Origin of the sequence: Chelatococcus reniformis (assembly GCF_014640075.1) — a bacterium.
GTDB classification, from domain to species: Bacteria; Pseudomonadota; Alphaproteobacteria; order Rhizobiales; family Beijerinckiaceae; genus Camelimonas; species Camelimonas reniformis.
In genome coordinates, this window is the sequence record NZ_BMGG01000002.1 from 748363 (window position 1) to 802402 (window position 54040).

General features: G+C 67.2%; 59 protein-coding genes (2 of these 59 running past the window's edge). 14 read left to right on the forward strand and 45 right to left on the reverse strand.

The window, feature by feature from the left end:
• The 9 genes from IEW34_RS07840 to IEW34_RS07880 form a co-directional block, all read right to left on the reverse strand.
• A protein-coding gene (locus IEW34_RS07840) for a translocation/assembly module TamB domain-containing protein (RefSeq protein WP_188608568.1) crosses the window boundary here: on the reverse strand, nt 1-1129 show its 5' end (the start). The gene continues 3185 nt to the left of window position 1, outside the view; the window shows 1129 of its 4314 coding nt (coding positions 1-1129); the start codon lies at nt 1127-1129; its stop codon lies beyond the left edge, outside the window.
• Nucleotides 1129-3117, reverse strand: coding sequence for an autotransporter assembly complex protein TamA (locus tag IEW34_RS07845; protein WP_188608569.1), 1989 nt, complete (start codon nt 3115-3117; stop codon nt 1129-1131). Before IEW34_RS07845 ends, IEW34_RS07840 begins: the two co-directional genes overlap by 1 nt.
• 275 nt (nt 3118-3392) lie before the next feature.
• Complete coding sequence (locus IEW34_RS07850) at nt 3393-4247, reverse strand: MBL fold metallo-hydrolase (protein ID WP_188608570.1); 855 nt, start codon at nt 4245-4247, stop codon at nt 3393-3395.
• A gap of 53 nt (nt 4248-4300) precedes the next feature.
• Nucleotides 4301-5056: an SDR family NAD(P)-dependent oxidoreductase gene (locus IEW34_RS07855; RefSeq protein WP_188608571.1), complete on the reverse strand. Its 756-nt coding sequence runs from the start codon at nt 5054-5056 to the stop codon at nt 4301-4303.
• Between the two features lie 79 nt (nt 5057-5135).
• The gene (locus IEW34_RS07860) at nt 5136-6287 is read right to left on the reverse strand and encodes an iron-containing alcohol dehydrogenase (RefSeq protein WP_188608572.1); all 1152 of its coding nucleotides are present in this window, start codon (nt 6285-6287) and stop codon (nt 5136-5138) included.
• 5 nt (nt 6288-6292) lie between these two features.
• Entirely contained in the window at nt 6293-7087 is a 795-nt protein-coding gene (locus tag IEW34_RS07865; RefSeq protein WP_188608573.1) for an enoyl-CoA hydratase-related protein, read from the reverse strand.
• Between the two features lie 59 nt (nt 7088-7146).
• Nucleotides 7147-8691 (reverse strand): acyl-CoA synthetase, encoded by a 1545-nt coding sequence (locus IEW34_RS07870; protein WP_188608574.1) that lies wholly within the window; start codon nt 8689-8691, stop codon nt 7147-7149.
• 71 nt (nt 8692-8762) lie between these two features.
• The gene (locus IEW34_RS07875; protein WP_188608575.1) at nt 8763-9968 is read right to left on the reverse strand and encodes an ABC transporter substrate-binding protein; all 1206 of its coding nucleotides are present in this window, start codon (nt 9966-9968) and stop codon (nt 8763-8765) included.
• Between the two features lie 90 nt (nt 9969-10058).
• The gene (locus IEW34_RS07880) at nt 10059-11264 is read right to left on the reverse strand and encodes an ABC transporter substrate-binding protein (RefSeq protein WP_373288188.1); all 1206 of its coding nucleotides are present in this window, start codon (nt 11262-11264) and stop codon (nt 10059-10061) included.
• A gap of 241 nt (nt 11265-11505) precedes the next feature.
• Here IEW34_RS07880 and IEW34_RS07885 point away from each other — a divergent pair, with 241 nt between their 5' ends.
• Nucleotides 11506-12243 (forward strand): SDR family NAD(P)-dependent oxidoreductase, encoded by a 738-nt coding sequence (locus IEW34_RS07885; RefSeq protein ID WP_188608576.1) that lies wholly within the window; start codon nt 11506-11508, stop codon nt 12241-12243.
• 197 nt (nt 12244-12440) lie between these two features.
• Here the strand turns inward: IEW34_RS07885 and IEW34_RS07890 are convergent, their stop codons facing one another.
• A complete protein-coding gene (locus IEW34_RS07890) occupies nt 12441-13166 on the reverse strand; it encodes a TetR/AcrR family transcriptional regulator (RefSeq protein ID WP_188608577.1) in 726 nt (241 codons plus the stop codon).
• A gap of 407 nt (nt 13167-13573) precedes the next feature.
• On the opposite strand from IEW34_RS07890, the gene mgtE reads away from it, so the two are divergent.
• The 9 genes from mgtE to IEW34_RS07935 all read left to right on the forward strand — a co-directional run bounded on the left by mgtE (nt 13574) and on the right by IEW34_RS07935 (nt 21486).
• Nucleotides 13574-14983: a magnesium transporter gene (gene mgtE, locus IEW34_RS07895; RefSeq protein ID WP_188608578.1), complete on the forward strand. Its 1410-nt coding sequence runs from the start codon at nt 13574-13576 to the stop codon at nt 14981-14983.
• Between the two features lie 35 nt (nt 14984-15018).
• A complete protein-coding gene (locus tag IEW34_RS07900) occupies nt 15019-15795 on the forward strand; it encodes a glycoside hydrolase family 25 protein (RefSeq protein ID WP_188608579.1) in 777 nt (258 codons plus the stop codon).
• A 107-nt stretch (nt 15796-15902) separates the two neighbouring features.
• Nucleotides 15903-17072, forward strand: coding sequence for an isovaleryl-CoA dehydrogenase (locus IEW34_RS07905; RefSeq protein WP_188608580.1), 1170 nt, complete (start codon nt 15903-15905; stop codon nt 17070-17072).
• A gap of 156 nt (nt 17073-17228) precedes the next feature.
• Entirely contained in the window at nt 17229-17531 is a 303-nt protein-coding gene (locus IEW34_RS07910; protein WP_188608581.1) for a hypothetical protein, read from the forward strand.
• 181 nt (nt 17532-17712) lie between these two features.
• The gene (locus IEW34_RS07915) at nt 17713-18330 is read left to right on the forward strand and encodes a lysozyme inhibitor LprI family protein (protein ID WP_188608582.1); all 618 of its coding nucleotides are present in this window, start codon (nt 17713-17715) and stop codon (nt 18328-18330) included.
• An 8-nt stretch (nt 18331-18338) separates the two neighbouring features.
• Nucleotides 18339-19157, forward strand: coding sequence for an ornithine lipid ester-linked acyl 2-hydroxylase OlsC (gene olsC / locus IEW34_RS07920; RefSeq protein ID WP_244641855.1), 819 nt, complete (start codon nt 18339-18341; stop codon nt 19155-19157).
• A gap of 19 nt (nt 19158-19176) precedes the next feature.
• On the forward strand, nt 19177-20028 hold the full coding sequence (locus IEW34_RS07925) for an aldo/keto reductase (protein WP_188608583.1): 852 nt from the start codon (nt 19177-19179) through the stop codon (nt 20026-20028).
• 36 nt (nt 20029-20064) lie between these two features.
• Nucleotides 20065-20880, forward strand: a complete 816-nt coding sequence (locus tag IEW34_RS07930) for a YdcF family protein (protein ID WP_188608584.1) — start codon at nt 20065-20067, stop codon at nt 20878-20880.
• Nucleotides 20881-20892: 12 nt separating this feature from the next.
• Entirely contained in the window at nt 20893-21486 is a 594-nt protein-coding gene (locus tag IEW34_RS07935) for a GrpB family protein (RefSeq protein WP_188608585.1), read from the forward strand.
• A 59-nt stretch (nt 21487-21545) separates the two neighbouring features.
• Here the strand turns inward: IEW34_RS07935 and IEW34_RS07940 are convergent, their stop codons facing one another.
• Together IEW34_RS07940 and IEW34_RS07945 are read right to left on the reverse strand one after the other, a co-directional pair.
• A complete protein-coding gene (locus tag IEW34_RS07940) occupies nt 21546-21884 on the reverse strand; it encodes a DUF3253 domain-containing protein (protein ID WP_188608586.1) in 339 nt (112 codons plus the stop codon).
• Between the two features lie 32 nt (nt 21885-21916).
• On the reverse strand, nt 21917-22639 hold the full coding sequence (locus IEW34_RS07945) for a DUF599 domain-containing protein (protein WP_188608587.1): 723 nt from the start codon (nt 22637-22639) through the stop codon (nt 21917-21919).
• Between the two features lie 131 nt (nt 22640-22770).
• On the opposite strand from IEW34_RS07945, the gene IEW34_RS07950 reads away from it, so the two are divergent.
• Nucleotides 22771-23184: a rhodanese-like domain-containing protein gene (locus tag IEW34_RS07950; protein ID WP_188608588.1), complete on the forward strand. Its 414-nt coding sequence runs from the start codon at nt 22771-22773 to the stop codon at nt 23182-23184.
• 401 nt (nt 23185-23585) lie between these two features.
• On the opposite strand, the gene IEW34_RS07955 is transcribed toward IEW34_RS07950, so the two are convergent.
• The 11 genes from IEW34_RS07955 to IEW34_RS08005 form a co-directional block, all read right to left on the reverse strand.
• On the reverse strand, nt 23586-23816 hold the full coding sequence (locus IEW34_RS07955; RefSeq protein ID WP_188608589.1) for a hypothetical protein: 231 nt from the start codon (nt 23814-23816) through the stop codon (nt 23586-23588).
• Between the two features lie 132 nt (nt 23817-23948).
• On the reverse strand, nt 23949-24692 hold the full coding sequence (locus tag IEW34_RS07960) for an acetoacetate decarboxylase (RefSeq protein ID WP_188608590.1): 744 nt from the start codon (nt 24690-24692) through the stop codon (nt 23949-23951).
• 99 nt (nt 24693-24791) lie between these two features.
• Nucleotides 24792-25943 (reverse strand): patatin-like phospholipase family protein, encoded by a 1152-nt coding sequence (locus IEW34_RS07965; RefSeq protein ID WP_188608591.1) that lies wholly within the window; start codon nt 25941-25943, stop codon nt 24792-24794.
• Nucleotides 25944-26375: 432 nt separating this feature from the next.
• Complete coding sequence (locus tag IEW34_RS07970; RefSeq protein WP_188608592.1) at nt 26376-28385, reverse strand: acetyl-CoA carboxylase biotin carboxylase subunit; 2010 nt, start codon at nt 28383-28385, stop codon at nt 26376-26378.
• 131 nt (nt 28386-28516) lie between these two features.
• A complete protein-coding gene (locus tag IEW34_RS07975; RefSeq protein ID WP_188608593.1) occupies nt 28517-29500 on the reverse strand; it encodes a malate dehydrogenase in 984 nt (327 codons plus the stop codon).
• An 81-nt stretch (nt 29501-29581) separates the two neighbouring features.
• Nucleotides 29582-31117: an acyl-CoA carboxylase subunit beta gene (locus IEW34_RS07980; protein ID WP_188608594.1), complete on the reverse strand. Its 1536-nt coding sequence runs from the start codon at nt 31115-31117 to the stop codon at nt 29582-29584.
• Between the two features lie 112 nt (nt 31118-31229).
• Nucleotides 31230-31550 carry an SIMPL domain-containing protein gene (locus tag IEW34_RS07985; RefSeq protein ID WP_188608687.1) on the reverse strand — a complete coding sequence of 107 codons (321 nt, stop codon included), beginning with the start codon at nt 31548-31550 and terminating at the stop codon, nt 31230-31232.
• 6 nt (nt 31551-31556) lie between these two features.
• Nucleotides 31557-31724, reverse strand: a complete 168-nt coding sequence (locus IEW34_RS07990) for a hypothetical protein (RefSeq protein WP_188608595.1) — start codon at nt 31722-31724, stop codon at nt 31557-31559.
• Nucleotides 31725-31817: 93 nt separating this feature from the next.
• The gene (locus IEW34_RS07995) at nt 31818-32579 is read right to left on the reverse strand and encodes an ATP12 family chaperone protein (RefSeq protein ID WP_188608596.1); all 762 of its coding nucleotides are present in this window, start codon (nt 32577-32579) and stop codon (nt 31818-31820) included.
• An 86-nt stretch (nt 32580-32665) separates the two neighbouring features.
• The gene (locus IEW34_RS08000; protein ID WP_188608597.1) at nt 32666-33961 is read right to left on the reverse strand and encodes an RluA family pseudouridine synthase; all 1296 of its coding nucleotides are present in this window, start codon (nt 33959-33961) and stop codon (nt 32666-32668) included.
• Between the two features lie 93 nt (nt 33962-34054).
• Nucleotides 34055-36061 (reverse strand): acetoacetate--CoA ligase, encoded by a 2007-nt coding sequence (locus IEW34_RS08005; protein WP_188608598.1) that lies wholly within the window; start codon nt 36059-36061, stop codon nt 34055-34057.
• Nucleotides 36062-36227: 166 nt separating this feature from the next.
• Between IEW34_RS08005 and IEW34_RS08010 the strand changes: the two genes are divergently transcribed.
• Nucleotides 36228-36836 carry an inner membrane-spanning protein YciB gene (locus IEW34_RS08010; protein ID WP_188608599.1) on the forward strand — a complete coding sequence of 203 codons (609 nt, stop codon included), beginning with the start codon at nt 36228-36230 and terminating at the stop codon, nt 36834-36836.
• A gap of 68 nt (nt 36837-36904) precedes the next feature.
• Here IEW34_RS08010 and IEW34_RS08015 read toward each other — a convergent pair whose 3' ends face one another.
• Nucleotides 36905-38215: a replication-associated recombination protein A gene (locus tag IEW34_RS08015; RefSeq protein ID WP_188608600.1), complete on the reverse strand. Its 1311-nt coding sequence runs from the start codon at nt 38213-38215 to the stop codon at nt 36905-36907.
• 219 nt (nt 38216-38434) lie between these two features.
• Here IEW34_RS08015 and IEW34_RS08020 point away from each other — a divergent pair, with 219 nt between their 5' ends.
• Nucleotides 38435-40669, forward strand: a complete 2235-nt coding sequence (locus IEW34_RS08020; RefSeq protein WP_188608601.1) for a protein-disulfide reductase DsbD family protein — start codon at nt 38435-38437, stop codon at nt 40667-40669.
• A gap of 58 nt (nt 40670-40727) precedes the next feature.
• Entirely contained in the window at nt 40728-41378 is a 651-nt protein-coding gene (locus IEW34_RS08025; protein ID WP_188608602.1) for a redoxin domain-containing protein, read from the forward strand.
• 216 nt (nt 41379-41594) lie between these two features.
• Here IEW34_RS08025 and IEW34_RS08030 read toward each other — a convergent pair whose 3' ends face one another.
• From IEW34_RS08030 to rpsC, 21 genes are all read right to left on the reverse strand, one after another.
• Nucleotides 41595-43007 (reverse strand): Do family serine endopeptidase, encoded by a 1413-nt coding sequence (locus IEW34_RS08030; RefSeq protein ID WP_188608603.1) that lies wholly within the window; start codon nt 43005-43007, stop codon nt 41595-41597.
• A gap of 198 nt (nt 43008-43205) precedes the next feature.
• Nucleotides 43206-43610 (reverse strand): 50S ribosomal protein L17, encoded by a 405-nt coding sequence (gene rplQ / locus IEW34_RS08035; protein WP_188608604.1) that lies wholly within the window; start codon nt 43608-43610, stop codon nt 43206-43208.
• A 145-nt stretch (nt 43611-43755) separates the two neighbouring features.
• Nucleotides 43756-44781, reverse strand: coding sequence for a DNA-directed RNA polymerase subunit alpha (locus IEW34_RS08040; protein ID WP_188608605.1), 1026 nt, complete (start codon nt 44779-44781; stop codon nt 43756-43758).
• Between the two features lie 81 nt (nt 44782-44862).
• On the reverse strand, nt 44863-45252 hold the full coding sequence (gene rpsK, locus IEW34_RS08045) for a 30S ribosomal protein S11 (protein WP_188608606.1): 390 nt from the start codon (nt 45250-45252) through the stop codon (nt 44863-44865).
• Between the two features lie 157 nt (nt 45253-45409).
• Nucleotides 45410-45778, reverse strand: coding sequence for a 30S ribosomal protein S13 (rpsM, locus tag IEW34_RS08050; protein WP_188608607.1), 369 nt, complete (start codon nt 45776-45778; stop codon nt 45410-45412).
• A 196-nt stretch (nt 45779-45974) separates the two neighbouring features.
• Nucleotides 45975-46565, reverse strand: a complete 591-nt coding sequence (locus IEW34_RS08055) for an adenylate kinase (protein WP_188608608.1) — start codon at nt 46563-46565, stop codon at nt 45975-45977.
• On the reverse strand, nt 46562-47899 hold the full coding sequence (gene secY / locus IEW34_RS08060; RefSeq protein WP_188608609.1) for a preprotein translocase subunit SecY: 1338 nt from the start codon (nt 47897-47899) through the stop codon (nt 46562-46564). Before secY ends, IEW34_RS08055 begins: the two co-directional genes overlap by 4 nt.
• 303 nt (nt 47900-48202) lie before the next feature.
• Nucleotides 48203-48688 (reverse strand): 50S ribosomal protein L15, encoded by a 486-nt coding sequence (rplO, locus tag IEW34_RS08065; RefSeq protein WP_188608610.1) that lies wholly within the window; start codon nt 48686-48688, stop codon nt 48203-48205.
• A gap of 5 nt (nt 48689-48693) precedes the next feature.
• On the reverse strand, nt 48694-48888 hold the full coding sequence (gene rpmD, locus IEW34_RS08070; RefSeq protein WP_188608611.1) for a 50S ribosomal protein L30: 195 nt from the start codon (nt 48886-48888) through the stop codon (nt 48694-48696).
• 11 nt (nt 48889-48899) lie between these two features.
• Nucleotides 48900-49463 carry a 30S ribosomal protein S5 gene (rpsE, locus tag IEW34_RS08075; RefSeq protein ID WP_188608612.1) on the reverse strand — a complete coding sequence of 188 codons (564 nt, stop codon included), beginning with the start codon at nt 49461-49463 and terminating at the stop codon, nt 48900-48902.
• 169 nt (nt 49464-49632) lie between these two features.
• Nucleotides 49633-49995, reverse strand: coding sequence for a 50S ribosomal protein L18 (rplR, locus tag IEW34_RS08080; protein WP_188608613.1), 363 nt, complete (start codon nt 49993-49995; stop codon nt 49633-49635).
• Nucleotides 49996-50004: 9 nt separating this feature from the next.
• Complete coding sequence (gene rplF, locus IEW34_RS08085; protein WP_188608614.1) at nt 50005-50538, reverse strand: 50S ribosomal protein L6; 534 nt, start codon at nt 50536-50538, stop codon at nt 50005-50007.
• A 35-nt stretch (nt 50539-50573) separates the two neighbouring features.
• A complete protein-coding gene (gene rpsH, locus IEW34_RS08090; RefSeq protein WP_188608615.1) occupies nt 50574-50972 on the reverse strand; it encodes a 30S ribosomal protein S8 in 399 nt (132 codons plus the stop codon).
• A gap of 13 nt (nt 50973-50985) precedes the next feature.
• Nucleotides 50986-51291, reverse strand: coding sequence for a 30S ribosomal protein S14 (gene rpsN, locus IEW34_RS08095; protein ID WP_188608616.1), 306 nt, complete (start codon nt 51289-51291; stop codon nt 50986-50988).
• Nucleotides 51292-51334: 43 nt separating this feature from the next.
• Nucleotides 51335-51985 carry a 50S ribosomal protein L5 gene (gene rplE / locus IEW34_RS08100; RefSeq protein WP_188608617.1) on the reverse strand — a complete coding sequence of 217 codons (651 nt, stop codon included), beginning with the start codon at nt 51983-51985 and terminating at the stop codon, nt 51335-51337.
• Nucleotides 51978-52295 carry a 50S ribosomal protein L24 gene (gene rplX / locus IEW34_RS08105; RefSeq protein WP_188608618.1) on the reverse strand — a complete coding sequence of 106 codons (318 nt, stop codon included), beginning with the start codon at nt 52293-52295 and terminating at the stop codon, nt 51978-51980. Before rplX ends, rplE begins: the two co-directional genes overlap by 8 nt.
• Nucleotides 52295-52663, reverse strand: a complete 369-nt coding sequence (gene rplN / locus IEW34_RS08110; RefSeq protein ID WP_188608619.1) for a 50S ribosomal protein L14 — start codon at nt 52661-52663, stop codon at nt 52295-52297. Before rplN ends, rplX begins: the two co-directional genes overlap by 1 nt.
• A gap of 101 nt (nt 52664-52764) precedes the next feature.
• Complete coding sequence (rpsQ, locus tag IEW34_RS08115; protein WP_188608620.1) at nt 52765-53007, reverse strand: 30S ribosomal protein S17; 243 nt, start codon at nt 53005-53007, stop codon at nt 52765-52767.
• Between the two features lie 10 nt (nt 53008-53017).
• Nucleotides 53018-53227 carry a 50S ribosomal protein L29 gene (rpmC, locus tag IEW34_RS08120; protein ID WP_188608621.1) on the reverse strand — a complete coding sequence of 70 codons (210 nt, stop codon included), beginning with the start codon at nt 53225-53227 and terminating at the stop codon, nt 53018-53020.
• 11 nt (nt 53228-53238) lie between these two features.
• Nucleotides 53239-53652 (reverse strand): 50S ribosomal protein L16, encoded by a 414-nt coding sequence (gene rplP / locus IEW34_RS08125; protein ID WP_188608622.1) that lies wholly within the window; start codon nt 53650-53652, stop codon nt 53239-53241.
• A gap of 26 nt (nt 53653-53678) precedes the next feature.
• Nucleotides 53679-54040, reverse strand: the 3' portion of a protein-coding gene (gene rpsC / locus IEW34_RS08130) for a 30S ribosomal protein S3 (RefSeq protein WP_188608623.1). It continues 349 nt past the right edge of the window; 362 of the gene's 711 nt are visible here — the last part of the coding sequence; the start codon falls outside the window, past its right edge — the gene reads right to left on this strand; its stop codon occupies nt 53679-53681.

Here is a 54040-nt window from a genome sequence, read left to right on the forward strand (position 1 = left end):
CCGGGCCGACAATCGAGGCGTCGAAGGCGAGCTTGTCGATCTCGGCAACACCGGCCCGGGTGCGACTGCCGTCGTTGGGCAGGGCGGCCGCCTGCACCTTGATGTCCAGACCATAGTCCTTGGCAATCGTGCCGTTGACGGCCAGTCGCGCCACTTGCGAAGCAATGGCCACGTCGGCCAAGCGGGTCGTGCCATCGTCCCCGAAGATGACATTGCCGCCGAGCCGGGTCGTGCCCGCGAACACCGGGGCGACCACCGCCGGGAACAGCCCCTCGATCCTGGCGTCGAGATTGAGGCCGAGCGTGCGGACCGTACCGTCCCGCTGCAATTGGGCACCACCCTGCGCACCGATGTCGGGACCGGCGTCGAAATTGAGGTTGGCGGCGAAGGCCTGCAGCGTGCCGTTGCCGCGCAGATCGAGCTTGACGGGAGGCAGGCCCGGAATGGAGGCCGCGCGCGCCAGGATGCCGCCCTCCGGCTCGTCGAAGTTCAACGCCAGCGTCAGCGCCTGAGTCTGGGGCACCAACTCGAGGCGGGCGTCAAACGTGCCGGGCGCGTCGAGACGGCGCGCGTCGAGCTTCACGTTGAGCCCCTCGGAGGGGTCGCCGAGCCGTAGATCGCCGCTGGCCGTCAGCCGGGCGGCCGTCCCCACGATCGGCTCGCCGAGCGAGAGCTCCGCCAGCTTGAAGTCGCGCACCACGACTTCGACGGGAAGCTCCGGCAGCAGCGGCTCGTCGGCCCCCGCAACCGGTTCGTCCGCGGGCAGCGGGCGGCGCAGCATCTCAAGCCGGCCGATCTCCAATCGGTCGACATCGAGACGACCGGAGAGCAGGGCGAGCCGGCGCCACACCAGCCTGGCACTGTCGAGCCTGAACCACACGCCATCACGGTCGGCGATGGTGATGTTGCGGATGGTGGCATCGGAGGATAGCGCCCCCTCGACCGAGCCGATCGATACCTGCGTCGTGGGCGTGGACAGCGCGCGTGAGATCAGGTTGCCGAGCACGGTGCGTTCGGCGTCGTCGCTGTGCCCGACGAGCGGATTCACGAGCCAGGCGGCTAGGAGCAACGCCAATCCGAACGGCAGCGCCAGCAATCGGGACCAGAACAGGCGTCGCGATACGCGCATCAGAAGGTCTGCCCTATGCTGATGTAGAGGCTTGCCGGCGTGTCGCCGGGGCGGCGGTCGAGCGGGAATGCGACGTCGGCACGGATCGGGCCGATGGGCGTGTAATAGCGCAGCCCGAGGCCCACCGATTTGTAGAGCTTGTCCTTCAGGTTCGGAAAACTCGATTCGAAGGCGTTGCCGGCGTCGAAGAACGGCACGATGCCGATCGTGTCGGTGATTTTGATCCGCGCTTCAAAGCTCGCCTCCAGTAGGCTGCGGCCCCCGACGACGAAGCCGAACGGCCCGGTCGGACCGAGGCTCTGGCGCCGATAACCCCTGACCGACGCCGCGCCGCCGGCATAAAAGCGGTGGTTGGCGGGGATCTCGTCGAGCCCGGGACCACCGAGCGTGCCGATGGCGGCGCGGGCGGCGAGCACGAAACGGGCATCGTCGTCGAGCGCCAGGTAAGTGGAGGCTTGCAGCCGCGCCTCGGCGAAGCCGACGGTGGAGCCGAGGAATTCCGGATAGGGCGTCGCCGAGCCGACGATCTTCACGCCGCGTGTGGGGTCCAGGGGATTGTCGGTCGAGTCGTAGGCCACCGACACCGGCAGACCGACGATGAAATAGTCGATGTTGCTGATGACGTCGCTGGTCTGGCCGCGCTCGGCGCGGATGCCGCCCTGCACGAAGAAGGTGTCGCTGATGCGGTGGCGGATCGAGATCGCCCCCTGCACGTCGCGGACGGTGTAGCCACCGAAGCGGTCGCCGCCGGTGCGGTCTCGCTCGGCCATGACCTCGGCGATCAGATCGTTCCGCGTGCCGCCGAGCGCCGGCTTGATGAAGGTGGCACGGAAGCGCCCGCCCACATCGGACGGCAGAATGTCCTGGAAGCTGCGGAGCCGCGTCCCATCGTTGCGCGGCGCGATGAACAGGCTCCCCTCCAGGCGCAGTTGCTCCGCACCGCCGAACAGGTTGCGGTGCTCCCAATAGCCGCGCACCGAAGGTCCATCGAGGGTGGAGAAGCCGGCGGAGAAGCCGATGACGCGCGGCAGCCGCTCGCCGACGTCGACGAAGACCGGGATGCGGCCCTCCGCGTCGAGCGCATCGGCCTGGCTCACCCGCACCGACCCGATCGCCGGAATCGACGCTACCGACTTGCGCGTCCGCGTCAGCGCTCTGGGCGAATAGGGATCGCCCGGTTCCAGATAGACGAACGAGCGCACCACCGCCGGATCGACATTCTGGGTGCCGCTGACACCGACTTCGCCGATCGGCGCCACGGGCCCCGGAGCCACGGCAAACACCACGTCCATGCGCAACGTCGAGTGGTCGACCGTCGGGCGGATGTCGATGCCCTTGGCGAGGGGGTGGGATTGGTCGCGGAAATAATCGACGATCCGCGCCTGCGCGCCCCGCAGCAATGCCGCGCGCGCCGGATCACCCGGCACGAGCTTCAGCGTCTTGCGCGGCAGCTCGGCTTCGGAGAACGGGCTGCCCGCGCCATCGACGACCTCGATGGAGCCGATCGTGTAGAGGGGACCCAACGTCGCCACGACACGCACGGGCACGACGCGCGCGCCCCTGTTGGCCTGTGCGGCCCGCGCCGCGGCAGCCACCGTCGCCTCGGTGACCGGCAGTTGGAGCGGCGTGCCGGCCACCTCGATGACGACGGCGGCGTCGTAATAACCTTCCGCCCACAGGGCATCGACCATCGGCGCCAGATCAATGGCCGCGCGCTGCGCGAGCGCTGCGCCGTCGGGCGGTGCGTCCATGCGCAAACGATAGAGGTTGGACACACTGCGCAAAGCAGAAGTCGCCGCCCGATCACCCCCGGTGTCGAAGGTGACCTCATAGGAGAGCGTGTCGGGCGTGGGCGCGGGCGGCTCCTCGCTGCCGAACAGGCCGAAGAAGTCGAACGCCCGTGCGTCATCCGCGCTCGAAGCGAGAGCGAGGCAGACCAGTAACCCGATGAGTGCCGGGCCGAGGCGACCTCGGGGCACCAGACGCATACGCTTCTCCAGGCTCCGGCGGCGACACGCGCGGGGGTGGAACGCCCCCTTTGTGCCGTCGCCGGCCAGATCAGTCCACCCGCGAAGCCACACTTTCGCCAATTGGCGCACCGCGACACCGCGGGCGCGATCATGCCCCGCAAGTGGTTAAGTCGATCTTTTCATGGGGCTGGCGGCGCAACCTCGGCCGTGCCGATCACAATGCCGCGCGAAAGACGGCGGACCGCGAACGCGCCGTGACCGGGTGGAATCAGCCTGTCACGGCGCCGGTGTACTCAGGCGATCTCCAGCCTGAAGCCGTCACCGTCCCGCTGCACCCGGCCGCGGCCGGCGCCGGTGAAGTGCCCCCCGAGCAACGGCGTGCCGGCTGCCGCGAGGCGATCGAACAGCGCCCGGCGCGTCGCTGCGGACTGGCTCTTGTCGTAGTCGGCCGACGACGACCAATCCGGCCGGGCGATCTGGCAGGGGTGGTGCATGACGTCACCGCCGAGCAGCAACTCCTCGCCCTTGGACCGGATCAGCAGGCTGAGATGGCCGATGCTGTGTCCGGGGGTCGCGACGAGCGAGATGCCCGGCGCAATCTCGTCCTCAGGATCGGCCAGGTCGACGAGGCCCGCCGCGTCCACGGGACGAACGGAGTCCTCGAAGACCGCGCGGTGCTCGGCGTCGTCCTGCTGGTCGCGCCAATAGTCGAACTCCGTCCGGCCCATGATGTGACGTGCCTTGGCGAACGTCGGCACCCACGTCTCGCCCTGCCGCGTCGTGTTCCAGCCGACGTGGTCCACGTGCAGGTGGGTGTTGACCACCAGGTCGACATCGGCCGCCGGGGCGCCCGCCTCGGCCAGCTTCTCCAGGAACGGCTCGGTGCGATCGTTCCAATGGGGCACCTTGCGACCGCTCTTACCGTTGCCCAGGCCGGTGTCGACCAGCATCAGCACGTCCGGCGTCCTGACGACGAACGTCTGCACGGCGATCTTGAGGCGGCCGCGCTCGTCGGCGAAGTGCGGCTCCAGCCAGCCGATCTTCTGCACCTCGTCGGGCGTGGCATCGGGCAGGATAAAGCGGCTGCCGCCGGTCGCCTCCAGCTCGACGACCCGGGTCACAGTTGCGTCTCCGACCTTGAACTGCATCCGACCAGCCCTCTCCATATCCTACGTCCGCCGAACCCTATGTCCGACGAATCTTACGTCCGCAGAGTGAGCCCGCCATCGGCGATCAGGCCGTGACCGGTGATGAAATCCGCCTCGTCGCTGGCGAGCAGGAACACCGAGCGCGCCATGTCGATGGGCTGGCCCAGGCGGCGCAGTGCCGACTTTTTGGCCCAGATCCCGGCGATATGGGGATCGGCGAACGAAGCCTGCGTCATGCCGGTCTGAATCGCACCCGGCAGCAGGAAGTTCGCGGTGATCTTGAACTTGCCCAGCTCGAGCGCGAGAGTCTTGGTCAACCCGGCGACCGCGTGCTTGGACGCCGTGTAGGCGGCAAGCCCGATGTCGGTATCGAAGGCCATCACCGAAGCCGTGTTGATGATGCGGGCCCGGCCCTTCTGCTCGGCCCGCTCGCGCAGCGCCGGGATCGCGGCGCGGCAGACGCGGAACGGGGCGCGCACGTTGACGGCGAACAGCCGGTCCCAATCGGCATCCGCCGTCTCCGCCGCAAGGCTGCGGTGGCTGACCCCGGCGTTGTTGAACAGAATGTCGATGCCGCCGAAGGCCTTGAGCGCGGCGCCGACGATTGCGTCGGGCGCGTCGTCGTCGGCCACGCTCTTGGCCAGCGCCGTCACCCCGGCCACCCCCGCATGGGCGTCCTCGATGCCGCTGCCGGGGCGGTCGACAGCCAGAATCTGCGCCCCCTCTTCGGCGAACAGGCGCGCGGTGGCATGGCCGATGCCAGAGGCCGACCCGGTGATGACGGCTACTTTGCCTGCAAATCGATTCACGCGGAAATCCTTCTGTGCGTGCCGCTGTCGTTCAATGGCTCCGGACGACGCAGATCGTCTGCGCGCCCGTTGGCGTGGCTCACCACGCCTGCTCGAGGATCGCCATGATGTCGCTCGGGCCGTCGATCCTGCGCGGATTGGTGGGCGTCCACGGGTCGCCCATCGTCAGCTCGGCGACGCGCGGCAGGTCCTCGCGCTTGATGCCCATGGCCTGCAGGGTATGCGGCAGGCCGAGGCCGATGATCAGGTCGGCCACGACGTCGCCCGCATCGTCGCCCGCGCGGCCGAGAGCCGCGGCGACCATGGCCTGACGGCCCGTGTCGACCGGCTTGTTCCAGCGCAGCACGTGCGGCAGCGTGATGCACGAGGTGATGCCGTGCGGCACGCCGAAGCTGCCGCCCAGCACGTGGCCGATGGCATGGCTGACGCCCTTCTCCACCCCGCCCTGGGTACCGACCATCGACAGCCACACCCCGATCATCGCCTCGAGGCGGGCATCGAGGTCGGCCGGCTGCGCCCGGTTGCGCGGTAAGGCGCCCCCCAACAGCTGCAGCGCCTGGGCCGATGCCGCGTCGGCGAGCGGCTGGCTGTTGATCGAACAGATGTCCTCGACCGCGTGGTCGACGGCGCGGATGCCGGTGGACAGCCACAGCTCGGCCGGCGTGTCGACGGTGACGCGTGGATCGAGCACCACCACCTGCGGCGTCATCTGCTCGTGATAGTACATCTGCTTGAGATGCCGGGCCGTGTCCGATACCCCCGCAAACGACGTGAACTCGGCCCCGGACAAGGTGCTCGGCACAGCGAGGACGCGGACGGGCAGTTCCATGGCGTGGACCGCCCTGCCCTGCCCCTGGATCGCGTCGAAGGCGTCGACCGTGAGGGCGCCGGTGGCGAGGCAGAGCTGCGCCACCTTGGCCGCATCGATCACCGAGCCGCCGCCGATGGCGAGCAGGAGATCCGCCGCGAGATCGCGCGCCTTGACCGCGATGGTGGCGACGTCCTCGCGCGGCGAATGGGCCCGGACGCCGGACGTGAGCCCGATCAGCCGATCGCCGAGCGCCTGACGCAAGCCCGCCTCGAGCGGTTGCGCCGCAGCCAGGGAGCCGCTGACCACGGCCAGCACCCGGCGCTTTCCGAGCCGCTCCACATGTTCCGCGATGGCCTCGGCCCAGGGCTTCCCGAAGACGATTCCGTCCGCCTTCGGGAACATGTAGCTGCCGACGAGCATCGCGGTCAGCGTCCCTTCCAGACCGGCGCTCGCTTCTCCACGAAGGCCAACGGCCCTTCACGGAAATCTTCGGTGCGGGCGTTGCGTTCGGACGCCTCGTCGCTCACGCGCCGCAACTCGGCATCGGAGAGATCGAACGCCCGGCGCGCCACCTTCAGGCTCTCGCGCACCGCCACCGGCGCGTTGGTGCAGATGGCGGCTGCCAGCGCGATCGCCTCCTCCTTGAGCTTCTCGTGCGGCACCACACGGTTGACCAGCCCGTAGGCAGCGGCGCGTTGCACGTCGAGGCGGCCGGCCGTGGCGATGAGCTCCAGCGCGATGGCCTTGGGCAGCGCGCGCGGCAGGCGGTAGATACCCCCGGCCGCGGCGACCAGCCCGCGCGACACCTCCGGAAGCCCGAAGGCGGCGCGCTCGGAGGCGACGATCATGTCGCAGGCAAGCGAGATCTCCAGGCCGCCGGCCAGGGCGAAGCCGTTCACGGCGGCGATCCATACCTTGCTGCGCGGCATATGGACGAAGCCGCCGAAGCCGCCCGCCTCGGTGGAGATACCGGAGCGCTGGCCGGACGACACGGCCTTGAGGTCGGCGCCGGCACAGAAGGCCTGCTCGCCCGCACCGGTGAGAATGACCACCCAGATGTCAGGATCCGCCTCGGTCTCGCGCACGGCCTTCTCCAGGCCTTGGGCGACGGCCGCATTGACTGCATTGCGCGCCTCGGGCCGGTTGATGGTCACCAGCGCGATATGATCGGCGGCGCGTTCGACGAGGACGGCGCTCGACGTGGATGCTTCGGCTGTCACGTGGGTCTCCTTGTTGTTGATCTTCGATACCGGGGGCAGTTCAGTGGCAGGGACGGCGTTCAGATGCGCCGGTCGAGGCCCTCCCAATAGGGCTCGCGCAGCTTGCGCTTGAAGATCTTGCCGGAATCCTCCCGCGGCAGGTCGGCCAGGAACTCGACCTTCTTGGGCACTTTGTAGCCGGCAACATGCTCGCGTAGATAGCCCCGCACCGCGGCCTCGGTGAGATCGGCGCCCGGCTGCGGCTGCACCACGGCCAGCAGCGCCTCGCCGTATTCGTCGTCGGGGACGCCGAATACGGCACAGTCCGCGACGCCAGGCATCTTGTGCAGCTCGGCCTCGATTTCGGCCGGATAGATGTTCACCCCGCCCGAGATGACCATGTCCTTGGCCCGGTCGCACAAGTAGAGAAAGCCGTCGGCATCGAGGTAGCCGACATCGCCGGGCGCAAACAGGCCGCCGCGATCGGAGGCCTGTCGCTTGGAATCGTCGCCGTGATAGGTGAAATCGGAGATGATGTGGGTCTTCGCCGCCACCTCCCCGATCTCGCCCTGCGGCAATTCCTGGCCATCCGCGCTCAGAATCTTGACGGTGGAGAAGTCGAGCGCCTTCCCGACCGTGCCGGGGTGTGCGAGCCACTCCTGCGAGTTGCACAGGGTGACGATGCCCGTCTCGGTCGCGCCGTAGTATTCGTTGATGATCGGTCCCCACCACTCGATCATCTGCCGCTTGATTGGCGGCGACACCGGCGCGGCGGCGTGAATGACGAACTTGAGCGACGACAGGTCGTACCTGGCCTTGACGTCGTCGGGCAGCTTCACCAGCCGGTTGAACATGATCGGCACCATGTGCAGGTGCGTCACCTTACGCGTCTCGATCAGCTTGAGCAGGTCTTCACTGTCATAGCGGGGCTGCAGGATGACGTTGCCGCCGAGCCGAGCCGCGATGGTGCCGTAGGCGTTGGGGGCCGAATGGTACATCGGCCCCGTCACCACGGTGACGATCCGGCTCGGATCCGCCAGGTCGTCGGCGAAGCCGAAGCCCTTGGCGAGCACCACGATGAAGCCCTGAGCCTGCTCCGGCGTCGGCGGAGCGCGCCGCACGCCCTTGGGATGGCCCGTGGTTCCGGAGGTGTAGATCATCGTGCTCGGCGGCTCGATGGGCGTCGGCGGGAGCGGCGTAAGGGCGCCCAGCCACGTGCTCCAGTCGGTCGCGCCAGGCGGAACCCGGCAGCGCTCGGGCGCAATGGCGTAGGCTGCGGCGATCTCCGGCGGCGTCTCGACGACGAACACCGCCACGCCCGCCGGGATCGCCGCGCGGATCGGCTCCAGCAGGTCGGCGTGGATGACCACCGCCTTGGCCTCGCAGTTCTCGAGCAGGTAGCGTGCTTCCGCTTCCGTGTAGTGCCAGTTCACCGGCACCGGGTAGGCGCCGAGCAGGCCCGCGGCGAAGCTGGCCTCGAAGAAAGCGAGGTCGTTGCGCAGGTAGACCGCGACCGTATCACCCTGCCCGATGCCCAGTTCCTTGAAGCCGGACGCCGCTCGGGCCGCCCGGTCCTGCAGCTCTTCCGTGGTGAGCCGCCGCTCGCCGCTGGTGATCTCGCCCATTCTGTCCTCCATCCACGGTGCGCGCGGTCGGGCGCCGGGCCGCGAAGCCGTGCGTCGGCGACCCGGTCCGTCTAGTCGGTTATCGGCTCGCCGAAGAGTTCCCAGCTTTCGCCCGCGAACCGTTGCAGGCGCAGGGTGCGGAAGGCGCTGAAGTTGTCCGGCGTGGTCTTGACGGAGATGCCCGGAAGCAGCATCGGCAACGTCGCCTCGTCGATGCTCGCCACCTGCTTCATGAGGTTCTCGCGCGTCAGCTCGTCGCCGCAGCGCTCGAGCAGCTTCGCCATCATGTGGGCCGAGATGTAGCCCAGCACCGCGCTCGACTCGATCATGCGCCCTTCGAGGCCGTTGCGCTTCATGAAGGCGGCGTACTCCTGCATGACCGGATCGTCCTTCCAGAGCGGATCCAGCGGCACCTTGGAATAGGCAACGGTGACGATGCCCTGCGCCTTGTCGAAGCCGGCGGGCTTGATCACGCCGCCCACCGAGTTGGCGACCGACACCAGCATGTGCAGCGGTTTCCAATCGATCTCGTGGACCTTGCGGATGGCCTGGGCGGCGAACTTGGGGGTCGACATGTTGAACAGCACGTCGGCGCCGGAGGCCTTGAGCTTGAGGATCTGCGAGTCGACGGTGGGGTCGGTGACCTCGTAGGTCGCCTCGGCGACGATCATGGTCTTGGCCTTGTCGCCCAGGCCCTCCTTGAAGCCTCTGACGTAGTCCCGGCCGGAATCGTCGTTCTGCGCCAGGATGGCGATCTTGCCGTTCGGCCGCGCGCTCAGCACGTGGCGGGCATGGATGGCCCCCTCCGCGTCGTAGAGCGGATAGAACGCCATGGTCCACGGATAGGCCTTCGGGTCGTTCCACTTCACGGCCCCGGTCGACAGCATGATGTGCGGGACCTTCTTGCCGTTGGCGTACTTATGGACGGCGCTGCTCGGCGCGGTGCCGAGCGAGCCGTAGATGGCGAAGACCTCCTCCTGCTCCACCAGCCGGCGGGTCTGCTCCAGGCTCTTGGGCGGGCTATAGGCATCATCCAGGCTGATGAAGTCGATCCGGCGCCCGTTGATCCCGCCCTTGTCGTTGATCTCCTTGAAGAACGCGCCCTCGACCATGCCCGTCACGCCGTAGGTCGATGCCGGCCCGCTGTAGGGCATGGTCTGGCCGAGCTTGATCTCGCTGTCGGTGACGCCGGGACCGTACTGCTTGGGCGCGGCCGCCACCGGGCTCGCCACCAGCGCAAGGGCGCCGGCGCCGGCCAACACGGAACGAATTGTCATGTCGCCTCACTTTCCTGCCAGTCAATGTCGCCGCGAGCGAGCGCTCGCCGGCTTGGGCGCGAGCCACCGCAGCGGCCCGCGCCCGCCGCGTCAGTCGGTGATGGGGTCGCCGAACAGGACGTAGCCTTTGCCCTCGAAGCGCTGGAGACGGAGCGTGTGAAAGGCGCTGAAATTGGTCGGCGTGGTCTTGACCCCGATGCCCGGCAGCAGCATCGGCAGCGTTGGCTCGTCGATGCTCGCGACCTTCTTCATCAGGTTCTCGCGCGTGAGGTCGTCACCGCAGGCTTCCAGCAGCTTATGCATCATGATGGCCGAGATGTAGCCGGTGACCGCGCCGGCATCGGTCAGCTTGCCCTCTTGGCCGATCTCCTTCATGAAGCTGACGAATTCCTTCATCACCGGATCATCGTTCCACAGCGGGTCGCCGACGCTCTTGGCCGATACCGCGGTGATCACGCCTTGCGATGCCTCCAGGCCGGCCGGCTCGAGCACGCCGGCGATCGAGCTCGCGACGCTGACCAGCAGGGTCGTCGGCTTCCAGCCGAGCTCGTACACCTTCTTGATGGCCTGTGCTCCAAACTTGGGCGTCGACATGTTGAACATGGTGTCGGCGCCGGAGGCCTTGAGCTTGATGATCTGGGAATCGACGGTGGGATCGGTGACCTCGTAGGTCGTCTCGGCGACGACCATGGACTTGGCCTTGTCGCCGAGCCCCTCCTTGAAGCCCCTGACGTAGTCGCGCCCGGCATCGTCGTTCTGCGAGAGAATGGCGATCTTGGCATTGGGCTTGGTCTGGAGGATGTATTTGCCGTAGATACGCCCCTCCATCGTGTAGGATGGATAGAGCGCCATGGTCCAAGGATAGTTCTTTGGATCATTCCACTTGTCGGCGCCAGTCGATATTAAGATCTGAGGCACCTTCTTGCTGTTGAGATACTTGTGGATGGCCGAATTGGTTGGCGTGCCAATGGTGCCATAGATGGCCAGCACGCCCTCGTCCTCCACCAGCTTGCGTGTCTGCTCCACGGTCTTGGGCGGGCTGTAGCCATCATCGAGGGAGATCAGGTTGACCTTGCGGCCGTTGATGCCGCCCTTCGCGTTGAGCCGCTTGAAGTAGGCCAGTTCCACCGTGCCGAGCACGCCGTAGGCCGAAGCCGGGCCGCTGTAGGGCATCGTCTGGCCGAGCTTGATCTCCGTGTCGGTGACGCCGGGGCCGTATTTCTTCTCGGCAGCCGACGCCGATCCGACGGCGCATGCAAGGGCGCAAACGCCCAGCGTGAAGGGACGCATCATCATTCTCTGGAGCCCTCGTCGTTTCCTCTGAGCGCTCGGGACGCGGGGCCGTCGCGCTCTTATCGTTGGGCGGGCATGCTTAACCGAAACAAGCGTTAGGTCAAATCCGCCTGAATGGTCATAGGAATACCTTGCAAGCCTCGCACGACCCAGTAGACGTGCAGAGTGGGTTCACTTTTGCGCGCCATCCTCTAGAGGCTGGCCGAGCGGGCGCTGGCGCCCGGCCCAGACGAGGGAACGGCCCATGAGCGAACTCGACTATTCCGGGAAGAACGTCCTCGTCGTGGGCGGCTCGAGCGGCATCGGCAACGGCATCGCCCAGGCCTTTCGGGCAAGGGGCGCATCGGTCTTCGTCTGGGGCACCAGGGCCGGCGCCGCCGACTATTCCGCGGACGACGGCTCCGATCTGACCGGGCTGACCTACGCCCGGGTCGACGTCTCCGATTTCGCCGCCATCGAGGGGCACCAGCCACCGTTCTCGAAGCTCGATGTCCTGGTGCTGTCCCAGGGTCAGGTTATCTACAAGCGCGGCGAATTCACCACCGATGGCTTTCGCAAGGTGGTCGACGTCAACCTGAACAGCCTGATGGCGTGCAGCGCCAAGTTCCACGACATGCTGGCAGCGGCCGGCGGATCGCTCATCATCGTGAGCTCGACGGCCGCGTTCCATTCGACCAAGGGCAATCCTGCCTACAACGCCTCCAAGACGGGCGCCTTCGGCCTGACCCGCACCCTGGGCGAAGCGTGGGCAGCCGACGGAATTCGCGTCAACGGGATCGCGCCGGGCCTCGTCGACACCAAGATGACGAAGGTTACGACGGCCAACCCCGAGCGGCTCGAGGGCGCGCTCAGAGGGATTCCGCTGGGCCGGCTTGGCACACCGCAGGATATGGCAGGCGTCGCCCTGTTCCTGGCTTCGCCGCTGGCCGCCTACGTCGTCGGCCAAACCATCCCGGTGGATGGCGGCCTTATTCTTGCGTGATCGTCGCCGCGCTCGGACGTGATCGACACGGCCGGGCAAGCCTCAACAACGAAAAAACGTGATCCCGTGTCGCGGCTGAACGCCGATCCCAGCTGCGGGCCTTCGTGTCCACCCGGGCGCTTGCCGCCGATGAGATCGTCCGAGCGGCAGCGCCTTGGATTGATCAGGCGGGGCCGGGCGCCCATCGGGGCCGGCGCTCAGATGCTGTCTGCGCTGAACAGCAAGGGGTTGATAGCCGCCTGCTCTGACAGGCCTCCTGCGCCGCCTTGCTCGCGCCGTGCCGCCTCGGCCAGGGTTGCGGTGGAGGGCGGGCTGCTCAACAGGGCGATGGCGGTGTCGAGCAGGTTGTCGATCGCCGTGCGCGAGCCCCACCACTTGTTGCCGCGCTTGCGCTGATCGAGATTGGCTTCCCGCTCCGCGATCACGGCGCCGAGATACAGGCTGAGGAACGTCAATCGCTGCTTGAGCAGCGGCTCCGGGATGTCGGGCAGCAGACGCTTGAGATGCGCATGGCAGCGACGGAAGCCGACCGTCCAGCGGTTCTCCAACGCCTCGACGAACAGCTTGCGATGGCTCATCTGCAGGACGGTGATGAAGCGGACGTAGCTATGGTCGTCCCCCTCCCCGTCCGCGGCGATGGTGCTCATCACGAGAATCTGGAGGATGTCACGCAGCTCGACCGCCTTGCCGCTCTGCTCGAACTCGCTCAGCGCCTGGAGGCGACGCTCGTCCACCAATTTTGCGCCATCGGCGACCAGCTCACGGACGAGCGCCTCCTTCGAGCCGAAGTAGTAGTGAACCGATCCGTTGTTGCGCGCGCCAGCCGCCGATACGATATCGCGAACCGAGACACCATCAATCCCGCGCTGCGCAAATAGTCGCCGCGAGACACGCTTGATGCGGTCGGCCGTGTCATCCAGCATCCGTACGGTTCCTTTACGTCACTCAGTCCTGCGCATCGGCCGATCGAGAAAGGCCTGTATTACTAAAGCAGGAAAAAAAGAAAATCACCTCGTTAGAGGTACAGAGCAATAGGCCTTGTGACCTATGCCAACCCACGACTCCCGTGTAACCCTAAGCATAAGGGATACGACATCACTCTTGCAAAGGATAAACTTCGTCGCTTACGGCGACATTTGCCCGGCCATCGGCCGTGGCAACCGCCAAATCCTGCCATTCCCACTGATTTTTTGTGTCAAGGATAGTATAGCGTGCGCGGAAAGCGCTCACAAGCGTCGGTTGATTCCGCGTGCATCGTCCTGCGCCTGTGAATTTGTCATGGTCGCCGGGGGTCCCTAAAAGATCGCGACCTCGCGCACTGGGACTGGCCATGACGGACGTCGACACCGCCTCTTCCGCTCGTCCTCCAGCTCCGAACGTCCGCCTCGAATCTGAGGAGCTCAACCCTGCCTTCGTCGCGGCGATCGCTGCCGCCGTCTCGCGCAGTGACGGCGATGGGCTGGCGCAACTGATCCAGGACCTGCACGAGGCTGACGTCGGCGCCCTCATCGAGGCGCTCGAGCCCGACGACCGCCCCCGGTTCATCCTCCTGCTCGGATCGCGCTTCGACTTCACCGCCTTGACGGAGGTGGACGATGCGGTCCGCGAAGCGGTCCTGGCGGAGCTGCCGCAGGATGCGATCGTGGAAGGTGTGGCCGAACTGCCCATCGATGATGCCGTCTATATCCTCGAAGATCTCGATAGCGATGAAAAGGACGAAATCCTCGACCGTCTGCCGTCGCCTGAACGCGTCGCGCTGCAACGGTCTCTGGATTTCCCGGAGGAGTCTGCCGGCCGCCGCATGCAGACGGACTTCGTGGCCGTCCCGCCCTTCTGGGGTGTCGACCAGACGCAACGCTACCTGCGCGAAACGGCCGATCTGCCCGAAGCCTTTTCCGAGCTGTTCGTTGTCGATCCGCGCTATCGCCTGGTGGGCTCGGTGCCGCTCGACAAGCTCTTGCGCGCCTCGCGCAACACCCGCATCGGCGAGCTCGCCAGCGAAGATCGCCACCGGGTGCGCGCCACCGACGACCAGGAGGATGTGGCCCGGCTCCTGCAGCGCTACAATATGCTCTCCGTTCCCGTTGTTGACGACGGCGACCGGCTCGTCGGCGTGATGACGGTCGACGACGTCGTCGACGTGATCCAGGACGAAGCGGACGAGGATCTGAAGGCGCTCGGCGGCGTCCGCGGCGAGGAGGAGCTGTCTGACTCGGTCTGGTACATTACACGCAGCCGCTTCAGCTGGCTTTTTGTCAATCTCGTGACGGCCTTCGTCGCCGCGAGCGTTCTGGACGTGTTTAAGGGCCAACTGCAACAGATGGTCGCGCTCGCGGTGCTGGCGCCGATCGTCGCGAGCCAGGGTGGCAACGCCGCCACCCAGACGATGACGGTCGCGGTGCGCGCCCTCGCCACCCGGGAACTGACCCGCTCCAACGCGCTACGCGTCGTCTGGCGCGAGGTGCGTGTGGGCATGCTGAACGGCTTCGGCTTCGCCGTGCTGACGGGAGCGATCGCGAGCCTGTGGTTCGACAGCATCGGTCTGGGCCTGGTGATCGGCTGTGCCATGGTGATCAACATGCTGGCCGGCGCCCTCGGCGGCATCCTGATCCCGCTGGTGCTCGACCGCTACCGCGCCGATCCGGCGGTCTCCTCCGGCGTGTTCGTGACCACGGTCACCGACGTTGTGGGCTTCTTCGCTTTCCTCGGCATTGCGACCTTGTGGTTTGGGCTTTCGTAATCAAACTTCAATCATTCCGTCCGAAACGTCGACGCATGAACCGCCGCCGCGTTACCGCTCGCTCCCGCGCCATCGCGACATCGCTGATCTGCCTCGCGCTCGCGGCCTGCGCCGCCGAGCGGCCGATGGTGCATGGCAAGATGAGCGATGCCAAGCCGCATCCGGGCGTCGCAGGGGCCATGAAGCTGCCGATCCACGGCATCGACGTCTCCAAGTGGCAGGGCAACATCGACTGGAACGCCGTCCGCGATGCCGGCACCGAGTTCGTCTTCATCAAGGTCACGGAGGGCGGCGACGTCTTCGACAACCGCTTCCTGATCAACTGGGCAGGCGCCAAGGCCGCCGGCATCGCCCGCGGCGGCTACCATTTCGTCTATTGGTGCCGCCCGGCTCTCGAACAGGTCGCCTGGTTCGAAAAGCATCTGCCGGCCGATCCGGACGCCTTGCCGCCCGTGCTCGACGTGGAATGGAACGGCCATTCCAAGACCTGCCCGAGGAGGGTGCCGCGCGCCGAGGCGCTGGAGATGATGCGCGTCATGCTCTCCGCGCTCGCCCAGCACTCCGGCAAGCGGCCCATCATCTACACCGACATGAACTTCTTCAAGGATGTGCTCCAGGAGGGCGGCTTCGAGGAATACCCGCTGTGGATCCGCAGCACCGCCGCCGAGCCCCAGCAGCGCTACGACCGGCACTGGTACTTCTGGCAGTACACCACCACCGGCCGCGTCCCCGGCATCAAGGGCAACGTCGACCGGAACGTCTTCTTCGGCACCGCCGAGATGTGGACGAAATTCATGAACGGCGACCTCTGAGCCGCGCAGACGGCTTGCCTGCCGCCCGCTTTTCATGCCCCATCCGCGCCGGGTCCGCTGCTCCCTGACCGGGAGCCGGGCCTCTATAATCCGGAGAGGAGTTCGCCATGCTCGCCAACGCACCGCCCTTTAATTTCGACCTTGGCGAGACCGCCGACCAGATCCGCGACACCGTTGCCGCCTTCGCCCAGGCCGAGATCGCGCCGCGGGCCGACGCGATCGACAAGACCAACACGTTCCCGCGCGACCTGTGGCCCAAACTCGGTGAGCTCGGGCTGCTCGGCGTCACGGTGGAGGAGGATTACGGCGGCTCGGGGCTCGGCTATCTGGAGCACTGCCTCGCCATGGAGGAGATCTCCCGCGCCTCCGCCTCCGTCGGCCTGAGTTACGGGGCCCACTCCAACCTGTGCGTCAATCAGATCCGCCGCAACGGCACCGAGGCCCAGAAGCGCAAGTACCTGCCCAAGCTGATGTCCGGTGAGCACGTGGGAGCGCTCGCCATGTCCGAAGCCGGGGCCGGCTCAGACGTCGTGTCGCTGAAGCTGCGGGCCGAACGCAGGGGCGACCGCTTCGTGCTGAATGGCACCAAGTTCTGGATCACCAACGGGCCGATCGCCGAGACGCTGGTCGTCTACGGCCGCACCGACCCCAACGCGGGACCGCGCGGCATCACCGCCTTTCTGGTGGAGCGGGGTATGAAGGGCTTCTCAACGGCCCAGAAGCTCGACAAGCTGGGCATGCGCGGCTCCGATACCGGCGAGCTCGTGTTCGAGGACTGCGAGGTGCCGGAGGACAACGTGCTCGGCGCCGTCGGCCGCGGCGTCGAGGTGCTGATGTCGGGGCTCGACTACGAGCGCGCCGTGCTGGCGGCGGGGCCGCTCGGCATCATGCAGGCCTGTCTGGATGTGGTGCTGCCTTACGTGCACGAGCGCAAGCAGTTCGGCCAGCCGATCGGCACCTTCCAGCTCGTCCAGGGCAAGGTCGCCGACATGTATGTGGCGATGAACGCCTGCCGCGCCTACGTCTATGCCGTCGCCAAAGCGTGCGACCGGGGCGAGACCACCCGGGAGGATGCGGCCGGCGCCATTCTCTACGCGGCCGAGAAGGCGACGCAATGCGCGCTCGATGCCATCCAATTGCTCGGCGGCAATGGCTACATCAACGACTATCCGACCGGACGCCTGCTGCGCGACGCCAAGCTTTATGAGATCGGCGCCGGCACCAGCGAGATCCGCCGGATGCTCATCGGCCGCGAGCTGTTCGCCAAGTCCGCCTGATCGCCAAGACCGCCTGATCACCAAGTCCGCCTGATCAATGCTGCCTGATCACCAGGACAGGCTGATCGCAGGACCGCCCGAGGCCGCCGGCTTTTGGGGAACCTGCGATTAGCCCATGGATTGTCCTCCCGTCGCTTTAGGCCTAGGAACTCCCTGATGAAATTCGGCATTCTCGTCGCCGCGGCCTTCGCCGCTCTCGTGGCCCTTCCCATCGCCGGCCCGGCGCAGGCGCAGGGCATCGTCCGCGGTGTCGACGACGGCACCAGGGCCGGCAACCGCGTCAGCCGGCCAGTCGGGGGCGTTCGCAGCGTCTCGCCGCGGACCCATGTCCGGCACAGCGTGCGGGCGCCGGACAGGGGCCACGTGCGCCACCGGGGCCACAACGGCCATAGGACCTACCACGGCCGGCGCGCCCACCATCACGGCAAGGTATATCACCACCGGCGCGTCGACCGCTGACGGGGGCCCTCCTTCGGTGGGCCGGCTCGGCCCAGCGGCCGACTGCCGCCCCTAGAGCGCTCCCTATCGGGTGGAACCACCCGAGCAGGGAGAAGCGCTCCAGATTCAAAGACCTGAAGCATTTCTAACCGATCAGATGATTCCATCTGATCGGGAAATGCCCTAGCGCCCCGAGGTCTCCATGAGCCAGCTGCTGCTGCGCGCCGGCGTCGTCTGCTCGCTCGGGCTGGCGGCGCCTGCGGTCTTGGCGGGCGATGCCGCAACGCCCGCGGACAAGGCCCTCATCGATGCCTGCGTCATCGCGGCCGCCGTCGGCCAGGCGCACGCGTGCATCGGCCGCGTCTCCGACCCTTGCATGGCTGCGCCGGGTGGCCAGAGCACGGCCGGCATGAATGCCTGCCTCAGCCGCGAGATCGCCGCGTGGGACGAGCGTCTCAACGCCGACTACGCGGTCGCGCTGACCAGCGAGGCGGCGCGCCGAGCAACTCGGACGGCGCCCAACGGCGCGGTGCGCACGACGACCGGAGCCGACCTGATCCGCGCCACCCAGCGTGCCTGGATCGCCTTTCGCGACGCCAAGTGCTCCGCCGCGCAGCTTCCCAGGAGGGCGGCACCGGCATGGGGCCGTTGGGCGGCGATTGCCTGCTTCAGGAGACGGCGCGGCAGGACCTCTGGCTGGCGACGTTTGCCCGGCCGTGAGCATCCGCGAGCGGGACGCGCCCATTGCTTGCCACAAAGGCACGTCGTAGCTAGCCGCATCGGCCCGAGCCAATCCAGGGAGCATGTAGGTCGAAAGTGACCCAACAAGTGACAACACCCCCGTCGCCCCGGACCGAACCGGCGCAGAATTTCGGCACCGAAGGCATTGCCGCCATGCAGCGGCCCAGCCTGATCACGCGCGCACTGATGGCCGTGGTCTCCCGCGTCGAGCGCCTCAACCTCCGTTTCTCCAAGGTCGGCAACCCACCGGTCTACGACAAGGCGACCTTCCCGTGGGTGGCCGGGATCGAGGAGCAGTGGCACCTCATCCGATCGGAGCTCGACAAGGTCATGGTCCGCCAGAGCGAGCTGCCGACGTTCCAGGATATCTCGACGGACGTGAAATCCATCAGCCAGGACACGGGCTGGAAGACATTCTTCCTGGCCGGCTACGGGCTCACGTCGGACCGCAACATCGCCCAATGCCCGCAGACCTGGCGCGTCCTGCAGACGATCCCAGGCCTCAAGACGGCCATGTTCTCGATCTTCGAGCCGGGCAAGCATCTGGCCCCGCATCGCGGCCCCTACAACGGCGTGCTCCGCCTGCATCTGGGACTGATCGTGCCCGGCCCGCGCGACAAGCTCGCGATTCGGGTCTCCGATCAGGTGTGCCATTGGGAGGAGGGCCAGGCGCTCATTTTCGACGATGCCTATGAGCACGAGGCGTGGAACCACACCGACAAGACGCGGGTGGTGCTGTTCGTCGATTTCGTCAAGCCGTTGCGTTTCCCGGCCAACCTGATCAACTGGCTGCTCCTGAACATCGCGGTCTTCACCCCGTTCATCCGCGAGGGCGCCGACAACCACAAGGAGTGGGAGAAGCGCTTCTATGCGGAGGCGGAAGCCCTCCGCAACCGGCCCAACTGACCCCGGGAGCCCTCGCCCCATGACCGATGCCGCCCTCGTCCACACCCAGCCCTACGTGCACGCCAACGGCGCCGCGATCCCGTGCCTCGGGCTCGGCACCTGGCAGTCGTCGGGCGACGAGGGCGCACGTGCCGTAGAGGCGGCATTGAGGACCGGCTATCGCCATGTCGATACCGCCGCCGCCTACCGCAACGAGGAACAGGTCGGCGCGGCGCTGCGCGCCTCCGGCGTGCCGCGGGGCGAGATTTTCCTGACCACCAAGGTCTGGTACGACCGGATCGGCAAGGACGACGTGCAGCGAGCGGCCGAGGCGAGCCTCAAGCGGCTCGGCCTCGAATACATCGACCTGCTGCTGATCCACTGGCCCAACCCCGACTATACGCTCGCCGACACGATGGCCGGGCTGTCCGCGGTCCGGCGCGAGGGCCTCGCCCGGAACATCGGCGTATCCAACTTCACCGTCGCGCTCATGGACGAGGCCGTCCGGCACGCCGCCGAGCCGTTGGCGACCAACCAGTGCGAATACCACCCGTATTTGGACCAGACGCCGGTGATCAATGCCTGCCGCGCCTACGGCATGGCGTTCACCTCCTATTCGCCCATCGGTCGGGGCGCTCTGCTCCAGGACGCCACCATCGTCCGTATCGCCGAGCAGCACGGGCGAACACCAGCCCAGATCGTGCTGCGCTGGCACATCCAACAGCCGGGCGTCGTCGCCGTGCCGAAATCGGTGACGCCGGCCCGCATCGCCGAGAACCTCGCCGTGTTCGACTTCGAGCTCGGCCCCGCGGAGATGGACGCAATCTTCGCCCTGCGGCGCCGGGATGGGCGCACCATCAGCCCCTCATGGGCACCGACGTGGGACACATGAGCGGCCATCGCTGACGGCGCGGCGACCGGCCGGACGATGTTCTTTACGGCTTCCAAGGTCTTCTGGTTCTTCGCCACCCCGTCGAACCTGCTCATCGTCCTGGCTGTCCTGGGCCTGGTGGTGAGCCGGCTCGGAGGGCGCCGCCTGGGCGGCGGCCTGACGGCGGCCGCCGTGCTCGCCCTCGCCGTCCTCGGCGCCAGCCCGCTGCCGCGGCTGATGATGCGGGGGCTGGAGGACCGGTTTCCGGCCCGCACCGCCGAGGACCTCGGCCGGATCGACGGCATCATCGTTCTCGGCGGGTCCGTGCATCTCGCCCGCGGCCAGCCCAAGCTCAACGATGCCGGTGCTCGGATGACGGCCGCGGCGGCCCTGGCGCGCCGCTTTCCCGATGTGCGCATCGTCTTCAGCGGTGGCACCGGACAGTTGCTCCGCTTCGACGACGACGAGATCGAGGCCGACGCCTCGCGGCTGCTGATGGCCTCCCTGGGCCTCGACGGGCCGCGCGTCATCTACGAGGATCGGTCGCGCAACACGCGCGAGAATGCGGTGTTCAGCAAGGAAGCGGTGAAGCCGCGGCCCGGCGAGCGTTGGCTGCTCGTCACCTCGGCCTTCCACATGCCGCGCTCGGTGGGCATCTTCCGGCAGATCGGCTTCGATGTCGTCCCCTACCCGGTCGACTTCCACACCAAGCGCCGGCTGTCCGATTGGTCGCCGTTCGCGACCTTCTCCAGCGGCCTGCGGCTTGCCGATCTCGCCGCCAAGGAGTGGATCGGGCTCGTCAGCTATCGACTGGCCGGCTATACCGACGCCCTTTTTCCCGCTCCGGCCCAGGAGACGGCGCGCCACGACTGAGGAGGGCCTTGCATGATAACGGCATCACGTTCGGACGATCCGTTCGGCCGCATCGCTCTCGTCGCCTACAACGCGGATTGGCTGAACCATTATCGCGAGATCGTTTCCTCCCTGCGGTCCGCCTTTCCCGAATCCGCTCAATTTCATCATATCGGGTCGACAGCCGTGCCCGGCATGGCCGCCAAGGATATCATCGACGTCCAGGCGACTGTCGGCGGCTTCGACGATGTCGACGGGGATCGTCTGGCCGCGTTGAGCTATGCGAAGCTGCCCGTGCAGTCCGACCACGCGCCTGCCGGCCGCCACATCGCCGCCAGCGAACTCGAGAAGCGCTTCTTTCGAGGAATGGCACGGCCGGCGAACCTGCACGTCCGCATCAACGGCCGCTTCAATCAGCGCTATCCGCTGCTGTGCCGGGACTATCTGCGCGCCCACCCGGTGACGGCGGCGTCCTACCAGCTCATCAAACAGCGGCTCGCCCATTGGTTTCCTGACGACGCCGACCGCTACTACGATGTGAAGGACCCGTTGTTCGACGTGATCATGGATGGAGCAGAAGCCTGGGCGAAGCTGCTCGGGTGGACGTTGCCGCCCGGCGATGCCTAGAGCATTTCGCTCGAAAACGCTCGAGCAAGGAGTCTCGCGGCCCGTCTCGCCGCCCGCGGCTACGGCGGCGGCGCCCGGCCGATGCGGTAGATGCCGCGGATATCGCCGGGATCGATCGGCTTGCCCTTGCGGTAGATGACAATCCGGCCATCCTTCGCCAAGGCCGCGAGAATCCGTCGCAGGGGCTGCATCAGGGGGCCCCATCCTTCCGGATGCATCCCGCCGACGGCGCGCGCCACCTCGGTCGGGTCCAGCGTCTTGCCGGGACCGCGGCGGTCGATCAACGCGAACACCGCCGCCTCGAGTTGGGCGGCGACGGCGGTCGCCGGCCTGGGCGGTCCGGAGCGCGCCCCGTCGGGCGCCGACGCCTGGCCGGAGGTGGTTTCGTCGCGAGCCATGCACGGGTGATGCGCGCTCCCGGTCAGGCGCGTCAAGGCCCCTTCTCGGCTGCCGCGTCGCCGCCCGCCTCGGCCGGCGACGTGAGCTCGAGGGCGGCACGGCCCTCCGACGAGAATTGTCGTCGCCACATGGCCCGCAGCACAAGCGCCGTGGCCGCGATCATCACGTAGGCGCTCACAAACCAGCCCAGGTAGGCGAGCGCGAAGAAGAACGCCCGCTGACCGCGGTTGAAGTGCCGACCTGCCGCAACGTGCATGGCAGCGCAGCGGCGCACGTGCAGCGCCCCCTCCCGGCGCTCCTGCGGCGGCGGCATCGCGCCGATCAGGATGGCCGCATAGTTGAACAGGCGGTACGACCAGGCGAACTTGAAAAAGGCATAGCCGAAGATGATGACGAGGCCGACGACCTTGATCTCCCATCCGAGCCGACTGGTCATCACGGCAAACGGCAGATCAGCGATGAGCCGCAGCACGTCGTCGGTCGAGCGCAACAGAGCCAGCGAGCCGCCCATGGCAAGGAGCGCGGTCGAGGCGAAGAAGGCCGTGCCGTTCTGCAGCGCCGCCATGATGCTAGCATCGACGATCCGCTGCTCGCGCTCCCACATGCGCTCCATCCACACGAGGCGGAACCCGTTCATCCGCATGTTGAGGCTGCGGTGGGCACCGCGCCAGCGCTCCACCGCCAGCGTGTAGCCACCCCAGGCCGCGGCAAAGAAGGCGACTGCAATATAGTCGGCTACCGAAAACGGATTCATGCGTCGGCTCCCGCTCTCAGCCTCAGCGGCTCTCGCCCGGCCCGCGACGCGCGGCAAGCGCACTCGCCACATTGTCATTGGCGCGCGATTGATCAAATCTGCGGCGGAAACGCACGATCAAGGAGAACGCCATGGCGCAGACCATCGTTGTGAGCTCGCAGCAGCTCGTAGAGGAGGCCGAACGGGCCATCGAGACCCTCACGGTCGCCCAGGCGCTGGCGCTTCACGGCCGTGACGACGTCACCTTCGTGGACATTCGCGATCCACGCGAGCGCGAGCGCGAAGGCAAGATCCCGGGCGCCTTCTCCTGCACGCGCGGCATGCTGGAGTTCTGGATCGATCCGGCCAGCCGCTACTACAAGCCGGTGTTCGGGGAGGACAAGACGTTCGTCTTCTTCTGCGCCGGCGGCCTGCGCTCGGCCCTCGCCGCCGCCACCGCCAAGCACATGGGCCTCCAACCCGTCGCCCACATGGCCGGCGGCTTCGGCGCCTGGCGCGATGCGGGTGGGCCGCTCGAAGCTCCCGAGGCCAGGAAGGCGACCTGAGCGCCTCAGATGCGGCCCGAAGCGCCCCGATCGGAACAGAGCGATCACGTCGTCGGCGCTCGCGCCGCCGGTGACGAGGGCTTCGATGAGCATTGCGCTCGCTTCGGTGTCGGGAACGTCGACCTCGACGCCGTTCACGTCGAGAAACGCGACGCCCGCATGAACGCGGTCCGCTTGTTTCCTGCTCGAAGCGGTGGTTTCTGGCGATCGCCTCGATGAGCCGCACTGCGAGCACGATGAGGTCGTCCATCGGCTCGTAGTGGAAGAGGTTCTAGGGGCGAACGGCCGCGCTTTCGAGCAGGGAGCGGCTGAGAACAAAATGGTTTTCGCCGCTCGCCTCGACAACGATGGCATTCAATTCCTCGATCTGGTCGGGGGTGAACCAGACAGGCTCCACCGCCTCACCGGCCCAGATACGACGTAATCACCGGATACTTCGCCAGAGACCTGCGGAATGCATCGTCATGCCGATTGCGGTCGAGCTCCGCTGCCACGATAGCCAACTTGGCAAGATCCTGCTTGAGCAACTCTAACGCGGCGGCCTGCGCCCCAAGTGCATTGCGGACGCTCGCGACTTCATCCAGTTCGGCTGGCGCTGTCTGCGCCTCCGCCCGGTCGATCGCCGCGCGCAAGAACCGCCATGGTGCGCGCGATCTGCTCGACCGCGGCGCCCAGAACCGTGACGCTTTCGCTGATATTTGCGGGCAGGCCCATGGTGGTCTCCTGCCCGCAATATAGACGTCCACTTCGCCGGGCCCAAGCGGTCAGCGCTCGGCGAGGTAGTCGTGCACGATCTTGCCCAGGCCCAGCGTCAGGTCGCTCTGGATGTGCATGGCGGAGATCACCTCCAGCACCGGCAACTCGGCGACCGGGGCGAGCGCGTGCGGCGTCAGCGCCAGGGCACCCGGGCCGGTCCATGCGCCCTTCACCGTTACCTCCTCGAGCGCGTACTCGACGATCTCGCAGATGCGCGGCGAGGCATCCGGATTGGGGATGATCTTGAGCAGCCAGTTGGGCAAGGCGAACGAGGCTTCGACAGCCTTGATGTCGAAGGGATAGTGCTTGTAGCCCATGGTCGCCGTGGCAACGCGGGTGGAGCCGTAGTCGAGCGTGCCGAGCAGGTGGTCGCTGTCCACCTTGAGCGATGGGCTGGCGAGCTTCTTGGGGAAACCCCACAGCTCACGCCCGCCGGCGATCGGCGCCTCGTCGTTGAGGAACATGCAATGAGTGTAGTTGCCCTTGCGGCCGTTGAAGGTCACGGGGATCACCTGTCCGGTCTCGGTGTAGTCGCCGAAGCCGGTGGAATCGGGCATGCGGATGAACTCGTACTTGACGATCGGGTCGGTGACCTCCAGCGGCGCCGGCACCACGGCGCGAAGCTTATCCGGGTCGGTCCGGTAGGTGATGATGAGGAACTCGCGGTTGTGGAACCGGTACGGTCCCGGCGGAAAGGCCGGGCTCGTCAGCGGCATGGCGTAGGCCTTCTTGCGCACGTCCTGTTCGTTCATCGTCGGCTCCGTGGTCTCAAGCAAGGTCAGGGCGGGACTCATCGGCAGCGCGGATGCCCGGTGCGCGCCGGCACAACAGGGGCCAGCCCAACGCGAGGCTCAGCCGAAATCGAAGGTCGACACGCCGTCGAGCGACGTCGGCCGCTCGTAGATCTCCGGCTGGCGAAGCGCCCGGACGGCGTCGTCGTAGCCCGAGCGCCAGTGGTCCTCCATGCTCAGCCGTGAGAACTCGTAGTCCTTGCTGCTGCCCTCGTAGTGCTTGGACCGGTAGATCAGCTCGACGAGGTTGTAGACCTTGTGGCCGGCATACGGCCGCAGCAGCTCCAGCTCCGGCCCACTCTCGAAGGTCTTGGGCAGCTTGCCGAGCAGCGCCGACAGGGCGCCGCGCAGTAATTGACGATGTTTGAACTGGTCGGTGGCGGCCCGCGTACGGCTGGAGAACCGGATCTCCTTCTCACGCACATCGACCTCGATGAGATCCTTTGGCATCTCGCCCAGCGCGCTCCACAGGTCGACCTGGAAAGCGAGCGTGTCCATGTACGCGCCGCTCGTCTCCACCACCCATTGCAGCGGCGTGTTGGAGATCAGTCCGCCGTCCCAGTAGCACTCACCCTCGATCTCGATCGCCGGGAAGCCGGGCGGCAGGGCGCCGCTCGCCATGATGTGCTCGGGGCGGATGACGTCCGTGGTCGTATCGAAATAAGCGAAATTGCCGGTGCGCACGTTCACGGCGCCGACGCTCAGCCTCATGGCGCCGGCATTGAGCCGATCGAAGTCCACGAGGCGCTCGAGCGTGCCCTTGAGATCGCGCGTGTCGTAATAGCTGGTCGCCCCGACCGAGCCGGGGGCCGAGAACCACGGCGTCGGAATCCGCGGTGCGAAGAAACCCGGCGCGCCCGCCGCCAGGGCCATCGACGCGCTCGACTGATTGAGCCACGACCGCATCGCTTCGCCGGATGCGAATTGGTGGGTCAGGCTGCTGAGCGCGTCCCACGCCGGATGCGCGGTGATGCCCTCCCAGAACGCCCTGAGTTTCGCCAGCCGCTCCTGAGGAGCATTGCCGGCAATGATCGCCGAGTTGATGGCGCCGATCGAGATGCCTGCCACCCAGTCCGGCTCCAGCCCAGACTCGTGCAGGGCTTGATACACGCCGCCCTGGTAGGCACCGAGCGCCCCGCCGCCCTGCAGCAGGAGCGCGATGCACTCGAACGGCGGGCGCTGATCGAGATGGTGGGATCTCAGCTTCTGCATCGGGGGGCTCGTGCGGGGTGGACGCGAACGGGCTGGAGGGAGCCGCGGGACCGCCATGTTTCGGCTTGTTTCGACGTTCGTCAAACGCGGGCCGCGCAAAGCGTTAGCGCGTGCACACTAAACATGGATGACGAAACGATAATTACGGGCCGGCGCCCCTCCCCCGCCCCGGAGCGCTGCAGCACCCGCGCGGCGCAACAGCTTCTCCGATAAAGCCCGGCGGCGCCATTCTCATAGCGGTCGCGCTGCCACCGGCAATGCTGGACGACCGAGGCCCGGCCTCGAGCGTGAACGATGAAACGATGCCCCGGCGATTGCGCCGGGCCGACGGGCCGCGAGGCCGGCAGCGCCCGCCACGGCGGTCAAATCCATATTGGAGCCGTAGGCAAAGCGGAGCGGCATCGCCGCCGCGCCGCCCCTGCTCCCGAGCCGTCAGGCGAACTCGAGGATGACCGCGTCGACCGCCAGGCTGTCGCCTTCCTTGGCGTGGATCTTCGAGACGGTGCCGTCGCGCTCGGCGCGCAGCACGTTCTCCATCTTCATCGCCTCGACGATGGCCAAGGGCTCGCCCGCCTTGATCTCCTGGCCGGTGACGACGGCGATGGACTTGACCAGGCCGGGCATCGGGCAGAGCAGCTGCTTGCCGGTGTCGGCCGCCTGCTTCACCGGCATCAACCGCGCGAGCTCGGCTTCGCGCTGCGTAAAGACGCGGGCTGCGGCGAACGTGCCGGCGTGCGCGATCAGGATGCCGTTGAGGATCGGCCGCACCTGCATGGTGAACGGCTGGCCGTCGATCGTTCCGGCCCATACCGGACTGCCGGGCTTCCAGTCCGACCGGACCTCGATCGCCCTGTCGCGCCCCTCGGGCGTCACCCGGACCGCCTCGCCGCAGTTGCCCTCGACGCTGACCACGTGGGCCACGTCGCCGAGCATGGCCACCCGGTCGCGCTCGAAGCTGACTGGCGTTGCCGTCGGTAGCTGGCCGCTGATCGCCCGTTTGCGCCCGTTCAGCAGGTGATCGATGGCCGTCGCCACCGCCGCCATGCGCTCGGCGACGACGCCCTGGGGCGGCGGATTGGAGAAGCCCTCGGGGAACTCCTCCGCAATGAAGCCCGTCGACAGCGCCCCTTCGCGCCAGCGCGGATGCTGCATGAGCGTGGCAAGGAACGGAATGTTGTGACGGATGCCCTCGATGGCGAAGCCGTCCAGGGCCCTCGCCTGCGCGTCGATCGCCGCCAGCCGCGTCGGCGCGTGCGTCACCAGCTTGGCGATCATCGGATCGTAATAGATCGAGATCTCGCCGCCCTCGTAGACGCCGGTATCGTTGCGGATGGTGATACCGTCGGTGGTGCCTTCCGCCGGCGGGCGGTAGGTGATCAGACGACCCGTCGAGGGCAGGAAGTTGCGGGTCGGATCCTCGGCATAGACACGGGACTCGACCGCCCAGCCGTCGAGCTTCACGTCGGCCTGCGTGAAGCGCAGCTTCTCGCCTGCGGCGACGCGGATCATCTCCTCGACCAGGTCGATGCCGGTGATCAGCTCGGTGACCGGATGCTCCACCTGGAGGCGGGTGTTCATCTCCAGGAAGAAGAACGACCGGTCCTGACCCGCGACGAACTCCACCGTGCCGGCCGAATCATAGCCGACCGCCTTGGCGAGCGCGACCGACTGCTCGCCCATGGCGCGGCGGGTCGCCTCGTCGAGCAACGGGGACGGGGCCTCCTCGATCACCTTCTGATTGCGGCGCTGGATGGAGCACTCGCGCTCGTTCAGGTAGACGACGTTGCCGTGCTTGTCGCCGATCAGCTGGATTTCGACGTGGCGCGGGTTGACGATGAACTTCTCGACGAACACCCGGTCGTCGCCGAAGGACGACTTCGCCTCGGACTTGGCGCGGTCGAAGCCCTCCTTCACCTCGTCCAACGAATGGGCGATGCGCATGCCCTTGCCGCCGCCGCCGGCGGAGGCCTTGATCATCACCGGAAAGCCGATCTCGCTGGCGATCGTGCCGGCATGTTCGGCATCCTCGATGATGCCGAGGAAGCCCGGCACCGTCGAGACGTTGGCGGCGTTGGCGAACTTCTTCGATTCGATCTTGTCGCCCATGGCCTCAATGGCCTTGGGGTTGGGGCCGATGAAGACGATTCCGGCCGCGGCGAGCGCCTCGGGGAAGGAGGCCCGCTCGGACAGGAAGCCGTAGCCCGGATGCACGGCCTCGGCCCCCGTGGCGCGGCAGGCCTCGACGATCTTGTCGATCAGCAGGTACGACTGCGCCGCCGGCGCCGGGCCGATGTGCACGGCCTCGTCCGCCATCTCCACGTGCAGCGCCTCGGCGTCCGCGTCGGAGAAGACGGCCACCGTCTTGATGCCCATCTTGCGCGCGGTCTTGATGACGCGGCAGGCGATTTCGCCGCGGTTGGCGATGAGGATCTTGCTGAACATGCCCCGCCCGCTTCCGTTCGAGTCTTGACAATGGTTGGGGCCCAAGTGGGAACCCTGTCCCGCGTTTAGCGTGTTTCGAGTGTCGTGCCAGCGGGCGATGCGCTCACCGCATCGCCCGGCTTTGACGACGCTCAGGCGAGCAGATGCGCGATCGCCTCGCGCTCGCCGTTCAGTTCGTCGAGCGTCACCTTGACCTTCTCCTGGGAGAACGCGTCGAAGCTGAGCCCCTCGACGCGTGTGTAGGAACCGCCCGAGCAGATCACCGGCACGCCGAACATCACGCCCTCCGGCACGCCGTAGCTGCCGTCAGAGGGGATGCCCATCGACACCCATTTGCCGTCGCTGCCCAGCACCCAGTCGCGCACGTGATCGATGGCGGCATTGGCCGCCGATGCCGCCGACGACTGGCCGCGCGCCTCGATGATCGCCGCACCGCGCTTGGCGACGTCCGGAATGAAGGTATCCTTGATCCAGGCCTCGTCGCCGATCAGCTCGGAGAGCTTCTTGCCGCCGACGGTGGCGTAGCGGTGGTCGGGATACATGGTCGGCGAATGGTTGCCCCACACGGCGAGCTTCTCGATCTCCGCCACCGGTACCTTCGCCTTGGCCGCCAGCATCGACAGCGCCCGGTTATGGTCGAGCCGCAGCATGGCGCTGAAGGCCGAGGCCGGCAGGTCCGGCGCCGATTTCATGGCGATGTAGGCGTTGGTGTTGGCCGGATTGCCGACCACCAGCACCTTGACGCTGCGCTTGGCGCTCTCGTTCAGGGCCTTGCCCTGGACGGTGAAGATCTCGGCGTTGGCGGTGAGCAGATCGGCGCGCTCCATCCCCTTGCTGCGCGGCCGGGCGCCGACGAGGATGGCGATATCCACGTCCTTGAAGGCTTCCTTGGGCTGATCGGTGATGGTCACGCCGGCGAGCAGTGGGAAGGCGCAGTCGTCGAGCTCCATGACCACGCCCTTCACGGCCGGGAGCGCCTGGGGCAGGTCGAGCAGATTGAGGTGAACCGGCTGGTCCTTGCCGAGCAGGTCGCCGTTGGCGATGCGGAACAGCAGGGCATAGCCGATCTGGCCGGCCGCGCCCGTGACGGCGACGCGCATGGGGGTCTTGCTCATGGTGGCTCCTTCGACGGGGCGCGGGCCGGGCCGGCGCCCAAGAGAGACTGGATCCGCTGGCAGCGCTGGGCCCGCGAAGCCTCAGAGGGGAATGTTATCGTGCTTTTTCCAGGGCTGCTCCGCCTTCTTGGCTTTGAGCATGGCGAGCGCGCGCGCCACGCGCCGGCGGGTGGAATGAGGCATGATCACCTCGTCGATGTAGCCGCGCTCGGCCGCGACGAACGGTGACAGGAAGCGCTCCTCGTACTCCTTGGTGCGGGCGTTGATCTTCTCGGGATCGCCGATGTCGCTACGGAAGATGATCTCGACCGCGCCCTTGGCGCCCATGACCGCGATCTGCGCCGTCGGCCAGGCATAGTTAACGTCGCCGCCGATGTGCTTGGAGGCCATGACGTCGTAGGCGCCGCCGAACGCCTTGCGGGTGATGATGGTGACGAGCGGCACCGTTGCCTGGCTGTAGGCGAAGAGCAGCTTGGCACCGTGCTTGATCAGGCCCCCGTATTCCTGCGCGGTGCCCGGCAGGAAGCCCGGCACGTCGACGAAGGTCACGATCGGGATCTCGAAGCTGTCGCAGAAGCGCACGAAGCGTGAGGCCTTGCGCGAGGCGTCGCTGTCCAGCACTCCCGCCAGCACCATGGGCTGGTTGGCCACGATGCCCACGGTCGCCCCGTCGATGCGGCCGAAACCGGTGATGATATTGCGCCCGTAGGCCTCCTGCAGCTCGAAGAAGTCGCCCTCGTCGACGACCTTTCCGATCAGTTCCTTCATGTCATAGGGCTTGTTCGGGCTGTCGGGGATGAGGGTGTCGAGCGACTTGTCGATCCGGTCCGGGTCGTCGAAGCTCGGCCAGCGCGGCACGCCCTCGGTGTTGTTGGCGGGCAGGAAGTCGAGCAGGCGGCGCACCTGGAGCAGCGCCTCCACGTCATTGTCCCAGGCGCCGTCGGCGATCGACGACTTGCTGGTGTGCACCTTGGCCCCACCCAGATCCTCGGCGGTGACCGTTTCGTTGGTGACCGTCTTCACCACGTCGGGGCCGGTGACGAACATGTAGGACGTATCGCGGACCATGAAGATGAAGTCCGTCATGGCGGGCGAGTAGACGTCGCCGCCGGCGCACGGGCCCATGATCACGGAGATCTGCGGGATGACCCCGGAGGAGATGACGTTGCGCTTGAACACCTCGCCGTAGCCGCCGAGCGCCGCGACGCCCTCCTGGATGCGCGCGCCGCCGGCATCGAAGAGGCCGATGATCGGGGCGCGCATCTTCAGCGCCATGTCCTGGATCTTGATCATCTTCAGCGCGTGCGTCTCGGAGAGCGAGCCGCCGAACACGGTGAAGTCCTTGGCGAAGACGAAGACGGTGCGGCCATTGACGGTGCCCCAGCCGACCACGACGCCGTCGCCCGGCGTCTTGGGCTGGCTCGCCATCCCGAAGTCGACGCAGCGGTGCTGCACGAACATGTCGAACTCCTCGAAGGAGCCCTTGTCGAGGAGAAGCTCGATCCGCTCACGCGCGGTCAGCTTGCCGCGGCCGTGCTGCGCCTCGATGCGCTTTTCACCGCCCCCGAGCCGCGCCGCAGCCCGACGCTCTTCCAGCGCCTCGAGAATATGCTTCATCCCGTCCCTCGCGATCGAACCTGTCCAAGGAGTCGCTCGCTCCCTATCACGGCATCGTGCACGGACGGAATAGGGTTCGCGCGCGATGTGGGCCGGCAGTGCACAACGCGCATCACCTGGGCGCGATGCGCCAGCGCATCTGCACGCTGGCGTCGAAGCGGAGTGTGGCGGGCGGCAGGATCGCCAGCGTGCGAACGCCCTCATGCGCTACAGGCAAATCGGCCTCGCCGCTGATCGGCGGTCGCGCGTTGCCATCGGCAATATCGGTGATCTCGACCAGCCGCAGCCCGGCGGCATCGGCGTAGACGTCGGCCTGTTCGCGGGCGTCGATCACCGCCGCGCGCCGCGCTTCGTTCAGGACGGCGCGGCGATTTTTCACATCGAAAGTGACCGTGTTGATCTTGAGCAGGCCGGTGTTGGCCAGCGCCGTGATGTTAGTCTAGTGCCGAGGCGATCGAGCTGTATCCGGCGCCGTCTCGGCAGTGCCCACCCCTTCCACGGCGAGCACGGGCTTGCGGTCTGCCGCCGCCTCCTCGGCGAGGGCAGCAGCCGGCAGTACCGCCGCCAACACGGCGAACGCTGAACGCGCAACAATTGGCATGGTCATCCCCGGGCTCGCGACGAAGCGATTGGGGATCGGGATGGGGCCGGAAATCGGGCCGCAATCCGGCCGGAAAGCGCCGAGGCCAGGCTTAGGCGGTCACGCCAGCGCGAGCAGCTTCGCCGCTGCCGCAAAGTCGGCGAAACGCCGGCTGCGCCGCAGGGTCGCCTCCTCGTCGGCGCCCCAGCGCTCGATCTGATGGTCCTCGTCCACGTGCGCCGCGGCCCATGCGGCCTCGGGCGTCAAGCGCCCCTGCGCCACGGCCAGGGCGAGCACGACGGAGCCGGACAGCGTGGTCAGCACGTGCATGGCAGCAAGGCCGAACGGCACCGGCATGGCGCGCACCGCCGTCTCGACCGCCTCGATCGTGGGCTGGGGCTGGGCCGCATACATCACCCCCTCCGCCAACACGAAACGCGCCCCGTAGCGCTCATGCATCCAGCTCAGCAGTGGATCCCAGCACGCGGTCTGGCGGTCGGCCAGCGACTGCGGCTCCGCCGCGCGGTAGCAGAGAAGATCGCTGCCGCCGTATTTGGCGACCTCGGCGACGATCGGCCGCGGGTCGTCCGAGACCGTATCGAGCGCCGCCATGACCATACGCGTCATCGGCATGGTGGAGGGATCGACGACATCGCGCTGGGCCTGCCACTCCTGTGCCACCGCCTCGGCCGCCGCCTGGGTCGGCAACGCCAGCGGCCGGCGTGCCGTCGTCCGGGCGCCGCGCCCGTCGAGACGGACCGAGAAGCGGCCCTCCTCGTCCTGGGTGACGGCCACCTCCGTGTAGAAGCGTCGCGGCAGCGTCGGCCGCATCGCCCGCTGGCTGATGCGGATCGGATCAGGGTCCTGGTCGGTCGAAGCCATGGCTTGCACTCACGCGGTCGCAGCCGCTGTCGAAAAAGGCGACGACTCCCTAGACGGTTCCGGACGCCGACGGAATTCCCCGGCACCTATTCGTCGGGCGAATCGACAATGGGGTCGTAGCGGCTGGCATCGAACCCCAGGAGGTTCCACGTCTGCGCCATGTGGGGCGGCAGCGGTGCGGTCACATCGACGGGCGTTCCGGTGCGCGGATGGGGAATGACGATACGCCGTGCCAGCAGATGCAATTTCTTCTGGATGCCGCCGGGCAGTTCCCAGTTCTCGATATCGAAGTATTTGGGGTCGCCGACGATCGGATGGCCGATGTGAGCGGCATGGACGCGCAACTGGTGGGTGCGTCCGGTCACCGGCTTGAGGGAGAGCCAGGCCAGCTTCTGCGCCGAATTCTCGACGAGCGCATAATAGGTGACGGCATGGCTGGCGCCCTCGTCGCCATGACGCGCGACGCCCATGCGCGAATCGCCCTCCTCGCCTTCCTCCTTGGCCACATAGGTCGATACGCGGCCCTGCTTGACGCGCGGCACCCCGGCGACCAGGGCCCAATAGATCTTGCGCGCCGCACGCGAACGGAAGCTCTTGGCCAGCGTGGCGGCGGCAAGCCGCGTCTTGGCGATGACCAGGCAGCCGGCAGTGTCCTTGTCCAGCCGGTGAACCAGCCGCGGCTTCTGACCCTCCTTGTCGCGCAGCGCTTCCAGCATGCCGTCCACGTGGCGGCGCGTGCCTGAACCGCCCTGCACGGCAAGGCCCATGGGCTTGTTGAGCACCATGATGTCCCGATCCTCGTAGAGCACCAGCGACTTGATGAAGGCCGCGTCGCCTTCGTCCTGCGCCGGTGTGCGGCTGCTCGGGCGCGCCGAGGCGAGCTTCAGCGGCGGGACGCGAACCTGCTGTCCTGCCTCGAGCCGGTCGTTGGGCTTCACGCGGCCGCCGTCGACGCGCAGCTCGCCCTTGCGCACGATGCGCTGGATGTGGGTGAAGGCGAGCTGCGGGAAGCGGGCGACCAGGAAGCGGTCGAGCCGCATGCCCGCCTCGTCCGGTCCCACGGCGAGCGTCTGGACGCCGCTGGCCAAGGTCTCCGCGGTCTGCGCCTTGGCCGCCGCCCGCGGCTGGGCCGGGCCGCGGGGCGGCACACTGCCGGCGCCGGCCGTGCCACGCTCGTCCTGACGCCGGCCGACGCCCGCCGCCCGGCGCGGCGGCGACGTCTCGGCCGCGCCCGGCCGCTTTCCGCGGCCCGCGGCCCCCGCAGCGGGCTTGGACTTCGCCGGGCCGCCAGCCCGGGCCCGGCCGCCGGCCGCCTTCGAGGCGGCACCCGGGCCGGAGGCGCGCGGCGGCCTTGCGCCGCTCCGTCCGCCAGCGCGCGTCATGGGAAGCTCCTCAACATCATCTGCGGTCCACGAAAATGAGGGCACGACACCCGGGCGGCGAGCAGACCGCGGGTAAGGGCCGGGCCGATGATCCTACCCCGTCGCGGCGGGCTCTTCGGCAGCGGTGCGCGCGGCGGCAAAGGCGATATACCAGTCGAGGCTCGTCGGGTTGGCCATCGCGTCACGGTTGGCGATGCCGGACGCCGCGTGGCCGAGCAGCAGCTTCTTGATCGGCACCTCCAGCTTCTTGCCGGATAGCGTGTAGGGCACCGCGGGTGCGGCGACGATGGCGTTCGGCACGTGGCGCGCCGACAGCGCCTGGCGGATGCGGACGTTGATCGCGCCCGCCAACCGGTCGTCGAGCGTGGCCCCGTCGCGCAGGACGACGAACAGGTAGAGGAACGACTCGCGCCCGAGAAACTCCAGATCGACCACCAGGCTGTCGGCGACCTCCGGAAACTCGTCGACCAGCCGGTAGAACTCGCTGGTGCCCATGCGGATGCCATGCCGGTTGATGGTCGCATCCGAGCGGCCGTAGATGATGGCGCCCCCGCGCGGCGTGATCTTGATCCAGTCGCCGTGCCGCCAGACGCCCGGGAAGACCTCGAAGTAGCTCTCACGATAGCGCCGGTCGCCGGGATCGTTCCAGAATTGCAGCGGCATGGAGGGCACGGGCTCGGTGCACACCAGTTCGCCCACCTCGTCGATCACCGGGTGGCCGCTCTCGTCGAAGGCCTCGACCTTGTGCCCCAGGGCGCGGCACTGCATCTCGCCGGCGTAGACCGGCAGGATCGGGGTACCGCAGATGAAGGCACCGGCAAAGTCGGTGCCGCCGGAGATCGGCGACAGCCAGATATCGCTGCGCACGTTGCCATAGATCCATTCATAGGCTTCCGCCGACAACGGCGAACCGGTCGACGACAGGGCCCGCAGGCTGCTCAGATCGGCAAGCTCGTTGGGCTTCAGACCGGCCTTGGCACAACCCGCGAAATACGCAGCGCCGGCCCCGAACACGGTGACCCTGGCCTGCTCGACGAATGTCCAGAGCACGCCGAGGTCGGGATAGCCCGGGTTGCCGTCGTAGATGGCGATCGAGGCGCCGGAGGCGAGCGCCGCGACCTGCGCGTTCCACATGATCCAGCCCGAACTCGTGTACCATTGCGCCGTATCGTCGGGCCCCAGATCGCAGTGCAGCGCCTGCATGGCGACCATTTCAAGGGTGATGCCGGCGTGGCCGTGCACGATCGGCTTCGGCAGCCCCGTCGTGCCCGACGAGTAGACCACCCAGAGCGGATGGTCGGCCGCGACCGGCAGGATCGCGAGCGGCGCGCGGCGCGCCGCCAGTTCGCTCCAATCGTGCGCTCCCGGGAAGAGCGCGTGGTCCACGGCCGGCTCGAGCCGCGGCAGGATCACGACCGCCTTCAGGCTGGGCAGCTCGCGCGCGATACCGGCGACCATCGCGCCGCGGGCAAAGGGCTTGCCGGCATATCGATAGCCATCGGCCGCGATGAGCACCTTCGGCTCGATCTGCGTGAAACGGTCGAGGACCGCGTTCTCGCCCATATCCGACGAGCACAGCGACCAGACCGCGCCAAGGCTCGCCACCGCCAGGAAGCTGACGATGGTTTCGGGAATGTTGGGCATGATCGCCACCACGCGGTCGCCCGGGCCGACGCCGAGCTCGGCCAGCGACGCGGCCATGGCCGCCACCTTGGCGCGCAGCTCGCCCCAGGAGATCTCGGCGGTCGGGACGCCTTCCGACGCATAGACGATGGCGCGGCAGGAGGGGTCGTCGCCCCGGTGACGCAGCACCTGGTCGACATAGTTGAGCCGCGCGCCCTCGAACCAGCGCGCCCCGGGCATCTCACGGCTGGACAGCACGGAATCGTAGCGGCGCTCCGCCTTGATGTCGAAGTGATCCCAAACGGTCGCCCAGAAGGTCTCGAGGTTGTCGACCGACCACTCCCACAGGCTCTGATAGTCGGTGAACGCCAGCCCGCGGTGTTCGGCCAGCCACGCCATGTAGTGCGTGATCCGCGCGCGTTCGACATAGGCCGCGGTGGGCGTCCAGAGGAGCTTGCCTTCGCTCAAACCGACCATCCGATATCCTCCGGGGCAGCGCGATCGCCGGCGCAAGGACCGGCCATTGCATTTCGCCCCGCCGCGCTCATTTCGTGTCTAGCACCCCAGCCGCGTCGGTGCAGCAGCCACCGTTGCCGCTGGCCGGCCGCGGGCGCAGCGCTGGCGGTCGCAAGAAGGACTGCCCATGGCGACCGCCCTGGCCGAATTGTTCGGCGACTTTCTGTCGACCATCATCTTTCTGGCCGTCTTCGGTGTCACCGGCGACATCATTCTCGCCACCGGTCTCGCCGTCGGCACAGCCGTGATGCAGTTCGCCTGGATGCGCGCCAGGGGCCATGCGATCAACCTCATGCAATGGTTGAGCATCGGCCTGGTCCTGGGGTTGGGCGGCGCCACCCTGATCACCCATGACAGCCGATTCGTCATGTTCAAGCCGAGTATCGGCCATTTCGCCGTTGGCGCGGTCATGCTGCGGCGAGGCTGGATGGGTCGCTACCTGCCGCGGCCGGCGCGCGACAACCTCGACCCGGCGGCGATCGACGCCGGTGGTTACGCGTGGGCGGCGCTCATGTTCGCGCTCGGACTGATCAACATCGCCATCGCCCTCACCGGCGACATGCGCCTGTGGGGCTTCTACATCACCTTCGTCGCCGTCGGCGCCAAGGTCCTCGCCGGGCTCGTCAACTATGTCGTACTGCGCACGCTCGTGGCCCGCTCGCTGCGCGCCAAAGCGCAAGCGGCCCGCCCGGCTGCGCCCTTGGCCGACAAGCCGCCGGCGCATGAGGCGCTTTGACCGGGGCCACTGCCGAGTTGAAGTATCGCCAGGCCGCGACATCCCGATCGCCGAAGCGCACTCGGCGCCTAATCCTCGCGACGCTCCCGCCGCAGTTTCTCCCAATACTCGAGACGCTTGGCAATCTCGCGCTCGAAGCCCCGTGGCGCGGGCGCGTAGAAGTGCTGGCGGCCGAGCTTCTCCGGCCAGTAGTCCTGCCCCGAAAAGGCATCCGGGGCGTCGTGGTCGTAGGCATAGCCCGAGCCGTAGCCTTCGGCTTTCATCAGCTTGGTCGGCGCGTTGAGAATGGTCTTGGGCGGCGCCAGCGAGCCGGCGGCCTTGGCTGTCCGCGTCGCCGCGCCGAAAGCCAGGTAAGCGGCATTCGATTTCGGTGCCGTGGCGAGATAGATCGCGGCCTGAGCCAGCGCCAACTCGCCCTCCGGCGAGCCCAGGAAGTCGTAGGCGTCCTTGGCCGCGTTGCAGATCACGAGCGCCTGCGGATCGGCGAGCCCGATATCCTCGATGGCCATCCGCACCAGCCGCCGCGCCACGAACAGCGGATCCTCCCCCGCGTCCAGCATGCGCGCCAGATAATAAAGCGCTGCATCCGGGTCGGAGCCGCGCACCGTCTTGTGCAGCGCCGAAATCAGGTTGTAATGGCCATCCTGCGTCTTGTCGTAGATTGGCGCGCGCCGCTGCACGACCTCCTGCAGGTGCTCGATGTCGAACACCTCGCCCGGACGCGCAGCGCGCCAGACCTCCTCCGCCAACGTGAGCGCCGCGCGGCCGTCCCCGTCGGCCATCCGCACCAGGGAGGCCCGCGCTTCCGAGTCGATCGGTAGTGGCTTTGTCTCGATTCTCTCGGCTCTTAGAAGAAGATCCTCAATTGCCGTCTCATCGAGCGGCTTGAACACCATGACGCGCGCGCGAGACAACAAGGCGGCGTTGAGCTCGAACGACGGATTCTCGGTGGTGGCGCCGATCAGCGTGATGGTGCCGTCCTCCACCACGGGCAGGAAGGCATCGAGCTGGGCGCGGTTGAAGCGATGGATCTCGTCGACGAACAGCAGCGTCCCCTGGCCGGTCGAGCGGCGCCCACGCGCCGCCTCGAACACCTTCTTGAGGTCGGCGACCCCCGAGAAAATGGCCGAGATCTGCTCGAACTTGAGCTTCGTCTCACCCGCCAGCAGGCGCGCGACCGTGGTCTTGCCCGTCCCCGGCGGGCCCCAGAAGATCAGCGAACCGAGCGCACCGGAGGCGAGCAGGCGCGTGATCGCCCCATCGGGCCCGACCAGATGATCCTGCCCGGCGACGTCGGCCAGACAGGCCGGCCGGAGCCGGTCCGCGAGCGGACGCGGCGCCTCGCGCTCCAGCCCCGCGGCAGCAAAGAGATTGGTCATCGTTCAATTCCCTGCGCCATTCGCCCGACCGGGGCGGGACGGCGTGGACGGCTCACGTGAGCATGGTCTTGCTCACGTACGAGATTATGTAACGATCGCCGGATCGGATACGAATGGCTATCGGACGGCAGGCATGGCGCCCTATTGCAGCCGCGAAGGCGGTTTTTAAGCAAGACGTCGGGTTTTGCGGCGCCGGGAGATCCCATGCGGGGAGACGGAATGACACGCGCCTTGCGCATACGGGCGTCGCTCTTAGCCACCCTGGCCCTGCTGGCACTGGCGGGCCTCGCGGCCACGCCCGCGGTGGCCGCCGGCAAGCGCAGCGACCTGGTCAAGGCCGACCTCCTCGCCGAGCCAGCCGCGGTTGAGGCCGGGCAGCCCTTCTGGGTGGCGCTGCGCCTGCGCATGAAGGAGCACTGGCACACCTACTGGCGCAACCCGGGTGATTCCGGCCTGCCGACCGAAATCAAATGGACGCTGCCGGCCGGCTTCACCGTCGGCGAAATCGTCTGGCCGACGCCGGCCCGCATCCCGGTCGGCCCCCTCGTCAACTTCGGCTACGACGGCGAAGCCGTTCTACTCACGCAGGTCATGCCGCCCAAGGACCTGGCGGCTCGCGGCACGGTCGGGCTCCAGGCCCACGCCACCTGGCTCGTCTGCGAGAAGGAGTGCGTACCGGGCGAGGCGCAACTGTCGCTCGACCTGCCGCTCGCGGTCCCCGGAAGCCCCGCTGCAGCGAACCCTGACAACGCCGCGGTCTTCGCGGCCGCCCGCGCCGCGCTGCCCACCCCCCAGCCCGGCAAGGCCACATTCGAGGCCACCGCTCAGACGCTCACCCTGAAGCTCGAGCGCCTGGGGGCCGGGGACGCGGTCACCTCGGCCTATTTCTTTCCGATCGACGACAGCCTGATCGACAACGCGGCCGAGCAGGCGTTCAGCCGCGAGGGCGACGGGCTGACGCTGACCATGGCCCGCAGCACCCTGGCGAGCGCCACGCCCGCCGCAGTCGCCGGCGTCCTCAGTGTCACCGACGGCACCGCCGCGCGCCGCGCCTACGCCATCGACACGGGCGGCAAGGCGGCCCCGGCCCTTACCGCCGCCCCTGCCTTCAGATCGGGCGAGGGATCGCCGCCCGCGACCCGGCCGCCCCCCGGTGGCGGGGACGTGCTCACGTTGCTCGGCGCCGCCGCGCTGGCGCTGCTGGGCGGCATCGTGCTCAACCTGATGCCGTGCGTCTTCCCCGTCCTTTCGATCAAGGTGCTGGCCCTGGCCAACAGTGGCGGCGAAACACCCGGCCACATGCGCCTGCACGGGCTCGCCTACGGCGCCGGCGTACTGGCCGCGTTCGGTGCCCTGGCCGCCGTCTTGCTGACCGCGCGTCAGGCGGGCATGGAGGTAGGCTGGGGCTTCCAGCTACAATCGCCGATGGTCGTGGCCGCCCTGGCCTACATCATGCTCACCATGGCGCTTGCCCTGTCGGGCGCCATCCATATCGGCGCGTCATTCGCCGGCATCGGCGATGGTCTCACCCGGAGGGCGGGCCTCTCCGGCTCGTTCTTCACCGGCGTGCTGGCGACGGTGGTCGCGAGCCCGTGCACGGGTCCGTTCATGGGCGCAGCCATCGGCTTTGCGCTGACGCAGTCGGCTGCCACCGCCATGGCCGTGTTTCTGGCCCTGGGCCTCGGCTTCGCCCTGCCCTTCGTGGTGCTCGCGTTCTCGCCCGCACTGCTGCGGCGGCTGCCGCGCCCCGGCCTGTGGATGGACCGGCTGAAACAGGCTTTGGCCTTTCCGCTCTACGCGACGGTCGCCTGGCTCGTGTGGGTGCTGAGCCAACAGGTGGGTCCCGCAGGGCTGTTTGCCGCCCTGGGCGGGCTGGTCCTCGTCGCCTTCACCGTCTGGCTCATCGGCATCGCCGGGCTCTCGCGCGGTGGCCTTGCCTGGGCGACGCGGGCCGTGGCCCTCCTCGCCATTGCCGCGTTGGCCGGCCTGGTCAACATCGTCAGGGAGGACCGACTCGGACCGGCCGCGCCGCAGGCACTGGCGCAGGAGCAGGGCGTCGAGCCCTTCAGCCAGGCGCGCCTTGACGAACTGGTGGCCGCCGGCCGGCCGGTGTTCGTCAACATGACCGCGGCCTGGTGCATCACCTGTATGGTCAACGAACGCGTGGCACTGGCGACCGATGCGGTTCGGGGGGCCATGAAGGACCGCGATATCGCCTATCTCAAGGGCGACTGGACCAATCAGAACCCTGAGATCACCCGGGTGCTGGACCGGTATGGACGCGGCGGCGTGCCGCTCTACCTGCTCTACACCCGCGGGGCGGAGCCGATCGTGCTGCCACAGGTGCTGACGCCAGCGACCGTGATGGCGGAGTTCGCGCGCGTTACGACGCGAGCCGCAGAGCGCGCGCCGGACGGCCCCTCCGGGGCCACCCCGTCCCGCTCGCTCTTCTGAGTTGCTTCGTACATCCGCGTTGCGTCGCGTTACCCCTCACGAACCCGGGAGTTTTGCCATGACCTTTGCATCACCGGCCCGATCGCGCCGTGCCCTCCTCGTCTTGTCCGCCCTCGGCGTCGCCGCGCTCGGCGCCTCGGCCGCCTACGCGGCCACACCGTCGGCGGCCGCCAAGGTCGGCCAGCCGGCACCGGCCTTCTCCGCCACCGATGCCAGGGGCAAGCCGGTATCCCTCGCCGCCCTCAAGGGCAAAACGGTGGTGCTCGAATGGTCCAACCACGAGTGCCCCTTCGTGCAGAAGCACTACACCGGCGCCATGCAGGCCTTGCAGAAGAAGTGGACCGGACAGGGCATCGTGTGGCTTACGGTGCTGTCGTCGGCCCCAGGCGAGCAAGGCGGCGTCAGTCCGACCGAGGCCAACAAGCTGAGCGTCGACCGGGGCGCCGCACCGACCGACGTGGTGATGGACCCCAAGGGTGAGCTCGGGCGGCTCTACGGCGCCCGCACCACCCCCGACATGTACGTGATCACACCGGACGGCACGCTCGCCTACATGGGCGCCATCGACGACAAGCCGTCGACCAACCAGGCCGACCTGAAGACCGCCCGCAACTACGTGGACGAAGCGCTTGTCGCGGTCACGACGGGCAAGCCGGTCGCCGTGTCGGCAACGCGCTCGTACGGCTGCTCGATCAAATACTCGTCGTAAGAGCGCTGCGCTTCGGCTTGATCGAGAGGTTTCGCCTTCACCCGATCAGGCCGAGAGCCCGCGAGCGTGTCGCCCTTCAAGCGCGATCGGCTGCTTCCACCCGAGCGCGCGAGGCGCTAAGGCATTCCGCGTCTCTTCAAATCGCCGAAATGCTCTATCTATTTGATTTGTCGCGTTTTTTTCACGCGAACCGGCTTCCACTTCGCTCGAAAGCGTCTAGCCGTTGAGAACGGCCGTGAAGACCTGGCCGGCCCGATTGATGGTGATCTCCCAGAAGCGGGCACGCTGGTTCAGCGCGCGATCGAGGTCCTTTGACGATTTGATCGTCTCGCCGTTCACGGCCAGGATCACGTCGCCCTTGCGCAGGCCGACGCGCGCCGCATCCGTATCCTCGGGCACCTCGCTCAGCACCACGCCCTCGCTCGCCACCTCCAGAGAGAGCTCCTCCGCCACCGCCGGCGACAGATTGGACGCCGTCGCCCCGGCGAAGGGCGAGCGCGCGGGCAGCTTGACCGCCTCGCGTGGCCGCGTCTCCGGCGCCGGGCTGAGCTTGACGGTAAGGGTGAGCTTCTGGGTGCCCCGTTGCACCGTGAGCGCCGCCGTGCCGCCCAAGGGCTTGGTGGCAAGCCGGTAGCCGAAGGCATCGGGGTCCTCGATGGTCTGCCCGTCGACGGCCAGGATGAGGTCGCCCCGCTTCAGCCCCGCCTCGACCGCCGGACCCGCCTCGAACACGCCGGCGACCAGCGCTCCCGTCGGCCGGTCGAGGCCCATGCTCTCGGCGATGTCTGCGCTAACGACCTGCAACTTGGCGCCGAAATAGGGACGTCTCACCGACTTGCCGCCGCTCCTGGCCGACTCGACGACGATCCTGACCATGGCCGCCGGAATGGCGAAGCCGATGCCGACGCTGCCGCCGGAGCGCGAGAAGATCGCGGAATTGATGCCGACCAGCCGTCCCTGCATGTCGACGAGCGCGCCGCCCGAATTGCCGGGATTGATGGCCGCGTCGGTCTGGATGAAGAACTGGTAGTCGCCGATGCCGACCTGGGTGCGCGCAAGCGCGGAGACGATCCCCTGCGTCACCGTCTGCCCCACGCCGAAGGGGTTGCCGATGGCGAGCACCAGGTCGCCGACCTCCAGGGTATCCGAATTGCCGATGGCCATGACCGGCAGAGGCGCGTGGGTGCCCTTGATCCGCAGCACGGCGAGATCCGTGCGCGGATCCCGCAACAGGATCTCGACGTCGAACTCGCGCTTGTCGGCAAGCGCGATCTTCACCTCCGTCATGTTCTCGATGACGTGGTGGTTGGTGACGATGATGCCGGACGGATCGACGATGACCCCGGAGCCCAGCGAGCGCTGTACCCGCTCCTGCGGCACGCCGAAATCGCCGCCGAAGAAGCGGCGAAAGAACGGATCGTCGAAGAACGGATTCTGCTGACGCCGCTCGACGCGGGCGCCGTAGACGTTCACCACCGCCGGCGCCACCTGCTTCACCACCGGCGAGAACGACAGCTGGATCTCACTGCGTGACTGCGGCGTCGCGCGCTCCTGCGCCGAGGCTGGCAGCGCCAGGGCGGCGACGAAGAGGACCGGAAACAGGCGGGGCAGAAGCGGTGATGCGCGCATGGGGTCAACCGTCAGATGGAGACCGACTGCATATAGGCGGACCGTCGGTCAGGGCAAACCCGCCTGCCTGCTGCCGCCCGCCCGGGCGCTAAAAGCACGACGCAACCGGATGAGGTCATCCGGTTGCGCGGACGCGCTCCAGCCTTCGAGGCACTTCTCCGCAGCCGCAGCGCGCCTGCGGGCGCGCCTCTGAACGGCTTACGCCGCTTCCTGGGTCGGGCCGGAATCGATGCCCTTGGCGTCGACGTCACGGTCCACGAACTCGATGACGGCCAGCGGGGCATTGTCGCCATAGCGGAAGCCGGCCTTCATGATGCGCAGATAGCCGCCCGGCCGCTCCTTGTAGCGTGGGCCCAGCACGTCGAAGAGCTTCTTGACCATGGCGACGTCGCGGATCTGCGCCACCGCCTGCCGGCGCGCGTGCAGGTCGCCGCGCTTGCCGAGCGTCACCAGCTTCTCGACGATCGGACGCAGGTCCTTGGCCTTCGGCAGGGTGGTTGTGATCTGCTCGTGCTTGATCAACGCGGCGGCCATGTTGGCGAACATGGCCTGACGATGCTCCGACGAGCGGTTGAAACGCCGATGGGCGAAACCGTGACGCATGTTGGCTATCTCCTGATTATGCGACCGCCGTGCCACGGTACGGCCGCTGCTTTGTTGTCGCCGCCGACCGGCGCTGAAGACGGGACACCGGCGTCCCGCCCCATCTTTCAAGTTCGAGAGACAGCCCCTCTTTCGGGGCCGCGCCTCAGTAGTGCTCCTCGAAGCGCTTGGCCAGATCCTCGATGTTCTCCGGAGGCCAGCCCTGCACTTCCATGCCAAGGTGCAGGCCCAGCGTCGCCAGCACTTCCTTGATCTCGTTCAACGACTTGCGGCCGAAGTTCGGGGTCCGCAGCATCTCGGCCTCGGACTTCTGAATGAGGTCGCCAATGTAGACGATGTTGTCGTTCTTCAGGCAGTTGGCCGAGCGGACCGACAGCTCGAGCTCGTCGACCTTCTTGAGCAGGGCCGGATTGAACGGCAACTGAGGTGCAGCAGAGACACCCGCCTCCTCGCGCCGCGGCTCCTCGAAGTTGACGAAGATCGCAAGCTGATCCTGCAGGATGCGCGCGGCGTAGGCGACGGCGTCCTCAGGCGTCAGGCCGCCGTTGGTTTCCACCTCCATGGTCAGCTTGTCGTAGTCGAGGATCTGCCCCTCGCGGGTATTTTCGACCCGATACGAGACCTTGCGGACCGGGCTGTAGAGACTGTCCACCGGAATGAGGCCGATGGGCGCATCCTCAGGACGGTTGCGCTCGGCGGGCACGTAGCCCTTGCCCGTGTTGACGGTGAACTCCATCCGGATCTCGGCCCCGTCGTCGAGCGTGCACAGCGGCAGGTCCGGATTGAGGATCTGGATGTCGCCGACGGCGTTGATGTCGCCCGCGGTCACCTGACCGGGACCCTGCTTGCGCAAGGTCATGCGCTTGGGGCCGTCCCCCTGCATCTTGATGGCGATCATCTTGATGTTGAGGACGAGATCGGTCACGTCCTCGCGGACACCCGGGATCGACGAGAACTCGTGCAACACGCCGTCGATGTGGACCGCGGTCACCGCGGCCCCCTGCAGCGACGACAGCAGCACACGGCGAAGCGCATTGCCGAGCGTGAGGCCGAAACCCCGCTCCAGCGGCTCGGCCACGAGCGTCGCGACCGACTTGCGGTGGTCGCTGGCGGTCACCTCGAGCTTGCTCGGCTTGATCAATTCCTGCCAGTTTTTCTGGATCACGAGCACACCTCTGCGGATCTCGATTGCGTGGCGTCGGTGACGGCGCCACCAACGACAAAGCTCCGGCAAAGCCGGAGCATCAATTGATCAGACGCGGCGGCGCTTGCGCGGCCGACACCCGTTGTGCGGAATCGGGGTCACGTCCCGGATCGATGTCACAGTGAAGCCCGCCGCCTGCAGCGCCCGTAGCGCCGACTCGCGGCCCGAGCCCGGCCCGGACACCTCGACCTCCAGCGTGCGCATGCCGTGCTCGGCCGCCTTGCGCGCCGCGTCCTCGGCCGCGACCTGCGCGGCATACGGCGTCGACTTGCGCGAACCCTTGAACCCCATCGTTCCGGCGGACGACCAGGAGATGGTGTTGCCCTGCGCGTCGGTGATGGTCACCATCGTATTGTTGAACGAGGCGTTCACATGCGCGACGCCGGAAACGATGTTCTTGCGCTCGCGACGGCGGACGCGTGTGGCTTCCTTGGCCATGCTCGGTATGTTCCTTCAGGCGCGCCCGTCGTGCCAGGCGCTCGGGATTGAGACAGCCCCTCAGGCGGCGGCCTGCCGCCCTCGGGACGAAAGTAGATAGGCAGGCGAGCGGCCGACCAATGCCGGCCGCGGCGATCGACGCCCCGGCCGTTGCGACTTACTTCTTCTTGCCGGCGATCGGCTTGGCCTTGCCCTTGCGGGTGCGGGCATTGGTGTGGGTCCGCTGGCCACGAACCGGCAGCTGCCGGCGATGGCGCAAGCCGCGATAGCAACCCAGATCCATGAGCCGCTTGATGTTCATCGAGACTTCGCGGCGCAGATCGCCCTCGACGATGTAGTCGCGGTCGATGGTCTCGCGGATCTGCAGAACCTCTTGGTCGGTCAGCTGATTGACCCGCCGCTCGGCCGGAATACCGACCTTCTCGCAGATCTCCTCGGCCTTCTTGGCACCGATGCCGTGGATGTACTGCAGCGCGATCACCGCGCGCTTGTTGGTGGGGATGTTGACGCCTGCGATACGAGCCAAGTCCGTCTCCATGTGGCCGGCGGATCAGATCCGCCGGGCTTGACCGTGCTGCCGCTCTGCGGCAGCTTGCTTTACAACCCGCATCCGGTGGAGGCCGGCCTCGCGGGAGCTCAAAATAAAAACGTGCGGCACCGCCCTTCCAGTGAAGGCCTGCGGTGTCGCATGAGTGGAAGCGGGCTCCTTAGCGGCTTTCGCTTCAGGCGTCAACCTTCTCCAGCACCCGAATGATCTCGCCGGTCACTTCGTCGATGGGCTTCGATCCGTCGATCCCAGTCAGTTGACCCCGCGCCTGATAATAGGGCGCCACGACGGCGGTGTCGCGATTGTAGGCGGCCAAGCGTGTCTTGAACACCTCCGGATCATCATCCGCTCGCACCGCTTCGCCGCGCGCTTTTGTCTCGGCGGCACGCGTGAGAATGCGATCGACGAGCCCCGCCTGATCGACCTTGAGCTCGATCACCGCATCCAGGGCCAGCCCCTTGCCGTTGAGCATGCGATCCAGCGCCTCGGCTTGCGCGACGGTGCGCGGGAAGCCGTCGAGGATGAACCCGCGCCTGGCGTCGGGCTCCTCGACCCGGTCGGACACGATGCCGATCACGATATCGTCCGAAACCAGCTGACCCGCGTCCATCACCGCCTTGGCCTTCAGCCCGATCGGCGTCCCCGCGGCCACCGCCGCGCGCAGCATGTCGCCGGTCGAGAGCTGCGGAATGTCGTAGCGTTGCATCAGCCGCTTGGACTGGGTTCCCTTCCCCGCGCCCGGCGGTCCGAGCAGGATCAATCTCATCGACGGCGTCCCCCTTTCAGTCTCGCCTTCTTCACCAGCCCTTCGTACTGGTGGGCCAGCAGATGCCCATGTACCTGCGCAACCGTGTCCATGGTCACGCTGACGACGATCAGCAGCGATGTCCCGCCGAAATAGAACGGCAGCGACGCATATGAGATCAGGACTTCGGGGATGAGGCAAATGATTGCCAGGTATGCCGCCCCGACCACCGTGATCCGCGTCAGCACGTAGTCGATGTAGTCGGCGGTGCGCTCACCCGGACGGATGCCCGGAATGAAGCCGCCGTGCTTCTTCAAATTGTCCGCCGTCTCCGTCGGATTGAACACGATCGCAGTGTAGAAGAAAGCGAAGAAGACGATCAAGGCGACGTACATCACCATGTACGCGGGGCGGCCATGGCCCAGGTAGGTCGCCAGCAGCGACAGGAAGCCGGTGCCGCCGCTCTGCTGCGAGAAGCTGGCGATGGTGGTCGGCAGCAACAGCAGCGAGGATGCGAAGATCGGCGGGATGACGCCTGCGGTGTTCAGCTTCAGCGGCAGGAACGACGTCTGCCCCTCGTATTGCCGGTTGCCGACCTGACGCTTGGGGTAGTTGATGAGAAGCCGCCGCTGGGCGCGCTCGACAAAGACGATGAAGGCGATGATGACGATGGCCATCACCAGCACGCCCAGGATGATGCCCGTCGACAGCGCGCCCTGGCGCCCCAGCTCCAGGGTTCCGGCGATCGCCTGGGGCAGCTCCGCGACGATGCCGGCGAAGATGATGAGCGAGGAGCCGTTGCCGATGCCGCGCGAGGTGATCTGCTCGCCGAGCCACATCAGGAACATGGTGCCGCCGACCAGGCTGATCACCGTCGAGATCCGGAAGAACAACCCGGGCTCGAGCACGACATTGCTGGAGCCCTCGAGCCCGGCGGCGATGCCATAGGCCTGGAAAACCGCCAGCACCACCGTGAGATAGCGTGTGTACTGGTTGATGACCTTGCGGCCCTGCTCACCCTCCTTCTTCAACTGCTCGAGCGTCGGCACGATGCTGGTCAGAAGCTGGATGATGATCGATGCCGAGATGTACGGCATGATGTTGAGGGCGAAGATTGCCAGGCGGCCGACGGCGCCGCCGGAGAACATGTTGAACAGCCCGAGCACGCCGCCCTGGGTCTGTCGAAAGATGTCGGCCACCGCCTCCGGATTGATGCCGGGCAGCGGGATGTAGGTGCCGAGACGGAAGACGATCAGCGCACCGAGCGTAAACCAGATCCGCTTCTTCAGTTCCTCGGCCTTGGCCAGAGCACCGAAGTTGAGATTCTGCGCGAGCTGTTCCGCTGCCGATGCCATTCTTGTGTCCTTCGATCCCGGAACCGGCCGCCGGGTCGGCCCCCCAATATGGGGCTGCGGCAGCCTTGCTTTCCAGCCGGATCGGAGCCGTCGGCCCGAGGCAAGTCGCCCCAACCCCTGGTCCGCATTCCGGAGGCTTCGGCGGGCCCTCGCCTGTACGCAGCCGGAGCAATCCCGGTCTGGGAACGCCCGACCGGCAGCACGGTCAGCCCGTCGGATCTGCGTCCGGCACCGCCCGATGCAGCGGCAACGGCCGCGCGTCGCGGAACGGACGCGAGCCCGTTCCGCGGCGCCCGTTCAGGCTCACGCGGAAGCCGTAGCCTCGCCTTGCTCGGCCAGGATCTTGACCGAGCCGCCGGCTTTCTCCACCGCTTCGACCGCAGTCTTGGAGGCACGCGCGACCTCGAGCGTCACCTTGACCTTGAGATCGCCGACGCCAAGGATTTTGACGCCGTCCCGCGGCTTCGAGCAGACGCCCGCGGCCACCAGGGTCTCAATGGTGATGGCGCTCGCCGCATCGAGCTTGCCCGCATCGATCGCCTGCTGCAGGCGACCGAGATTGACCTCGTTCAGGTCCTGGCGGAAGGGGTTCCAGAAACCCCGCTTGGGCAGACGGCGATGCAACGGCATCTGACCGCCTTCGAAGCCCTTCACGCGTACGCCGGAACGGGACTTCTGACCCTTGACGCCGCGCCCGGCGGTCTTGCCCTTGCCGGAGCCGATGCCGCGTCCGACGCGCATGCGCTCCTTCGTGGCACCGGGATTGTCGTGGATGTCGGTGAGCTTCATGGTGTTCACTCCCCGTCCACGACGCGAACGAGGTGCTTCACCCGCTCGATCATGCCGCGTGTGGCGGGCGTATCGGGCAGCGTGGAGCGCCGGCTGATCTTATTGAGACCGAGGCCGATCAGCGTCTGCCGCTGCGTGGCGATGCGACGGATCGGGCTGCCGATCTGCTCGACGGTGACGGTCTTGCCTTGCTGTGTCATGCCGTCCTCCCTCAGGCTTCGGCACCGGCAACCTCGACCTCGGCATCACGGCGGCGGGACTGCAGCGTGGACACCTTGAGGCCGCGGCGTGCGGCGACCGAGCGCGGGCTGTCTTCGTGCTTCAGGGCATCGAAGGTGGCGCGCACCAGGTTGTAGGGATTGGACGAGCCGAGCGACTTGGCCACGACGTCGTGCATGCCGAGCGTTTCGAACACGGCGCGCATCGGGCCGCCGGCGATGATGCCGGTGCCGGGAGGCGCGGCGCGCAGCACGACCTTGCCAGCGCCCCAGCGGCCGGCGACGTCATGGTGCAGCGTGCGACCCTCGCGCAGCGGCACACGCACGAGTGCGCGCTTAGCCGCATCGGTCGCCTTGCGAATCGCCTCGGGAACCTCGCGGGCCTTGCCGTGGCCGAAGCCGACGCGCCCCTTCTGGTCGCCGACCACGACGAGCGCCGCGAAGCCGAAGCGCCGGCCGCCCTTCACCACCTTGGCGACGCGGTTGATGTGGACGAGACGGTCCACGAATTCGCTGTCGCGCTCGCGCTCCTCGCGCGATTGCCTATCTCTTGCCATGCCTATCTCACTTCCGCGGGATGCGGCGTCCCGCTCGCTCGATGTTTCGTATCATCCGCCGCAAAACGACGACACTTCTCCGAGGCTGATCCCCACGCTCTCTCACAGCAACGGCAAATCCGGCCCTACCGAGGCCGGACACCGCGCCGCCCGAGCTTCGGGCCAGCCGTCAGAAATTCAAACCGCCTTCGCGGGCGGCATCGGCCAGCGCCTTGACGCGGCCGTGATAGATGTAGGACCCACGATCGAAGACGACGTCCTTGACGCCGGCCGCAACCGCGCGCTCCGCGAGGAGCTTGCCGACCGCCTTGGCCGCATCGACCGTGGCGCCCGTCTTCAGGTCCTCGCGCATCGCCTTCTCCAGCGTGGAGGCGGAGGCGATGGTATTGCCCTTGGCGTCGTCGATCACCTGCGCATAGATCTGCTTGGACGACCGAAACACCGAGAGGCGCGGGCGGCCATTGGCCGCCGCCCGCAGGGAGCGCCGAACGCGCGCCTTGCGGCGATCGCTCGAACTGAGATTCCCAGCCATCTTCGCTCCTTACTTCTTCTTGCCTTCCTTGCGGAAGATGAATTCGCCGGCGTATTTCACGCCCTTGCCCTTGTAGGGCTCCGGACCGCGGAACTCGCGGATCTCGGCGGCGACCTGGCCAACCTGCTGCTTGTCGATACCGGCGATGATCACCTCGGTCGGCTTCGGCGTCGTGATGCTGATGCCGGCCGGGATCGCAAAGTCGATATCGTGGCTGTAGCCCAAGGACAGCTTCAGCGACTTGCCCGCCATCGCCGCCTTGTAACCCACGCCGTTGATCTCGAGCTTCTTCTCGAAGCCCTTCGTCACGCCCTCGACCAAGTTGGCGACGCGCGAGCGCGACATTCCCCACATCGCGCGAGCGCGCTTGGATTCGTCGCGTGGCGTCACCGAGATGGCGCCGTCATTCAACGCCACGTCAACGTCCTGCGGTACGGTGAACGACAGTTCACCCTTGCCGCCCTTGACCTTGACATGCTGCCCATCGACCGTTGCCGTCACGCCCGACGGCACGGTCACGGGCCTCTTTCCGATACGAGACATCTCTTCGTCCCCCGTGGTTCGTTCAGCGCCGCCGGTCAGAAGACCTTGCAGAGCACTTCGCCGCCCACGTTGCTCTCACGGGCCGCGTGGTCGGCCATAACGCCCTTGGGCGTCGAGAGAATGGTGATACCGAGGCCGTCAGCCACGCGCGGCATGGCGTCGACCGACGCATAGACCCGGCGGCCGGGCTTGGAGACGCGCTCGATCGAGCGAATCACCGGATGGCCGTCGAAGTACTTGAGCTCGATTTCGAACTCGGTACGGCCGTTGCCGTACTCGGTGGTCGAGTAACCGCGGATGTAACCTTCCTGCTGCAGCACCTCAAGCACGCGGGCGCGCAGGGTGGAGCCGGGGCTGGTCACCCGGCCGCGGCGGCGCATCTGCGCGTTGCGGATACGGGTCAGCATATCGCCGAGCGGATCGTTCACTGCCATGATCGGTCCCTCCTTACCAGCTCGACTTCACGAGGCCCGGGATCATGCCCTGCGAGCCAAGCTCGCGCAGCGCGACACGGGACATCTTGAGCTTGCGGTAGTAGGCCCGCGGCCGACCCGTCACCTCGCACCGGTTGCGGATGCGCGTGGGGTTGGCGTTGCGCGGCAACTGCGCCAGCTTGAGAACCGCCTCGAAGCGCTCCTCGATCGGCTTGTTGCGGTCTTCTGCGATTGCCAGAAGCCGCGTGCGCTTGCCCTCATAGCGAGCCACGAGCTTGCGCCGGCGGTTGTTCTTCTCGACTGAACTCTTCTTTGCCATATCTAGTGGTCTCCGGTGTCCGCGTCTGAGCAGGCAGGCCTGCTCACTGCCGGAACGGGAAGTTGAAATGCTTGAGCAGCGCGCGCGCCTCGGCGTCGGTCTTGGCCGTGGTGCACACGATCACATCCATGCCCCACATGCTATCGACCTTGTCGTAGTCGATCTCCGGGAACACGATGTGCTCCTTGATGCCGAGGGCGAAGTTGCCGCGCCCGTCGAACGACTTCGGATTGAGGCCACGGAAGTCGCGCACCCGCGGGAGCGCCACGTTGATCAGACGGTCGACGAACTCGTACATACGCACCTTGCGCAGCGTCACCTTGGCACCGATCGGCATGTTCTCGCGGACCTTGAAGGACGCGATCGCCGTGCGGGCCCGAGTGACGACCGCCTTCTGGCCGGCGATCTGACCGAGATCGGCCGCAGCGGTGCTGGCCTTCTTGGAGTCGTTCACCGACTCGCCGACGCCCATGTTGAGCACGATCTTGTCGAGGCGCGGCACTTCCAGCGGGTTCTTGTAGCCGAACTCCTCGATGAGCTTGGGCCGCACCACCTCGTCGTAGTACTTGCGCAGGCGCGGCGCATAGCCTTCCGGCAGGCGCGGACGCGAGCCGCTCTTCGGGGCGCCATCGCCCTTGGCCGCCTTCGGAGCCTTCTCCTTGGCGACCTTCCTGCTGTCCTTGACGTCAGCCATCGATCAGATCTCCCGAACGCTTGGCGAAGCGCACCTTGCGGCCATCGTCCAGCACCTTGAAGCCCACGCGGGTCGGCTGGCCGTCCTTGGGATCGGCCACAGCCAGGTTCGACAGGTGCAGCGGCGCCTCCTTGTTGATGATGCCGCCTTCCTGGCTCTGCGACTGGCGCTGGTGGCGCTTGACCATGTTGACGCCGCGGACGAGCGCACGCTCGTCCTTCGGCAGAACCTGGATGACTTCGCCCGTCTTGCCACGGTCACGGCCGGTGAGCACGACGACCTTGTCGCCCTTCTTGATTTTCGCGGCCATCAGAGCACCTCGGGCGCGAGCGAAATGATCTTCATGTGATTGCGGGCCCGGAGCTCGCGCGGCACCGGCCCGAAGATGCGGGTGCCGATCGGCTCCTTCTGATTGTTGATCAGAACCGCGGCATTGCGGTCGAAGCGGATCACGGAGCCGTCGGCGCGACGGATGTCCTTGGCGGTGCGCACGACGACCGCCTTCATCACGTCGCCCTTCTTGACGCGGCCACGCGGGATCGCCTCCTTGACGGAAACGACGATCACGTCGCCCACGCCGGCGTACTTCCGCTTGGAGCCGCCTAGCACCTTGATGCACATCACCCGACGCGCGCCGGAGTTGTCCGCGACGTCCAAGTTGGTCTGCATCTGGATCATGGCAAAGATCCTTTCTCTGTCTCAGCCGGTTTCCGGTGCCTCGCTGGCGCCGGACTACGTCTGACGGGGATCTGGCGTCCCCTCGCCGTTGGATTGATCGGTCAGGCCTCGGCGTCGCTCGCCAAGGCGACCCAGGACTTGGTTTTGGAGATCGGCTTCGATTCCTCGATGCGGACCACGTCGCCCACCTTGAACGCATTGCCCTCGTCGTGGGCATGATAGTTCTTGGTGCGGCGAACGGTCTTTTTCAGCAGCGGATGGGTGAAGCGCCGCTCCACCTTCACTACGATGGTCTTGTCGCCTTTGTCACTGACGACGGTGCCCTGGAGAACGCGCTTCGGCATCCCCGCCTCCTCAAGCCTGGGGGACGGCAGCGGTGCGCTGCAACGTCCGGATGCGGGCGATGTCACGACGGACCTCGCGCACGCGATTCGTGTTCTCGAGCTGGCCTGTCGCCCGCTGGAAGCGCAGGTTGAACTGCTCCTTCTTGAGCTTCAGCAGCTCGTCGTGGAGTTCGTCCTTCGACAGCCGCTTGAGGTCGGCCAGCCGTTGCGTGGTCTTCATGGCTCGTCTCTTCAGTCGGCGATGCGCTGAATGAAGCGCGTCTTGATCGGCAGCTTGGCCGCGCCGAGACGCAGGGCCTCGCGCGCGATCTCTTCGTTCACGCCGTCGAGTTCGAACATGATGCGGCCCGGCTTGACGCGCGCCGCCCAATAGTCCGGCGCGCCCTTGCCCTTGCCCATGCGCACCTCGGTCGGCTTATCCGAAACCGGCACGTCCGGGAAGATCCGGATCCAGACGCGGCCGGCGCGCTTCATGTGGCGCGTGATGGCGCGTCGGGCGGCCTCGATCTGGCGCGCAGTGACGCGCTCAGGCTCGAGCGCCTTCAGCCCGAACTCGCCAAAATTGAGGTCCGTCCCGCCCTTCGCGACGCCGTGAATGCGGCCCTTGAACTGCTTGCGGAACTTGGTCTTCTTGGGCGACAGCATGTGTCCTGCTCCTCACCGTCGCGTCCTCAATGGGACGCGTCGGCCCCGCGGCGACCCTGCGAACGGCCGCCGTCATCGTTCATCTTCTTGTCCTGCGCCATCGGGTCATGATCGAGGATCTCGCCCTTGAAGATCCAAACCTTGATCCCGCACGTGCCGTAGGTGGTGAACGCGGTGGCGGTGCCATAGTCGACATCGGCGCGCAGCGTGTGCAGCGGAACGCGTCCCTCGCGGTACCACTCCATGCGTGCGATCTCGGCACCACCCAGACGACCCGCGCAGTTGATCCGGATCCCCTCGGCGCCCAGGCGCATGGCCGACTGCACCGCGCGCTTCATGGCACGACGGAAGGCGACACGACGCTCCAACTGCTGGGCGATCGACTCGG

Excerpts from the sequence above, each read along its gene's own strand:
- IEW34_RS07915 (WP_188608582.1), top strand. The coding sequence starts at position 17,713 with ATGAGCCAGCTGCTGCTGCGCGCCGGCGTCGTCTGCTCGCTCGGGCTG.
- IEW34_RS08000 (WP_188608597.1), bottom strand. The coding sequence starts at position 33,961 with ATGACGCGCGCTGGCGGACGGAGCGGCGCAAGGCCGCCGCGCGCCTCC.
- IEW34_RS07990 (WP_188608595.1), bottom strand. The coding sequence starts at position 31,724 with ATGACCATGCCAATTGTTGCGCGTTCAGCGTTCGCCGTGTTGGCGGCG.
- rpmC (WP_188608621.1), bottom strand. The coding sequence starts at position 53,227 with ATGAAGACCACGCAACGGCTGGCCGACCTCAAGCGGCTGTCGAAGGAC.
- IEW34_RS07910 (WP_188608581.1), top strand. The coding sequence starts at position 17,229 with ATGAAATTCGGCATTCTCGTCGCCGCGGCCTTCGCCGCTCTCGTGGCC.
- rplP (WP_188608622.1), bottom strand. The coding sequence starts at position 53,652 with ATGCTGTCGCCCAAGAAGACCAAGTTCCGCAAGCAGTTCAAGGGCCGC.
- IEW34_RS07950 (WP_188608588.1), top strand. The coding sequence starts at position 22,771 with ATGGCGCAGACCATCGTTGTGAGCTCGCAGCAGCTCGTAGAGGAGGCC.
- IEW34_RS08025 (WP_188608602.1), top strand. The coding sequence starts at position 40,728 with ATGACCTTTGCATCACCGGCCCGATCGCGCCGTGCCCTCCTCGTCTTG.
- IEW34_RS07905 (WP_188608580.1), top strand. The coding sequence starts at position 15,903 with ATGCTCGCCAACGCACCGCCCTTTAATTTCGACCTTGGCGAGACCGCC.
- IEW34_RS08015 (WP_188608600.1), bottom strand. The coding sequence starts at position 38,215 with ATGACCAATCTCTTTGCTGCCGCGGGGCTGGAGCGCGAGGCGCCGCGT.
- rpsQ (WP_188608620.1), bottom strand. The coding sequence starts at position 53,007 with ATGCCGAAGCGCGTTCTCCAGGGCACCGTCGTCAGTGACAAAGGCGAC.
- IEW34_RS08030 (WP_188608603.1), bottom strand. The coding sequence starts at position 43,007 with ATGCGCGCATCACCGCTTCTGCCCCGCCTGTTTCCGGTCCTCTTCGTC.
- rplF (WP_188608614.1), bottom strand. The coding sequence starts at position 50,538 with ATGTCTCGTATCGGAAAGAGGCCCGTGACCGTGCCGTCGGGCGTGACG.
- IEW34_RS07925 (WP_188608583.1), top strand. The coding sequence starts at position 19,177 with ATGACCGATGCCGCCCTCGTCCACACCCAGCCCTACGTGCACGCCAAC.
- IEW34_RS08055 (WP_188608608.1), bottom strand. The coding sequence starts at position 46,565 with ATGAGATTGATCCTGCTCGGACCGCCGGGCGCGGGGAAGGGAACCCAG.
- rpsK (WP_188608606.1), bottom strand. The coding sequence starts at position 45,252 with ATGGCCAAGGAAGCCACACGCGTCCGCCGTCGCGAGCGCAAGAACATC.
- IEW34_RS07845 (WP_188608569.1), bottom strand. The coding sequence starts at position 3,117 with ATGCGTCTGGTGCCCCGAGGTCGCCTCGGCCCGGCACTCATCGGGTTA.
- IEW34_RS07975 (WP_188608593.1), bottom strand. The coding sequence starts at position 29,500 with ATGAGCAAGACCCCCATGCGCGTCGCCGTCACGGGCGCGGCCGGCCAG.
- IEW34_RS07940 (WP_188608586.1), bottom strand. The coding sequence starts at position 21,884 with ATGGCTCGCGACGAAACCACCTCCGGCCAGGCGTCGGCGCCCGACGGG.
- IEW34_RS07880 (WP_373288188.1), bottom strand. The coding sequence starts at position 11,264 with ATGATGATGCGTCCCTTCACGCTGGGCGTTTGCGCCCTTGCATGCGCC.
- rplE (WP_188608617.1), bottom strand. The coding sequence starts at position 51,985 with ATGGCTGACGTCAAGGACAGCAGGAAGGTCGCCAAGGAGAAGGCTCCG.
- rplQ (WP_188608604.1), bottom strand. The coding sequence starts at position 43,610 with ATGCGTCACGGTTTCGCCCATCGGCGTTTCAACCGCTCGTCGGAGCAT.
- IEW34_RS07960 (WP_188608590.1), bottom strand. The coding sequence starts at position 24,692 with ATGAACGAACAGGACGTGCGCAAGAAGGCCTACGCCATGCCGCTGACG.
- rpsH (WP_188608615.1), bottom strand. The coding sequence starts at position 50,972 with ATGGCAGTGAACGATCCGCTCGGCGATATGCTGACCCGTATCCGCAAC.
- IEW34_RS07875 (WP_188608575.1), bottom strand. The coding sequence starts at position 9,968 with ATGACAATTCGTTCCGTGTTGGCCGGCGCCGGCGCCCTTGCGCTGGTG.
- IEW34_RS07945 (WP_188608587.1), bottom strand. The coding sequence starts at position 22,639 with ATGAATCCGTTTTCGGTAGCCGACTATATTGCAGTCGCCTTCTTTGCC.
- rpsE (WP_188608612.1), bottom strand. The coding sequence starts at position 49,463 with ATGGCAAGAGATAGGCAATCGCGCGAGGAGCGCGAGCGCGACAGCGAA.
- secY (WP_188608609.1), bottom strand. The coding sequence starts at position 47,899 with ATGGCATCGGCAGCGGAACAGCTCGCGCAGAATCTCAACTTCGGTGCT.
- IEW34_RS07860 (WP_188608572.1), bottom strand. The coding sequence starts at position 6,287 with ATGCTCGTCGGCAGCTACATGTTCCCGAAGGCGGACGGAATCGTCTTC.
- IEW34_RS07935 (WP_188608585.1), top strand. The coding sequence starts at position 20,893 with ATGATAACGGCATCACGTTCGGACGATCCGTTCGGCCGCATCGCTCTC.
- IEW34_RS07980 (WP_188608594.1), bottom strand. The coding sequence starts at position 31,117 with ATGAAGCATATTCTCGAGGCGCTGGAAGAGCGTCGGGCTGCGGCGCGG.
- rpmD (WP_188608611.1), bottom strand. The coding sequence starts at position 48,888 with ATGACACAGCAAGGCAAGACCGTCACCGTCGAGCAGATCGGCAGCCCG.
- rplR (WP_188608613.1), bottom strand. The coding sequence starts at position 49,995 with ATGGCTGGGAATCTCAGTTCGAGCGATCGCCGCAAGGCGCGCGTTCGG.
- IEW34_RS07850 (WP_188608570.1), bottom strand. The coding sequence starts at position 4,247 with ATGCAGTTCAAGGTCGGAGACGCAACTGTGACCCGGGTCGTCGAGCTG.
- IEW34_RS07970 (WP_188608592.1), bottom strand. The coding sequence starts at position 28,385 with ATGTTCAGCAAGATCCTCATCGCCAACCGCGGCGAAATCGCCTGCCGC.
- IEW34_RS07890 (WP_188608577.1), bottom strand. The coding sequence starts at position 13,166 with ATGCTGGATGACACGGCCGACCGCATCAAGCGTGTCTCGCGGCGACTA.
- rplO (WP_188608610.1), bottom strand. The coding sequence starts at position 48,688 with ATGAAGCTCACCGACATCCACGACAATCCCGGTGCCACGAAGGAGCGC.
- IEW34_RS07965 (WP_188608591.1), bottom strand. The coding sequence starts at position 25,943 with ATGCAGAAGCTGAGATCCCACCATCTCGATCAGCGCCCGCCGTTCGAG.
- IEW34_RS07995 (WP_188608596.1), bottom strand. The coding sequence starts at position 32,579 with ATGGCTTCGACCGACCAGGACCCTGATCCGATCCGCATCAGCCAGCGG.
- IEW34_RS07900 (WP_188608579.1), top strand. The coding sequence starts at position 15,019 with ATGAACCGCCGCCGCGTTACCGCTCGCTCCCGCGCCATCGCGACATCG.
- IEW34_RS08005 (WP_188608598.1), bottom strand. The coding sequence starts at position 36,061 with ATGGTCGGTTTGAGCGAAGGCAAGCTCCTCTGGACGCCCACCGCGGCC.
- rplN (WP_188608619.1), bottom strand. The coding sequence starts at position 52,663 with ATGATCCAGATGCAGACCAACTTGGACGTCGCGGACAACTCCGGCGCG.
- IEW34_RS08020 (WP_188608601.1), top strand. The coding sequence starts at position 38,435 with ATGACACGCGCCTTGCGCATACGGGCGTCGCTCTTAGCCACCCTGGCC.
- mgtE (WP_188608578.1), top strand. The coding sequence starts at position 13,574 with ATGACGGACGTCGACACCGCCTCTTCCGCTCGTCCTCCAGCTCCGAAC.
- IEW34_RS07930 (WP_188608584.1), top strand. The coding sequence starts at position 20,065 with ATGTTCTTTACGGCTTCCAAGGTCTTCTGGTTCTTCGCCACCCCGTCG.
- IEW34_RS08010 (WP_188608599.1), top strand. The coding sequence starts at position 36,228 with ATGGCGACCGCCCTGGCCGAATTGTTCGGCGACTTTCTGTCGACCATC.
- IEW34_RS07885 (WP_188608576.1), top strand. The coding sequence starts at position 11,506 with ATGAGCGAACTCGACTATTCCGGGAAGAACGTCCTCGTCGTGGGCGGC.
- rpsN (WP_188608616.1), bottom strand. The coding sequence starts at position 51,291 with ATGGCAAAGAAGAGTTCAGTCGAGAAGAACAACCGCCGGCGCAAGCTC.
- IEW34_RS07870 (WP_188608574.1), bottom strand. The coding sequence starts at position 8,691 with ATGGGCGAGATCACCAGCGGCGAGCGGCGGCTCACCACGGAAGAGCTG.
- rplX (WP_188608618.1), bottom strand. The coding sequence starts at position 52,295 with ATGGCCGCGAAAATCAAGAAGGGCGACAAGGTCGTCGTGCTCACCGGC.